The organism is Kumtagia ephedrae (genome assembly GCF_003012745.1).
Taxonomy (GTDB): Bacteria; Pseudomonadota; Alphaproteobacteria; order Rhizobiales; family Rhizobiaceae; genus Kumtagia; species Kumtagia ephedrae.
Map to the genome: position 1 here is coordinate 56,622 of NZ_PXYK01000009.1, position 53,887 is coordinate 110,508.

The 53,887-nt window shown below is 66.4% G+C and carries 61 protein-coding genes and 1 pseudogene (2 of these 62 only partly in view); 31 read left to right on the forward strand and 31 right to left on the reverse strand.

The features are described from left to right. Positions 1-88, reverse strand: partial view of a BrnT family toxin gene (locus C7I84_RS11030; protein ID WP_106772233.1) — the 5' portion only. The gene continues 209 nt to the left of window position 1, outside the view; the window shows 88 of its 297 coding nt (coding positions 1-88); its start codon is at positions 86-88; the stop codon falls past the left edge of the window. A 226-nt stretch (positions 89-314) separates the two neighbouring features. On the opposite strand from C7I84_RS11030, the gene dnaG reads away from it, so the two are divergent. The 3 genes from dnaG to C7I84_RS11045 all read left to right on the forward strand — a co-directional run bounded on the left by dnaG (position 315) and on the right by C7I84_RS11045 (position 5,741). Continuing rightward, positions 315-2,249, forward strand: a complete 1,935-nt coding sequence (dnaG, locus tag C7I84_RS11035) for a DNA primase (protein WP_106772234.1) — start codon at positions 315-317, stop codon at positions 2,247-2,249. 301 nt (positions 2,250-2,550) lie between these two features. Beyond that, positions 2,551-4,581, forward strand: coding sequence for an RNA polymerase sigma factor RpoD (rpoD, locus tag C7I84_RS11040; RefSeq protein WP_106772235.1), 2,031 nt, complete (start codon positions 2,551-2,553; stop codon positions 4,579-4,581). Between the two features lie 290 nt (positions 4,582-4,871). Then, positions 4,872-5,741, forward strand: a complete 870-nt coding sequence (locus C7I84_RS11045; protein WP_106772236.1) for a methyltransferase type 12 — start codon at positions 4,872-4,874, stop codon at positions 5,739-5,741. Positions 5,742-5,822: 81 nt separating this feature from the next. Here C7I84_RS11045 and C7I84_RS30940 read toward each other — a convergent pair whose 3' ends face one another. After that, on the reverse strand, positions 5,823-5,984 hold the full coding sequence (locus C7I84_RS30940) for a hypothetical protein (protein WP_245428393.1): 162 nt from the start codon (positions 5,982-5,984) through the stop codon (positions 5,823-5,825). Between the two features lie 127 nt (positions 5,985-6,111). On the opposite strand from C7I84_RS30940, the pseudogene C7I84_RS30565 reads away from it, so the two are divergent. Continuing rightward, positions 6,112-6,332, forward strand: a pseudogene (locus C7I84_RS30565) (citrate/2-methylcitrate synthase); the annotation flags it as partial. 188 nt (positions 6,333-6,520) lie between these two features. Continuing rightward, a complete protein-coding gene (locus C7I84_RS11060; RefSeq protein ID WP_106772237.1) occupies positions 6,521-6,814 on the forward strand; it encodes a GYD domain-containing protein in 294 nt (97 codons plus the stop codon). Positions 6,815-6,959: 145 nt separating this feature from the next. On the opposite strand, the gene C7I84_RS11065 is transcribed toward C7I84_RS11060, so the two are convergent. Then, the gene (locus tag C7I84_RS11065) at positions 6,960-7,346 is read right to left on the reverse strand and encodes a DUF305 domain-containing protein (RefSeq protein ID WP_245428394.1); all 387 of its coding nucleotides are present in this window, start codon (positions 7,344-7,346) and stop codon (positions 6,960-6,962) included. Between the two features lie 177 nt (positions 7,347-7,523). Here C7I84_RS11065 and C7I84_RS11070 point away from each other — a divergent pair, with 177 nt between their 5' ends. The 4 genes from C7I84_RS11070 (at position 7,524) to C7I84_RS11085 (ending at position 9,622) form a co-directional block, all read left to right on the forward strand. After that, entirely contained in the window at positions 7,524-8,135 is a 612-nt protein-coding gene (locus C7I84_RS11070; protein ID WP_106772239.1) for a LysE family translocator, read from the forward strand. A gap of 41 nt (positions 8,136-8,176) precedes the next feature. Continuing rightward, complete coding sequence (locus tag C7I84_RS11075; RefSeq protein ID WP_106772240.1) at positions 8,177-8,785, forward strand: Uma2 family endonuclease; 609 nt, start codon at positions 8,177-8,179, stop codon at positions 8,783-8,785. Positions 8,786-8,803: 18 nt separating this feature from the next. Beyond that, the gene (locus C7I84_RS11080) at positions 8,804-9,223 is read left to right on the forward strand and encodes a secondary thiamine-phosphate synthase enzyme YjbQ (RefSeq protein ID WP_106772241.1); all 420 of its coding nucleotides are present in this window, start codon (positions 8,804-8,806) and stop codon (positions 9,221-9,223) included. Between the two features lie 105 nt (positions 9,224-9,328). Then, a complete protein-coding gene (locus C7I84_RS11085; protein ID WP_106772242.1) occupies positions 9,329-9,622 on the forward strand; it encodes an HlyU family transcriptional regulator in 294 nt (97 codons plus the stop codon). Between the two features lie 83 nt (positions 9,623-9,705). Here the strand turns inward: C7I84_RS11085 and C7I84_RS11090 are convergent, their stop codons facing one another. Both C7I84_RS11090 and C7I84_RS11095 read right to left on the reverse strand, forming a co-directional pair. Continuing rightward, positions 9,706-10,242, reverse strand: a complete 537-nt coding sequence (locus C7I84_RS11090; protein WP_106772244.1) for an SRPBCC family protein — start codon at positions 10,240-10,242, stop codon at positions 9,706-9,708. A gap of 73 nt (positions 10,243-10,315) precedes the next feature. Continuing rightward, positions 10,316-10,915, reverse strand: a complete 600-nt coding sequence (locus C7I84_RS11095; RefSeq protein ID WP_106772246.1) for a TetR/AcrR family transcriptional regulator — start codon at positions 10,913-10,915, stop codon at positions 10,316-10,318. Between the two features lie 71 nt (positions 10,916-10,986). On the opposite strand from C7I84_RS11095, the gene C7I84_RS11100 reads away from it, so the two are divergent. After that, positions 10,987-11,412, forward strand: coding sequence for a VOC family protein (locus tag C7I84_RS11100; protein WP_106772247.1), 426 nt, complete (start codon positions 10,987-10,989; stop codon positions 11,410-11,412). Between the two features lie 58 nt (positions 11,413-11,470). Here the strand turns inward: C7I84_RS11100 and C7I84_RS11105 are convergent, their stop codons facing one another. Continuing rightward, on the reverse strand, positions 11,471-12,421 hold the full coding sequence (locus C7I84_RS11105; RefSeq protein ID WP_106772248.1) for a S1C family serine protease: 951 nt from the start codon (positions 12,419-12,421) through the stop codon (positions 11,471-11,473). Positions 12,422-12,560: 139 nt separating this feature from the next. Continuing rightward, positions 12,561-13,475 (reverse strand): lytic transglycosylase domain-containing protein, encoded by a 915-nt coding sequence (locus C7I84_RS11110; RefSeq protein ID WP_245428395.1) that lies wholly within the window; start codon positions 13,473-13,475, stop codon positions 12,561-12,563. Between the two features lie 226 nt (positions 13,476-13,701). On the opposite strand from C7I84_RS11110, the gene C7I84_RS11115 reads away from it, so the two are divergent. Beyond that, positions 13,702-14,265 carry a methylated-DNA--[protein]-cysteine S-methyltransferase gene (locus C7I84_RS11115; RefSeq protein WP_106772250.1) on the forward strand — a complete coding sequence of 188 codons (564 nt, stop codon included), beginning with the start codon at positions 13,702-13,704 and terminating at the stop codon, positions 14,263-14,265. Between the two features lie 44 nt (positions 14,266-14,309). Here the strand turns inward: C7I84_RS11115 and C7I84_RS11120 are convergent, their stop codons facing one another. After that, on the reverse strand, positions 14,310-14,627 hold the full coding sequence (locus C7I84_RS11120) for a hypothetical protein (protein WP_106772251.1): 318 nt from the start codon (positions 14,625-14,627) through the stop codon (positions 14,310-14,312). 294 nt (positions 14,628-14,921) lie between these two features. Here C7I84_RS11120 and C7I84_RS11125 point away from each other — a divergent pair, with 294 nt between their 5' ends. After that, the gene (locus tag C7I84_RS11125; protein WP_106772253.1) at positions 14,922-15,134 is read left to right on the forward strand and encodes a cold-shock protein; all 213 of its coding nucleotides are present in this window, start codon (positions 14,922-14,924) and stop codon (positions 15,132-15,134) included. A 124-nt stretch (positions 15,135-15,258) separates the two neighbouring features. On the opposite strand, the gene C7I84_RS11130 is transcribed toward C7I84_RS11125, so the two are convergent. Next, complete coding sequence (locus C7I84_RS11130) at positions 15,259-16,092, reverse strand: EAL domain-containing protein (RefSeq protein WP_106772255.1); 834 nt, start codon at positions 16,090-16,092, stop codon at positions 15,259-15,261. Next, complete coding sequence (locus C7I84_RS11135) at positions 16,089-16,985, reverse strand: EAL domain-containing protein (protein ID WP_245428396.1); 897 nt, start codon at positions 16,983-16,985, stop codon at positions 16,089-16,091. The genes C7I84_RS11130 and C7I84_RS11135 overlap by 4 nt, the downstream gene beginning before the upstream one ends. Before the next feature lie 226 nt (positions 16,986-17,211). Between C7I84_RS11135 and C7I84_RS11140 the strand changes: the two genes are divergently transcribed. Further along, positions 17,212-18,414, forward strand: a complete 1,203-nt coding sequence (locus tag C7I84_RS11140) for a pyridoxal phosphate-dependent aminotransferase (RefSeq protein ID WP_106772259.1) — start codon at positions 17,212-17,214, stop codon at positions 18,412-18,414. Positions 18,415-18,539: 125 nt separating this feature from the next. On the opposite strand, the gene C7I84_RS11145 is transcribed toward C7I84_RS11140, so the two are convergent. The 3 genes from C7I84_RS11145 to C7I84_RS29680 form a co-directional block, all read right to left on the reverse strand. Further along, positions 18,540-18,833, reverse strand: coding sequence for a hypothetical protein (locus tag C7I84_RS11145; protein WP_106772261.1), 294 nt, complete (start codon positions 18,831-18,833; stop codon positions 18,540-18,542). After that, a complete protein-coding gene (locus C7I84_RS11150; protein ID WP_106772377.1) occupies positions 18,830-19,612 on the reverse strand; it encodes a DUF899 domain-containing protein in 783 nt (260 codons plus the stop codon). Before C7I84_RS11150 ends, C7I84_RS11145 begins: the two co-directional genes overlap by 4 nt. A gap of 68 nt (positions 19,613-19,680) precedes the next feature. Beyond that, complete coding sequence (locus C7I84_RS29680; RefSeq protein ID WP_133170086.1) at positions 19,681-19,914, reverse strand: hypothetical protein; 234 nt, start codon at positions 19,912-19,914, stop codon at positions 19,681-19,683. 288 nt (positions 19,915-20,202) lie between these two features. Between C7I84_RS29680 and C7I84_RS11155 the strand changes: the two genes are divergently transcribed. Together C7I84_RS11155 and C7I84_RS11160 are read left to right on the forward strand one after the other, a co-directional pair. Beyond that, positions 20,203-20,448, forward strand: coding sequence for a hypothetical protein (locus C7I84_RS11155; RefSeq protein ID WP_106772263.1), 246 nt, complete (start codon positions 20,203-20,205; stop codon positions 20,446-20,448). 14 nt (positions 20,449-20,462) lie between these two features. Further along, entirely contained in the window at positions 20,463-20,816 is a 354-nt protein-coding gene (locus C7I84_RS11160) for an EF-hand domain-containing protein (RefSeq protein WP_106772265.1), read from the forward strand. Between the two features lie 268 nt (positions 20,817-21,084). Here the strand turns inward: C7I84_RS11160 and C7I84_RS11165 are convergent, their stop codons facing one another. From C7I84_RS11165 to C7I84_RS11185, 5 genes are all read right to left on the reverse strand, one after another. Next, a complete protein-coding gene (locus C7I84_RS11165; RefSeq protein WP_106772266.1) occupies positions 21,085-21,480 on the reverse strand; it encodes a (R)-mandelonitrile lyase in 396 nt (131 codons plus the stop codon). A 71-nt stretch (positions 21,481-21,551) separates the two neighbouring features. Beyond that, a complete protein-coding gene (locus C7I84_RS11170; RefSeq protein ID WP_106772267.1) occupies positions 21,552-23,138 on the reverse strand; it encodes an ABC transporter substrate-binding protein in 1,587 nt (528 codons plus the stop codon). A 135-nt stretch (positions 23,139-23,273) separates the two neighbouring features. Continuing rightward, the gene (locus C7I84_RS11175) at positions 23,274-25,160 is read right to left on the reverse strand and encodes an MFS transporter (protein WP_106772268.1); all 1,887 of its coding nucleotides are present in this window, start codon (positions 25,158-25,160) and stop codon (positions 23,274-23,276) included. A 249-nt stretch (positions 25,161-25,409) separates the two neighbouring features. Then, on the reverse strand, positions 25,410-25,598 hold the full coding sequence (locus C7I84_RS11180) for a type II toxin-antitoxin system antitoxin (RefSeq protein WP_106772269.1): 189 nt from the start codon (positions 25,596-25,598) through the stop codon (positions 25,410-25,412). 100 nt (positions 25,599-25,698) lie between these two features. Then, positions 25,699-26,109, reverse strand: a complete 411-nt coding sequence (locus tag C7I84_RS11185) for a hypothetical protein (RefSeq protein ID WP_106772270.1) — start codon at positions 26,107-26,109, stop codon at positions 25,699-25,701. Between the two features lie 237 nt (positions 26,110-26,346). On the opposite strand from C7I84_RS11185, the gene C7I84_RS11190 reads away from it, so the two are divergent. Next, entirely contained in the window at positions 26,347-28,398 is a 2,052-nt protein-coding gene (locus C7I84_RS11190) for an elongation factor G (protein ID WP_106772271.1), read from the forward strand. 49 nt (positions 28,399-28,447) lie between these two features. Here C7I84_RS11190 and C7I84_RS11195 read toward each other — a convergent pair whose 3' ends face one another. Continuing rightward, positions 28,448-28,741 (reverse strand): hypothetical protein, encoded by a 294-nt coding sequence (locus C7I84_RS11195; protein ID WP_106772272.1) that lies wholly within the window; start codon positions 28,739-28,741, stop codon positions 28,448-28,450. Between the two features lie 251 nt (positions 28,742-28,992). On the opposite strand from C7I84_RS11195, the gene msrP reads away from it, so the two are divergent. Next, complete coding sequence (gene msrP / locus C7I84_RS11200; protein ID WP_106772273.1) at positions 28,993-29,961, forward strand: protein-methionine-sulfoxide reductase catalytic subunit MsrP; 969 nt, start codon at positions 28,993-28,995, stop codon at positions 29,959-29,961. 432 nt (positions 29,962-30,393) lie between these two features. Here msrP and C7I84_RS11205 read toward each other — a convergent pair whose 3' ends face one another. After that, complete coding sequence (locus tag C7I84_RS11205; RefSeq protein WP_106772274.1) at positions 30,394-31,290, reverse strand: LysR family transcriptional regulator; 897 nt, start codon at positions 31,288-31,290, stop codon at positions 30,394-30,396. A gap of 57 nt (positions 31,291-31,347) precedes the next feature. Next, positions 31,348-32,322, reverse strand: a complete 975-nt coding sequence (gene trxB / locus C7I84_RS11210) for a thioredoxin-disulfide reductase (RefSeq protein WP_106772275.1) — start codon at positions 32,320-32,322, stop codon at positions 31,348-31,350. Between the two features lie 243 nt (positions 32,323-32,565). Here trxB and C7I84_RS11215 point away from each other — a divergent pair, with 243 nt between their 5' ends. Beyond that, positions 32,566-33,063 (forward strand): Lrp/AsnC family transcriptional regulator, encoded by a 498-nt coding sequence (locus C7I84_RS11215; protein ID WP_106772276.1) that lies wholly within the window; start codon positions 32,566-32,568, stop codon positions 33,061-33,063. Here the strand turns inward: C7I84_RS11215 and C7I84_RS11220 are convergent. After that, positions 33,053-34,021, reverse strand: a complete 969-nt coding sequence (locus C7I84_RS11220) for a LysR family transcriptional regulator (RefSeq protein ID WP_106772277.1) — start codon at positions 34,019-34,021, stop codon at positions 33,053-33,055. The genes C7I84_RS11215 and C7I84_RS11220 overlap by 11 nt on opposite strands. A gap of 98 nt (positions 34,022-34,119) precedes the next feature. Between C7I84_RS11220 and C7I84_RS11225 the strand changes: the two genes are divergently transcribed. Then, positions 34,120-35,007 carry an NmrA/HSCARG family protein gene (locus C7I84_RS11225; RefSeq protein ID WP_106772278.1) on the forward strand — a complete coding sequence of 296 codons (888 nt, stop codon included), beginning with the start codon at positions 34,120-34,122 and terminating at the stop codon, positions 35,005-35,007. A 29-nt stretch (positions 35,008-35,036) separates the two neighbouring features. Here the strand turns inward: C7I84_RS11225 and C7I84_RS11230 are convergent, their stop codons facing one another. Beyond that, positions 35,037-36,080, reverse strand: a complete 1,044-nt coding sequence (locus tag C7I84_RS11230) for a glycosyltransferase family 4 protein (RefSeq protein ID WP_106772378.1) — start codon at positions 36,078-36,080, stop codon at positions 35,037-35,039. Positions 36,081-36,147: 67 nt separating this feature from the next. Further along, on the reverse strand, positions 36,148-36,621 hold the full coding sequence (greA, locus tag C7I84_RS11235; protein WP_106772279.1) for a transcription elongation factor GreA: 474 nt from the start codon (positions 36,619-36,621) through the stop codon (positions 36,148-36,150). 285 nt (positions 36,622-36,906) lie between these two features. Here greA and C7I84_RS11240 point away from each other — a divergent pair, with 285 nt between their 5' ends. Beyond that, positions 36,907-37,983 carry a PQQ-dependent sugar dehydrogenase gene (locus C7I84_RS11240; RefSeq protein ID WP_106772280.1) on the forward strand — a complete coding sequence of 359 codons (1,077 nt, stop codon included), beginning with the start codon at positions 36,907-36,909 and terminating at the stop codon, positions 37,981-37,983. A gap of 96 nt (positions 37,984-38,079) precedes the next feature. Here C7I84_RS11240 and C7I84_RS11245 read toward each other — a convergent pair whose 3' ends face one another. Further along, positions 38,080-38,625: a tetratricopeptide repeat protein gene (locus C7I84_RS11245; protein ID WP_106772281.1), complete on the reverse strand. Its 546-nt coding sequence runs from the start codon at positions 38,623-38,625 to the stop codon at positions 38,080-38,082. A gap of 82 nt (positions 38,626-38,707) precedes the next feature. Next, a complete protein-coding gene (locus C7I84_RS11250; protein WP_106772282.1) occupies positions 38,708-39,058 on the reverse strand; it encodes a DMT family protein in 351 nt (116 codons plus the stop codon). A 144-nt stretch (positions 39,059-39,202) separates the two neighbouring features. On the opposite strand from C7I84_RS11250, the gene C7I84_RS11255 reads away from it, so the two are divergent. The 5 genes from C7I84_RS11255 (at position 39,203) to C7I84_RS11275 (ending at position 43,655) form a co-directional block, all read left to right on the forward strand. Then, positions 39,203-39,628, forward strand: coding sequence for a DUF3775 domain-containing protein (locus C7I84_RS11255; protein ID WP_106772283.1), 426 nt, complete (start codon positions 39,203-39,205; stop codon positions 39,626-39,628). A 133-nt stretch (positions 39,629-39,761) separates the two neighbouring features. Beyond that, positions 39,762-40,604: an extensin-like domain-containing protein gene (locus tag C7I84_RS11260; RefSeq protein ID WP_245428397.1), complete on the forward strand. Its 843-nt coding sequence runs from the start codon at positions 39,762-39,764 to the stop codon at positions 40,602-40,604. 118 nt (positions 40,605-40,722) lie between these two features. Then, positions 40,723-41,484: an extensin-like domain-containing protein gene (locus tag C7I84_RS11265; RefSeq protein WP_425351328.1), complete on the forward strand. Its 762-nt coding sequence runs from the start codon at positions 40,723-40,725 to the stop codon at positions 41,482-41,484. A gap of 80 nt (positions 41,485-41,564) precedes the next feature. Further along, positions 41,565-42,308, forward strand: coding sequence for an LssY C-terminal domain-containing protein (locus tag C7I84_RS11270; RefSeq protein WP_106772286.1), 744 nt, complete (start codon positions 41,565-41,567; stop codon positions 42,306-42,308). 39 nt (positions 42,309-42,347) lie between these two features. Beyond that, positions 42,348-43,655 (forward strand): hemolysin family protein, encoded by a 1,308-nt coding sequence (locus C7I84_RS11275; protein WP_106772287.1) that lies wholly within the window; start codon positions 42,348-42,350, stop codon positions 43,653-43,655. 239 nt (positions 43,656-43,894) lie between these two features. Here C7I84_RS11275 and C7I84_RS29685 read toward each other — a convergent pair whose 3' ends face one another. Beyond that, the gene (locus C7I84_RS29685) at positions 43,895-44,269 is read right to left on the reverse strand and encodes a hypothetical protein (protein ID WP_133170087.1); all 375 of its coding nucleotides are present in this window, start codon (positions 44,267-44,269) and stop codon (positions 43,895-43,897) included. Positions 44,270-44,490: 221 nt separating this feature from the next. Next, positions 44,491-45,096: an NADPH-dependent FMN reductase gene (locus C7I84_RS11280; RefSeq protein ID WP_106772288.1), complete on the reverse strand. Its 606-nt coding sequence runs from the start codon at positions 45,094-45,096 to the stop codon at positions 44,491-44,493. A gap of 86 nt (positions 45,097-45,182) precedes the next feature. Here C7I84_RS11280 and C7I84_RS11285 point away from each other — a divergent pair, with 86 nt between their 5' ends. Next, positions 45,183-45,593, forward strand: coding sequence for a winged helix-turn-helix transcriptional regulator (locus C7I84_RS11285; RefSeq protein WP_165816048.1), 411 nt, complete (start codon positions 45,183-45,185; stop codon positions 45,591-45,593). A 181-nt stretch (positions 45,594-45,774) separates the two neighbouring features. Here C7I84_RS11285 and C7I84_RS11295 read toward each other — a convergent pair whose 3' ends face one another. Next, positions 45,775-46,170, reverse strand: a complete 396-nt coding sequence (locus C7I84_RS11295; protein WP_106772291.1) for an acyl-CoA thioesterase — start codon at positions 46,168-46,170, stop codon at positions 45,775-45,777. A 214-nt stretch (positions 46,171-46,384) separates the two neighbouring features. Between C7I84_RS11295 and C7I84_RS11300 the strand changes: the two genes are divergently transcribed. From C7I84_RS11300 to C7I84_RS11315, 4 genes are all read left to right on the forward strand, one after another. Beyond that, a complete protein-coding gene (locus C7I84_RS11300; RefSeq protein WP_106772292.1) occupies positions 46,385-48,001 on the forward strand; it encodes a GMC family oxidoreductase in 1,617 nt (538 codons plus the stop codon). Between the two features lie 96 nt (positions 48,002-48,097). Continuing rightward, entirely contained in the window at positions 48,098-48,523 is a 426-nt protein-coding gene (locus C7I84_RS11305) for an endonuclease domain-containing protein (RefSeq protein ID WP_106772293.1), read from the forward strand. A gap of 104 nt (positions 48,524-48,627) precedes the next feature. Further along, the gene (locus tag C7I84_RS11310) at positions 48,628-49,839 is read left to right on the forward strand and encodes a mandelate racemase/muconate lactonizing enzyme family protein (RefSeq protein WP_106772294.1); all 1,212 of its coding nucleotides are present in this window, start codon (positions 48,628-48,630) and stop codon (positions 49,837-49,839) included. A gap of 409 nt (positions 49,840-50,248) precedes the next feature. Continuing rightward, on the forward strand, positions 50,249-51,610 hold the full coding sequence (locus C7I84_RS11315) for a coiled-coil domain-containing protein (protein ID WP_106772295.1): 1,362 nt from the start codon (positions 50,249-50,251) through the stop codon (positions 51,608-51,610). 4 nt (positions 51,611-51,614) lie between these two features. Here the strand turns inward: C7I84_RS11315 and C7I84_RS11320 are convergent, their stop codons facing one another. Both C7I84_RS11320 and C7I84_RS11325 read right to left on the reverse strand, forming a co-directional pair. Beyond that, positions 51,615-52,493: a hypothetical protein gene (locus C7I84_RS11320; RefSeq protein ID WP_106772296.1), complete on the reverse strand. Its 879-nt coding sequence runs from the start codon at positions 52,491-52,493 to the stop codon at positions 51,615-51,617. A gap of 159 nt (positions 52,494-52,652) precedes the next feature. After that, positions 52,653-53,627 carry a DUF3137 domain-containing protein gene (locus tag C7I84_RS11325; RefSeq protein ID WP_106772297.1) on the reverse strand — a complete coding sequence of 325 codons (975 nt, stop codon included), beginning with the start codon at positions 53,625-53,627 and terminating at the stop codon, positions 52,653-52,655. Between the two features lie 189 nt (positions 53,628-53,816). On the opposite strand from C7I84_RS11325, the gene uvrB reads away from it, so the two are divergent. Next, positions 53,817-53,887: the start of an excinuclease ABC subunit UvrB gene (gene uvrB / locus C7I84_RS11330; RefSeq protein WP_106772379.1), read on the forward strand. The gene runs 3,127 nt beyond the window's last position; only the first 71 of its 3,198 coding nucleotides appear in the window; it begins with the start codon at positions 53,817-53,819; its stop codon lies off the right edge, out of view.

Sequence of the window (53,887 nt, forward strand, 5' to 3'; positions counted from 1 at the left end):
AATCAATCTCCCTTTCTCTCAAAATACGTTGTCGCTTTTCCTCATCCCAATCGAACGCTTCAAATTCGAGTTTTTCGACCCGGTGCATGTCGTGCCTCTAATCAACTGAATCTTATGGCCATCTTTCATGAGTTTATCTCCACAATGGTCACGTTCGACCCAGCACGACCGCAACGATTCCGGTCGGCAACATCGTGTATATACAAAAGTATGTCTTGGTTTGCAACGCCTGTGAAATTCGTGCATTGCGCTTATTCGCGATCGGTCTGTCGCAACAATGTGATTATATAAACAGCGAACGAGTTCCAGCCCCAATGCGCTTTCCGCCTTCCTTCCTCGACGAGATACGAGACCGCGTGCCGATTTCGGCCGTGATCGGCCAGCGCGTGTCGTGGGACCGCCGCAAGACCAATGCGGCGCGCGGCGATTTCTGGGCCTGCTGCCCCTTCCACGGCGAGAAGACGCCCTCCTTCCACTGCGAGGACAAGAAGGGCCGCTATCACTGCTTCGGCTGCGGCGTCTCCGGCGACCATTTCCGCTTTCTGACCGAGCTCGACGGCCTGGGCTTTCCGGAGGCCGTGGAGCGCATCGCCGACATGGCCGGCGTGGCGATGCCCGCGCGGGATGAAGCCGCCGAACAGCGCGAGCGCCAGCGCGCCAGCCTGCACGACGTGATGGAGATGGCCACGAGCTTCTTCCAGCAGCAATTGCACTCGGCCGCCGGCGCGAAAGCCCGCGCCTACCTGCGCGACCGCGGCCTGACGCCGGCGACGCAGCAGAAATTCCGGCTGGGTTTCGCGCTCGACAGCCGCAACGCGCTGAAGGAGTTTTTGGCCTCCAAGGGCGTGGTGAAAGAGCAGATCGAGGCCTGCGGGCTGGTGCGCCACGGCGACGACATCCCCGTCTCCTACGACTGGTTCCGCGACCGCATCATGTTCCCGATCGAGGACCGCAAAGGCCGGGTGATCGCCTTCGGCGGCCGCGCCATGTCGCCGGAGGTCGCGGCAAAATACATGAACTCGCCCGACACCGAGCTCTTCCACAAGGGCGAGATGCTCTACAATTTCGCCCGCGCACGAAAGGGCATGGGCAAGGACGGCACCGTCATCGCCGTCGAGGGCTATATGGACGTGATCGCGCTGGCGCAGGCCGGCTTCGATTACGCGGTGGCGCCGCTCGGCACGGCGCTCACCGAGACCCAGATGGAGCTCTTGTGGAAGATGGCGCCGGAGCCGGTGCTGTGCTTCGACGGCGACCAGGCTGGGCTGCGCGCCGCCTGGCGCGCCGCCGACATGATCCTTCCATCCGTGCAGCCTGGCCGCACGGCGCGCTTCGCGCTGCTGCCGGAGGGCAAGGATCCCGACGACCTGGTGCGCGACGAGGGGCCGGATGCCTTCCGCGCGGTGCTGACCGAAGCGCGGCCGCTGTCGGACCTTTTGTGGATGCGCGAGACCACCGGCGGCATTTTCGACACGCCGGAGCGCCGCGCCGAACTCGAGAAGACCTTGCGCGAGCTGACATCGAAGATCCGCGACGAGAGCGTGCGCTTCCACTATCAGCAGGACATGCGCGAGCGCGTCCAGGCGTTTTTCGGCGCGCCGCGCGGAAGACCTCAGGGCCGGCCGAGCCAGCAGGGCGACCGGGGTTTCGCGGCGCGCGGCGGAAGCGGGAGACCGGGACAGGCCGCCGGTCGTCTCGCCGTCTCCGAGAGCCTCGCCCGGTCGGCGCTGGTGAAGCGGGCCGGCGGCGTTATGCCGCTGCGTGAAACCACGCTGCTCGTTGCCCTGGTTAACCATCCACAATTGATCGACGAGCATTTCGAGCATGTCGAGGCGCTCGACCTCGGCAATGCCGACCTCAGGCACTTGCATGCCGGCATCATCGATGCCGCGGCCCATGGCCGGGCCGGCGACCGTGACCAGATGCACGCCGCGATCGCCGTGTCCGGGCTGGACGATATCTGGCAGCGCGCCGAGGCCCTGGTGCGGCGGGCGCGGCAGTGGCCGGCGCTGCGGGACGCCGCGATCGAGGATGCCCGCGAGGCCTTCGCGCAGGCCCTGCACTTGCAGCGCAGCGCGCGCACCTTACATAAGGAGCTGAAACTGGCCGAGACGGCTCTTGCCGCCGAGCCCACCGACGAGAACTACCGTCATCTCATCGACATCCAGGCGCAGTTCCGGGACCTCCAGGCCACCGAAGCGCTGATCGAGGGATTTGGCATTCCGTCGGGGCGCGCGGATCGCAACTGAACCGCACCGGGGTCTGCCTCAATTGATTCGCTTTTTTAACGCGAATCATGCGACAGGCGCTTGACCTTCCGCCGGAATGGCGGAATCAGGACGATTCGAGACGTAGACCCGTGGGATTGTTCTCACCGATCGTGGAATGGCGGTACCAAAGGCTGGACGGGACGGGACCTCGCTCCAGATACGATGATTGACCGAAACGTGAGCAGGACCGGCCGCGGCCGGCATCAGCGGACCATTGATATCCGGTTTCGGGCCGGAATCGGAGTGCCGCGCATCACCGCCCTTTTGGAGTAGGCAAGGAATGGCGACCAAGGAAAAGGAAGAAGTCGAGACCGAACGCGAAGCCACCACCGACGGCCCGCTGCTCGACCTTTCCGACGACGCTGTCAAGAAGATGATCAAGGCCGCCAAGAAGCGCGGCTACGTCACCCTGGACGAGCTGAACGCGGTGCTTCCGTCCGAGGAGACGGATCCGGATCGGATCGAAGACATCAATGCCATGCTCTCCGACATGGGCATCAACGTCGTCGAGGACGACGAGACAGGCGAGGAGGCGGAAGCCACCGACGCCAACGCCGATGCGGAGGATGACGCCAACGAGCTCGCCGAGCAGACCGGCACGGCGGTGGCGACCACGACGCCCAAGAAGGAGCCGACCGACCGGACCGACGATCCCGTGCGCATGTATCTGCGCGAGATGGGTTCGGTCGAGCTTCTGTCGCGCGAGGGCGAGATCGCCATCGCCAAGCGCATCGAGGCCGGCCGCGAGACCATGATCGCCGGCCTGTGCGAGAGCCCCCTCACCTTCCAGGCCATCATCATCTGGCGCGACGACCTCAACGAGGGCAAGGGCCTGCTGCGCGAGATCATCGACCTCGAGGCGACCTATGCCGGCCCGGAGGCCAAGCAGGCGCCGACCGTCGAGCGCACCGAGGAGCTGGAGAAGCCGAAGGCCCCCGAAGAGCGCGGACGCCGCGCCGCGCGCGAGGACGACGACATCACCAATGTCGGCGGCGATACCCGCGGACAGGAGGAGGACGAGGAGGACGACGACGAGGCCTCGCTGTCGCTGGCGGCGATGGAGGCTGAGCTGCGCCCTCAGGTGATGCAGACGCTCGACGTCATTGCCGACACTTACGGCAAGCTGCGCAAGCTGCAGGACCAGCAGGTCGAAAGTCGCCTGGCCTCCGCCGAGACCCTGTCGCCCGTGCAGGACAAGCGGCTGAAGGAGTTGAAGGACCAGCTCATCAAGGCAGTGAAGTCGCTGTCGCTCAACAACGCCCGCATCGAGGCGCTGGTCGAGCAGCTCTACGACATCAACAAGCGGCTGGTGCAGAACGAGGGCAAGCTGCTGAGGCTGGCCGAGAGCTATGGCGTGCGCCGCGAAGAGTTCCTGCGGGAATACCAGGGCTCGGAACTCGACACCAACTGGCTGGCGCGGGTCGGCGGGCTGCCGACGCGCGGCTGGAAGGAGTTCGCCAGAAGCGAGGGCGCCGCCGCCGGCGCGCTGCGGTCCGAGATCCAGAGCCTCGCCACGGAGACGGCTATCTCGATCTCAGAGTTCCGCAAGATCGTCAACCAGGTGCAGAAGGGCGAGCGCGAGGCGGCGATCGCCAAGAAGGAGATGGTGGAGGCCAATTTGCGCCTCGTCATCTCGATTGCCAAGAAGTACACGAACCGCGGCCTGCAATTCCTTGATCTGATTCAGGAAGGCAACATCGGCCTGATGAAGGCGGTGGACAAGTTCGAGTACCGCCGCGGCTACAAGTTCTCGACCTATGCCACATGGTGGATCCGGCAGGCGATCACCCGCTCGATCGCCGACCAGGCGCGCACCATCCGCATTCCCGTGCATATGATTGAGACGATCAACAAGATCGTGCGCACCTCGCGTCAGATGCTGCACGAGATCGGCCGCGAGCCGACCCCGGAGGAATTGGCCGAGAAGCTGGCCATGCCGCTGGAGAAGGTACGAAAGGTGCTCAAGATCGCCAAGGAGCCGATCAGCCTCGAGACCCCGGTGGGCGACGAGGAGGATTCGCACCTCGGCGACTTCATCGAGGACAAGGGCGCGGTGCTGCCGATCGACGCGGCGATCCAGGCCAACCTGCGCGAGACCACGACGCGCGTGCTCGCCTCGCTCACCCCGCGCGAGGAACGCGTGCTGCGCATGCGCTTCGGCATCGGCATGAACACCGACCACACCCTCGAGGAGGTCGGCCAGCAATTCTCGGTGACACGCGAGCGCATCCGCCAGATCGAGGCCAAGGCGCTGCGCAAGCTGAAGCATCCGAGCCGCAGCCGCAAGCTGAGGAGCTTTCTCGACAGTTAGATCGAGATCGCCGCTCCGACCGCTAGCAGCGGCGGACCGTCAAGAACAAGCCGCCGGAACACGCTTGAATGCGGTTTCGGCGGTTCTTTTTTTGATCGGGCAACGAGGCCCAAACGAACCGCGTCGGCCAGACTATAGCCGAATTGCGACGCGGCGGAACAAATTGCGACATTTGGGGTTTCTTTCCACCCCCCGCCTGCCTATGCTGTCGCCATCCAACAAACATGGAGCTTCGCCTTTCGCGCCGCGGGCGCGGAAATCTTTCCCCTTTCCGAAAGGACAATTGCAAGATGGACATCACGCCACCCTCGACCGCCGCCGCGCCGATCTTCGATCGGGTCGGCAAGCTCAGCCTTGAGCACGTCTACAACCGGCCGGATCCGAGGGACTATTTCTCCACCTTGCACAAGCTCGGCTATTGCGTGCCCGAGGTGGCCAAGCCCGTCTTCAAGTCCTTGCTGGAGGCGAAACGGGACGCTAACGGCGAGACGGCCGCCAAGATCATCGATGTCGGCTGTTCCTACGGGGTGAATTCGGCGCTGCTCAAGCACGATCTGTCGCTCGACGATCTCTACCGGCTTTACGGCGGGGTCTCCGGCGACGGCAAGGCGCTGCTCGAACGAGACCGGGCCTTGTTTGCCAGATCGGCCGACGACACCCTGACCGTTGTCGGCGTCGACGCCGCCGAGCGGGCGGTCGCCTATGCCGTCGGCGCGGGCGTCATGGACGGCGGCGTATCGACCAATCTGGAGCGGCATGAGCCCACCAGCGCCGACGTCCGCGCCGTCGAGGACGCAGACATGATCATTTCCACGGGATGCGTGGGTTATGTGACGAAGACGTCGCTCGAGCATCTGGCGGAAGCCGGGCGCGACAAGGGCGCATGGATGGCCAATTTCGTGCTTCGCATGTTCGACTACGAGCCCGTCGAGGAGATGCTGGCCGAGCGTGGCTACGTCACCGAAAAGCTCGCCGGCGCGCTGTTCCCGCAGCGGCGCTTCGTCTCGGCGGAGGAACAGGAAAACGTCTTCGACGCCCTCGGCAGGCGAGGCCTTTCCCCAGAGGAAGCCGAGCGTGACGGCTGGTATCTTGCAGAGCTTCACGTTTCGCGCCCGGCGGGCCAGGCTACCGCGCCGCTCGAAGCCATCCTGTCCTCCTGAAGGCGAACCTCGCCTGTCGCGGCAGGCCCGCCATCTTGTCCGCAGCGGCCATGCCGCCGGCCCTCCCGGCTCAAATCCGGCTTAGGGCCGGCGCCGCTCACCGTCCTGGCGCCCGCCGACATAGAGGGCGCGCGGGCGGTTCAGCACTTCCGAGGCGAGCTGCTCCATGGGTCCCCAGCCGGCCGAGCGGGCGATGGCGAAGAACGCCGTCTCGTGGCCGATCGCCAGGCCGAACATGCGCATCATCACCGCCAGCGCGTGGTCGATGTTGGGTTGGAGCCCCGTCGCCTCGGTGATGAGCGCCGGCGCCTCGACGGCCAGGCGCTTGTCGGCGCCGGCCGCCGCCAGGGCTGCGAGCAGGCTGTCGGCCCGCGCCAAGCCCGGCCGGCAGCTCGACACCAATGTCGAGTTCCACACCGCATCCTGCTCGGCGCCCTGGACATCCAGCGCGAGGCCTTCACGCCGGTCTTCGCCGTGGGACGGGCGGCGGGCTGGATCGCGCATGCGTTCGAGCAGCAGCGCGCCGGCCGTCTGCTGCGGCGGGATTCGGCCTATGCCGGGCCGATGCCGGCGGAGCCCGGCGCCGGCTGAGATCGCGGACCGAAGGCTGCCGACGGAGGGTGTCCCTGTGGCTGCGGCCTGGTTCGCGTGGAGCCCTTGCCGCCCGACCGGGCCGGGATCATACTCGCGCATGCGGCCGGGGCGAACGGACCGGCGCCGACCTGACATCGTTCCGCCCCGGCTCTCCGCTGCGTCATGGCGCCGGAGGGAGGTGTGGAATGACCACCTACGTGCTTCTGATCAACTGGACCGACCAGGGTGTGCGAAACCTGCGCGAATCGCCGAAGCGGCTCGACGCTTCGAAGAAGGCGCTGGCCGACATGGGCGGCACCTTTCGCGACTTCTTCCTGACGATGGGCGACTGCGACATCGTCGCCGTCTGCGAAGCGCCGGACGACGCCGTGATGGCACGTTTTGCCCTGCAGCTCGGCGCGGCCGGCAATGTGCGCACCCGCACGCTGAAGGCGTTTCCGGAAAGCGCCTATCGGGAAATCATCAACTCGCTCGGCTGAGCCGGACTGCATACAAAGGATCGAGCCAAGCGATCAAAGTGGACGGAAGCGACGGCAATGCCGTCTCTTCCTCCGTCACCGGCGCGCTTCGAAATTGCTCCGCCGGATGCCCTCTATGACGGCGCGGCTGTTTCGGTTTATGTACCTACTCCGCCCGGAGCCTGGCGAGGATCGCCTTCATCTGGTCGATCTCGGCCTGCTGCCCGGGGATGATGGTGCCGCATAAATCGCGGATCTCCGCGTCCTCGATCGGCGCCTGCTCGCACATCAGCACCGCGCCGGAATGATGCGGGATCATCGAGCGCAGGAATTGCTCGTCGCCGATCGCCGTCTGCTGCCGCGTCATCGCCCAGGCGGCGGCGAAGACCAGGATGCTGGCGACGACAATGGCGAGATTGGCCGCGCGGTTGGCGTACATGCCGCGCATCAGCCAGAGCTCGATCACTACCATGGGGCAGACCATCAGAGCCGCCATATAGGCCTGGTTGAGATTGGCGTAGACATCGGCGAGACGGTTCACCATGGCATACATGAGGATGTACATTGCCAGGAAGGATAGGCGTAGCTATGTCGGTGTTCGGTCATGATGGGACCGAACAGGGCCAGCCGTAGAAAGTTCCGGTCCGCCTTCTCCCCAGCCGGCATCCGCAGCGCCGCTTCCGCGAAGGCGAAGCCTCGACTATGGTCGCCGGACCGAAGGAGGACGGGCATGTCGATCGAGTTCCTGCTGACCACGCTGATCATCGTCGCCTCGCCGGGAACCGGCGTGGTCTACACGCTCGCCGCCGGCCTGTCGCGCGGCGGCCGCGCCAGCGTGCTGGCCGCCTTCGCCTGCACGCTGGGGATCGTGCCGCATCTCGTCGCGGCCCTCACCGGCCTGGCCGCGCTGCTGCATGCCAGCGCGCTGCTGTTCGACATCGTGAAATATGCCGGCGTCGCCTACCTGCTGTGGATGGCCTGGCAGACGCTGAAGGAGCACGGCGCGCTGAAGATCGACGCCAGGCCGGACCCGCGCAGCGCCCGGCAGGTGCTGGTCGACGGCGTGCTGATCAACCTGCTCAACCCGAAGCTGTCGATCTTCTTCGTCGCCTTCCTGCCACAGTTCATCGCCCCGGCCGATCCCAACGTGCTGATGCGCATGCTGGAGCTTTCAGGCATCTTCATGCTGGCGACCTTCGTCATCTTCGCCATCTACGGCCTGTGCGCCGCCGCGGTGCGGGACCGGGTGACAGGGAGCCCGCGCGTCATGGCCTGGATGCGCCGCACCTTCGCCGCGGCCTTCGTCGCGCTCGGCGCCAAGCTGGCGCTGACCGAGCGGTGAGGCTGGTCGCGGTTTCATTCAGCTTGTGCTAGTGTTCAAGCATGAACGAGCGCTTCCACCTGGACATGGTTTGGCCGGCGACCACGCAGGCAGCGGACGGCATGCCGCGGCGTCCGTGGAGCGTCGCCGAGATCGAGGCGATGGTAGCGGCGGGCATTATCGACGAGGACGAGCGGTTCGAGCTGATCGGCGGGGAGGTGGTGCCGATGTCGCCGAAGGGCGCGCGCCATGAGCATGTGAAAGGCGAGATCAACGCGCATCTGCAGCGCATAATCTCCAATGATCTCCGCGCATTGCAGGAAACGACGCTGCGGTTGGACGAGATAGCCTTTCTAGAGCCCGACTTCTGCGTCTTTCCACGGGCCGTGACGATCGAACAACTGCGCGGCCACAATGTGCTCATCGCCATCGAAGTCGCCGATACCAGCCTGCGCTACGATCTCGGCCGCAAGATCGGGGTCTATGCAGCCTACGGCATACCGGAGGTATGGGTGATCGACGCCAACACGCTGGTGACGCATGTCCATCGCCGGCTCGGCGCGCAGGGTTATGCCGACATCTTTCAGGCTGGCCCAGCCGAAACACTTCAGGCGGTGCGCGCACCTTCCATCACCATGTGCCTGGAACAGCTCGGCCTGACATCCCTCTGAGCGCTCAGGCTGCCCTTCATGCCGCAGACGATGCTGACGATCCCGACCAATGGCCCGGGCCTTTACGAATTCACCGACCGCGCCGAAACCGTCGTGCGCGAGGCGAGGCTGGAGAGCGCGCTGCTGACGCTGTTCGTGCGCCACACCTCCTGCTCGCTACTGGTGCAGGAGAACGCCGATTCCGACGTGAAGCGCGACCTCGACGCCTTCTTCAGGCGCCTCGTCCCGCCGGCGGACGACCCCTCCATGGATTTTCTGGTCCACCGTCTGGAGGGGCCGGACGACATGCCGGCGCATATCAAGGCGGCACTGACCACGACCTCCCTGTCGGTTCCGGTGATGGGCGGGCGGCTGGCGCTGGGCACCTGGCAGGGCATCTATCTGTTCGAGCATCGGACACGCCCGCACCGCCGCGAGATCGTGCTGCATCTCGCCTGACGGCGAGCACCTCGTGCATTTTTAGGCATCTCGTCGTCCGAACCGGTTCCCACCTTCGGGCGACATGCTTTAGGGTGTCCGGCAAATCAGGCGAGGAAACGATCGATGTCATTCCTGAAGCGGCTGTTCGGCGGCGGTGGCGGCAACGGCGAGGAGAGCGGCGAAAAGCCGGTCGGTAGCGCGCTCGAATACAACGGCTTCACCATCCGCGCCACGCCGTACAAGGCCGAAGGCCAGTTCCAGACGTGCGGGGTGATCTCCAAGGAGATCGACGGCGTGGTGAAGGAGCACCGCTTCGTGCGCGCCGACCGCTTCGCCTCGCAGAGCGACGCCGCCGACATGGCGCTGAAGAAGGGCCAGCAGATCGTCAACGAGCAGGGCGACCGCATGTTCGGATGAACCGCCCGCCGGGTGGCGACGGTGGCCGCGGGCATGGGAACCCACCGACAACCGCCAACTCGCATGCGGCCGTAGCTGCTGCGCTAAATCTGCTTCTCCGCCACCAGTTTCAAGCGCTCCAGTCCGTTTTCGTAGTCGGCGCCGATCCAACGGTCGAACATCAGGCCGAACCAGCGCGCCACGATGCCGTCGAGGCTGGTGTGGAAGCTCCAGGTCACCCGCGTACCGGAGTCCGTGGGGGCGAGGTCCCATGCGGCAACGGCTGTGCTCTCTTGTCCGAACACGAGATCGATACCGACATGCGACGGCGGCTGGTAGGCGGTGACGGTCTGCGAGCCGGTGCCGACATTTCTATTGGGCGATGCCCAGCTCATCTTCTGGCCGACGCCGCTGTCCGGTCCTTCGAAGACGTATTGCGTCAGCGGATCGATGTCCGCCCACGGCGAGAACTCGTGAAAGCGCCTGAGGTCGCCGACAAGCGCGAACACCTTTTCCGGAGGCGCGGCGATCTCGACCGAGCGCGTGACGGTGACCGAGACAGGCAGCAGGAAGGAGCCGGCGACGACCGCGACGGCGCCGGCGACGACCAGATAGGACAGCCATTTCAACAGCCTGACCATGCGACACCCCCTCGCGAAGCCGACGGAGAGTGACGTGCCGGCCGGCCTGCGTCAACGGTAGCGCCGGACAGGCTCAGTCGAGCCGGGCCAGGCCGTCGATCAGCACGGCAAGCACCTTGCCGTAGGCGCGCGCATCGCCACCGGCCTCGATCGCCAGGGCGGCCCGGTCGAAGGCCGACGAGAGAAGCTGCGTCGCCACATCGACCGGCAGATCCCTAGGAAGCTCCCCGGCACGCACGGCGAACTGGATGCCGGCGCGCAACGAGCGGGCGGCGTGACGGTCGTCTATCTCATCCATGCCGCCGCGGCCGAGCACGGCAGGTCCGTCAAGCAGCAGCAGGCGCGTGCGGCCGGGCTCCGCCATCGCGGCGAGATAGGCCTCGCCGCCTCTGATCAGCGCCTCGCGCGTCGGCGTGTCGTCCGGCGCGGCACGGTCGATCTCCTCGGCGACCGTCCTCGCCTCGGCCTCGGCCACCGCGGCGAACAGCGCCTTCTTGTCGGCGAAGTGGTGGTAGAGCGCGCCGCGCGTTACTCCGGCGGCCGCCACGATGTCGGGCGTGGCAGTGTCGGCATAGCCCTTTTCTATGAAGAGGCGGCGCGCCGCGGCGATGAGCTCGGCACGCGTCGTCTCGCTGCGATCCCTGTTCGAGCGTCGTGCGGATTCCTGTTGCATACATTCTGCCTGTATGTTAATTGAAAGAAACATGCAGACTGTATGTTTGTTTCAGGCGAAAGGGAAGAGCCATGAAGACGACCAGCTATTATCCGGTGCTGATGACCGACGACGTTGCCGGCACGGCGGCCTTCTATAAGGAGCATTTCCGCTTCGAGGCGTTGTTCCAGAACGACTGGTACGTCCACCTGCGCTCGACCGAGGACAAGAAGGTCAATCTCGGGATCGTGCAGTGGAACCACGAGACCGTGCCGCCGGCCGGCCGCGCCAGGACGCAGGGGCTGCTGATCAACTTCGAGGTGCGGGACGCCGACGCCGTCTACGAGCGGGTGACGGCGGCCGGGCTGCCGGTCCTCCTGCCGTTGCGCGACGAGGCCTTCGGCCAGCGCCACTTCATCACTGCCGACCCCAACGGCGTCATGATCGACGTGGTCAAGCCGATCCCGCCGAGCGAGGAATTCCTGGCGCAGTATGCTGAAGGCGCTGCGGGGAATTGAGTCGGCGCACCGGCGAGACGATCAGGGCAGCGACAGGGCCGGCTCGATATCGGCGCCCTTAGCCGCCGCGCGCCACCGGCACCACGCTTCTCGTCTCCAGCCCGCGCGGCGACAGGATGGCGACTTCGACGGCGCGGCCGATGCGTTCGCCGTCGAGCAGGCGGATCAGGTCGTCGACGCCGGTCACCGCGACGCCGTCGATCGCCAGCACGACGTCGCCGACGGCGAGCCCCGCCTTGCCTGCCGGGCCGTCCTTCTCGATCGTGCGCAGCCGCACCGCCGTGTCCAGCTTGCGGCCGGCCAGCAGCGCGGTGCGGCGTGGCAGCGTGATCGTGTCGGCCGAAACGCCGATGAAGGCGCGGCGTACCCGGCCGAAGCGCAGGATCTCCGAGATCACGAACTTCGCCGTGTTCGACGCCACGGCGAAGGCGATGCCCTGAGCGCCGCTGATCACCGCCGTGTTGACGCCAACCACCTCGCCCGCCGACGACACCAGCGGCCCGCCGGAATTGCCCGGATTGAGCGCGGCGTCCGTCTGGATGACGTCGTCGATCAGCCGGCCGGTGGCGGCCCGCATCGAGCGGCCGAGCGCCGAGACGACGCCGGCCGTCACCGTCCATTCGAAGCCGAGAGGATTGCCGATGGCGATGGCGATCTGGCCGCGCCTCAGCCGTTTGGAATCGCCGAGCGGCGCGTAGACGGGCGGGCTGAGGTCGGCGCGCACCAGAGCGACGTCGGTGTCGGGATCGCGGCCGAGCACCCTGCCCTCGCCGGCAAGGCCGTCCGGCAATGTCACCCGCACGCTGCGGGCATCCTCGACCACATGGTTGTTGGTGACGATCAGCCCGTCCGGCGCAATGACGAAGCCCGACCCCTGGCCGCCGCGCCCACCCAGCCGGTCGATGCGCGCCACCGCCGGCCCGACCCGGTCGACCACGTCGGCCACGGTCGTCGAATAGGCGTCGAGCAGCGCGGCGTCAGCGCCGAGATCCTTGTCGTGATAGCCCATCGGGGCGTCCTTTCGGAAAGATGCTTTCCGACTATGTGGGGAGTGGGGCGCGAGGCTGCGAGGGCCGACCTATGCAATCGCCGCATAGGTCAGCGATGCGGTCTTCCCCGGCCGGGAGTTCCTGCCTTCCGGAAAGGCACTACTGCGTCGGAACGGGAACCGGCGCCATTTCGGGAAGCGCGGCCGCGCGCCGGCGCACGCGGTCCCTGCCCAGGCCCGTCTCTTCGAGCAGGCCTTTCCGCTTGGCGTGATAGTAGTAGCCGGTCTGATAGAGCCGGTCGGCGCGGTTGTGGTCGCCGTCGGCGACCATGTAGGCGCCGCGCAGATATCTCACCGAGTATTTCAGATTGGTCTCGGCGTCGAACAGGCCTTTTGCCGACCCTTGGTAGCCCATGCCGCGCGCCGTGGCGTGCTTGATCTGCATCAGGCCGTAATGGCCGCGATTGTAGGCGGCCGGGTTGAAATTGCTCTCGCGCTTGACGACGCGCCGCACCAGATCGACCGGCACCTCGTAGAGGGCAGCGTATTTGGCGATGAGCTGGTCGAGGTCGCCGCGCGGATTGTCCGCCTTCGCATAGGCAGCAGGCGCGGCCGTTGCCGCCGCCAGATCCGCAGGCCTGGCGATCGCCTTGACCGCCTGTGCCCGACCCTCAGCCGGCGGCGGGCCCGCCGCTGCCATCGTGCCGGCTTTCCTGGCCGCCGCGGCCTCGGCTATCGCCAGCGGACCTGTTGTCGCGGCGGCCGGCACGGATTTGTCATCCGCAGCAGCCGCCGCCTCGCCTTCCGGCTGCTGCGGCGACGCGGCGTCCGCAACCTTGGCTTGCACTGCTGATTGGACGGCGGCCGCGGCATTGCCGGCCGGAGCGGCCGCGGCAAAGCTGGTGACCGCGACGATCTCGCCCGTCGTACCCGGCTCGAGCGCCATCGTCGCCGGCAATTCGGGATCGCCCGGCGCCATGTTGAATGCCGCGGAGGTATTGGTTCCGGTCGACGTGCAGCCGCTCAGAGCGGCCGGCGCGAGCGCTGCGATCAGCAGGAGGTACTTCGGCGTCAAGGGCAATGCGGAGGCTGCCGTTCTGTTGTCCCCACTGCCGACTTACCGAACTTTAACGAATCCGGCAATCCGCCGGCTCGCGAAAACGCGAGCCGATGGTGATTGCCGGGGACTTTGGACGCGTCGAACGATCTCCAGCTTTGGCTCCGTGTAGGGGCGGCGGTCTCCGTTCGCTCTTTGTACCCTCAGCGCCGCATGATAGAGTCCTCCGGTCAGGAGATGCCCTATGTCCGCAAAGCCTACCGACAAAGGTCATGCAGTGTTCGAGACTGCGCTCGGCTGGATCGGTATTGCCTGGAGCGCGCGCGGGATAACCCGGTTGCAGTTGCCGGAGCGGGACCGGGACGCCACCCGGGCGAGGCTGCTGTCGCGCGGGGCGCCTGCCGAACCCGGCGAGCCGCCGGCGCCCGTACAGGCTGCCATCGACGCCCTGACCCGCTACGCCGCCGGCGAGCGCGTCGATTTCGCCGGCGTCGCGGTCGATCTCGGCGAGGCGGACGACCTTCGCCAGGCGCTCTACGCGCGCATGCGCCTGCTCGGCTACGGGGAGACCGTCACCTATGGCGGGCTGGCGGAGGCGGTCGGCCGCCCCGGCATGGCGCGCGAGGTTGGCGAGGCGATGGGCCGCAATCCGGTTCCGATCATCGTGCCCTGCCATCGGGTGGTGGCCGCCGGCGGCAGGATGGGCGGCTTCTCGGCGCCGGGCGGCGTGTTCACCAAGCGCCGGCTGCTCGACCTGGAGCGGGCCCGCCCGCCTTCCCCGCCCGGACAGGGCGCCTTCGCCTTCTGACCGATCGGCGCAAGCGCCCTGGCGTCATTCCGGCCCTGGCCGCGCTACCGCCCGAACAGCAGGAACTCGTCGTCGGGATCGTAGTAGCGGCACTCGCGCACCAGGCACTGCCGGCTGTCGGCGGAGGTGATGTAGACGATCTGTGGCAGCTCGCTGGTAGCGCAGAAGCGGCTGTCGCGCACATAACGCCCGTAGAGCTGGGCGCCGGTGCGGGCGGACCGGTAGCGCACGATCGCGGCGCCATCGCGCTGGATCACGGCCTTCACCTCGGCGCAGCTCATGCCGGCCGAATTGTAGCGGGAGATCGCATAAGCCTCGCCGGCGACCAGAGCCAGGCCGAGCGCCAGAAGCACGGATTTCATCGAAGCCTCCGAAGGTCAGCGCGGGTCCGGCCGCCGGCCGGTCCGCAAGAACAGATACGCGGCTCACCCAGGGCGGGTTCACCTTTCCAGGCGCATATCCTATCACAAGTCCGTGAGCCGACGGTCCGATCTCCTCTTGTCTCGACCGGCGAAGCAATTTATACGCGCAGTATTGAATTTTCGGTCGATCGGTAGCTCGCGATACCTTCGCGTCCGCTGACGTTCATCTGCAAATTTCGATAGGGCCTGCCGGGCGCCTAGTCCGGTCAGAACGTAGCGACACCAGGAGAGAAGATGGCTACCGGTACTGTCAAATGGTTCAACACCACCAAGGGCTACGGCTTCATCCAGCCCGACGCCGGTGGTGCTGACGTGTTCGTGCACATCTCGGCGGTCGAGCGCGCCGGCATGACCGGCCTCGTCGAGGGCCAGAAGATCAGCTTCGAGATCGAGCAGGACCGCCGCACCGGCAAGTCCGCCGCAGGCAAGCTGGCCAAGATCGGCTGAACGTCCGACCTTCGGAATTGAGAAAAAGGCGGGATATTCCTGCCTTTTTCTTTTACGCCGTAGGGTTCTTGATCTTGCGCACGTCACTATCCCGAAACCGCCGCACGCTTTCGGGAGAGATGCGTCAAGCCGAAAGCGGCACGACATTGCCGCTGCCGCCGATGAAATCGGCGAAGGCGCGCGGCGAGGCGTCGAAATCCGTGCCCGCGAGCGCGACCGGCGCCAGGAAATCGCCCTGAAGCCTATCCGCGCCGGCGGTCACCGCGGCGCGCAGCTGGATTTCGTCCGTTATGCCCTCGATCTGGACCGCGGCGCCGCGCCGCCGCAGCGTCGTCACCAGCAGGCGCAACAGCCGCAGCAGGTCCGGCTCGGCGACGATCGCGCGTGTCCAGGCTGGCGGGATCCGGACGAGCCCGGGCACCGCAGCCGAACCCGCCTCGCGCCGGCTCGCCGCCGCCAGATCCAGCGCCAGCGGCGTCCCCGACGTCTCCAACCGCATGGCAAGCGCGGCGAAACAGGGAGCGCTGCGCAGCGCGGTGAGGTCGAAACAGAGCCGATCCGGCGCGATGTCGGCGAGCGCGGCTTCGTCGAGGAGCAGCCGCAACTCGTCTTCGGGATCGCTGACGTCCTCGGAAAGGTCGAGAACGAGATCGAACACGGGATCGTCGCAGCCGATATAGGCGAGATTGCGGATGGCGAGGCTGCGGCCGAGAGCCTGCATGAAACCGCGCTCCGCGGCAGACAAACCCGCGAGTTCGGTCTCGCCGAGCGATTGCCCTCGGCGCTGTGCGACGAAACCTGCCGAGACCGCAATGGGCACCAGCATCGGCCCGCGCCGCGCGAAGATCGGCTGAAAGGCGCATTTCAGCCGCAGCGCGTCGAGGACGCCGAAGGACAAGCCGGTCTCGTCGACGGCGATCGCATCCATGATCGCCAGCATCCGCTGATTCGGGCTCATGGCGCCACCTTGCGGCCGAAACGCGGCCCGAAGGTCTCTCCGGCAAGGCCGGCCATGGAATGCACCGGCTGACCGCGTCCCCGTCGAGCGACGGGCATCGCGGTCCTGGGAAACGTCGCAAAGCTCGCCGGCGCCAGTTCCGGACGGGCGAGGGCAAAACCCTGGACCATCGCTACCCCGGCCTGCTCGGCAAGTCCGATCTGACGGCTTTCCTCGATGCCCTCGAACACTGTCGTGATCCCCTGCCCGGCGAAAATGCCGACCATCGCCTTCAGCAGGCCGAGACCCGGGCCGGTTTCCATCAGCCTGGCCACCCAATGAGCGTCGAACTTGACGATCTCGGGCCTCAGCACGCGGATGCGCTCGATGTCGGAATCCTCGGCCCCATAGTCATCGATGGCGATCCTGAAGCCGGCCTGGCGGAACGACCGCACGAAGTCGCGCAGCACCTGCTGCGATGCCGATCTCTGTTCCGTCACCTCGCAGACGACGCGCCCGGGCTTGATGCCGACCTGCGCCAGGGTGTTGCGCGTGTCGGAAAGCGCCGCGCTGGCGATCGACCTGTCGACGAAGATGGAGGGATCGAAATTGACGAAGACGCTGGCCGACTCGGGCAGGCAGGTGGCGGCGTTGGCCAGGTGCAGGGTTCGGGCCAGCGTCTCGACCTGCAGACGGTCGCCGACGGGCAGAGCGGCGAGGAAGGCGGCCGGCTGCACCGGCTGGCCGTGCCGGTAGGGCCGGATCAGCCCCTCGAAGGCGGCGATGGCGAGCGTGTTCTCATGGAAGGCGAAAATCGGCTGGAAGGCCGTCCGCAACGTGAAGGCTCCCCACACGCCGACCGATGATCCGTCGCCGTCCCGGGCGATGTGCGCGAAAATCCCGCTTGGCGACACGTCCGCCTCCGCCTCTGGCCAACACGGGACGGTAACCCGCATGGTTTTATCGGCCGTTAACGGGAACCGCCCTTGCCGCGGAATTGTCCCGGTTACGATGCAATACTTGCACATCTTTCCGCGATCGGACATTAGAGCGTCGCCCGCGGCTGGACGTCGTCCGAACGATCGATGTCGCGGTCAACCGCGGCTCTAGCCGATCCGAACCCTGTGGAGACATCCAGTCATGGCATTCCTTGCCGACGCCCTTTCCCGCGTGAAGCCCTCCGCCACGATCGCGGTCACCCAGAAAGCGCGCGAGCTCAAGGCGAAAGGCCGCGACGTCATCGGGCTGGGCGCCGGCGAGCCGGATTTCGACACGCCGGACAACATCAAGAACGCGGCGATCGAGGCGATCCGCCGCGGCGAGACGAAGTATCCGCCGGTCTCCGGCATCGCCCCGCTGCGCGACGCGATCGCCAAGAAGTTCAGCAGAGAGAACAATCTCGACTACCGGCCGGAACAGACCATCGTCGGCACCGGCGGCAAGCAGATCCTGTTCAACGCCTTCATGGCGACGCTGAACCCCCGCGACGAAGTGGTGATCCCGACCCCCTACTGGGTGAGCTATCCGGAAATGGTGGCGCTGTGCGGCGGCACGCCGACCTTCGCCGCGACGACCTCGGCCAACGGCTTCAAGCTGACGGCGGAGGCGCTGGAGCAGGCGATCACGCCTAAGACCAAATGGCTGGTGCTGAACTCGCCGTCGAACCCGTCCGGCGCGGCCTATACCGAGGCCGAGCTACGGGCCTTGGCGGACGTGCTGCTGAAGCATCCGCAGGTCTGGGTGCTCACCGACGACATGTACGAGCACCTGACCTATGGCGACTTTGTCTTCAAGACCATCGCCGAGGTCGAGCCAAACCTCTACGCCCGCACACTGACCATGAACGGCGTGTCGAAAGCCTATGCGATGACCGGCTGGCGCATCGGCTATGCCGCCGGCCCGGTCGAGCTGATCAAGGCAATGGACATGATCCAGGGCCAGCAGACCTCCGGCGCCTGCACCATCGCGCAATGGGCATCGGTCGAGGCGCTCAACGGCCCGCAGGATTTCATCGCCAGGAACAAGGCGATCTTCCAGGGCCGCCGCGATCTCGTCGTGTCGATGCTCAACCAGGCGCGCGGTATCCAGTGCCCGTCGCCGGAAGGCGCGTTCTACGTCTATCCGTCCTGCGCGGGCCTGATCGGCAAGAAGGGTCCGTCGGGCAAGGTCATCGAGAACGACGAGGACTTCTGCGCCGAGCTGCTGGAGGCGGAAGGCGTGGCGGTGGTGTTCGGCACGGCCTTCGGCCTCGGCCCGAACTTCCGCATCTCCTACGCGACCTCCGAGGCGCTGCTTGAGGAGGCCTGCACGCGCATCCAGCGCTTCACCGCCTCGCTGGATTGACGCGACGCCGACACTCGAACAAGAAAAACCCGGCTCCGCGCCGGGTTTTTCTTTTGCGGGGCCGCGGAAAGATGGCGGCCAGCCGCGATGGAGCAGTCCGGCAAGCGAGGCTTCGCTTCCCGTCCTCAGAGCAGCCGGCGGGCGCGGAGCAGCCTCAGCCAGGGACCCGCGTGGAAGACGCTCATCAGCAGGTACATCAAAGCCATCCCGCTCAGCGGCGATACGCCGGCGACCGAGCACAGCATCTCCGCCGGGTCGCCCAGCACGTCGGTCAGCAGCGCCATGGCTGCGAAGGTCGGCGAGGCCGCAAGCGCCAGCCCGTCGACCACTCGAAAGGCCGGACCGTCGGCCGAAGGAGGTGCGGCGGCGTGGCGGCGGACCTCGCCACCTTCGGAGCCGCCGCAGCAGGCGTGGCTCATGGTTTTGCGTCCTGGTGGCGCATGGCCGCCTCTCCGGCGTCCGACACTTCCACCCACTTCCTGTCGGGCGCTGCGCCGGCGACGTAGCTGTCGTGCCAGTTCCACCACTGGTAGGGTGGTGTCTGCGGGTAGCCCTCGGGCGAGTCCTCCCAGACCTCCTGCCGGCCGAGCGGCGTGATGTCGAGGTAGTTCCAGGTACCCCCCATCTGCTCGTCGCCGCGGTTGTCGACGAAATAGGTGCGGAACAGCCGGCCGCCGTCGCGGATGAACACATTGGTGCCGTGCCATTCGTCCACGCCGAAATCGGCGTCGAAGCTGTCGGTGACGGTGTACCACGGCATTTTCCAGCCCATGCGCGCCTTCAGCCGTGCGATGTCGGCCTGCGGGGCACGCGAGACAAAGACGAGCGTGGTGTCGCGGGCGTTCAGGTGAGCGACGTGAGCGACCTGGTCGGCGACCATCGAGCAGCCGCGGCAGGCATGGTCGGGCCAGCCATACACGCCCGGCTCATAGAAGGCGCGGTAGACGATCAGCTGACGCCGGCCGTCGAACAGGTCGAGCAGGCTCACCTTGCCTTCGGGCCCCTCGAAAGCATACGCCTTGTCCACGGCCATCCACGGCATGCGCCGGCGCTCGGCCGCGAGCGCGTCGCGGGCGCGGGTGTTGGCCTTTTCCTTGACGAGCAGTTTTTCGCGGGCCGCCTCCCATTCCCGCGGCGATACCACCGGCGGCGTGTGCATGGCGGGATGTCCGCTTCGATTTTCGGCTGATGCGGTCATGATCTCGAACCTCCTCATTGGGCGCTGCGCGGTATCGCCGAGCGCGATGCGGCCGCCGCTCAGTGCGCTCATTGGCCGTGAGATAGCTTTTTGGCACCGGAAATCGACAGGCGGGAGTAACAAGTCTGACGGGATTTCGACGGCAGCCGCCGAATTCGGCGGCGCAGCGATGTTCTCGCGCACCACCCCAAGCCGCGTGACCAGGAGAAGCCCGGCCGCCGCGACGGCATGGTCTTCATTGCCGCAGGCGCCGCCGCCGGAGCCTGGTCGGCGGCATTGCCGAAACTGGCGGCGATCGTCATGATTCAGGGGCTGCACGGCGCCAAGGACGAGGCAATCGAAAAAAGGCGAGCCCGACGGCCGGCAGCTTGCCGAGCGCCTGTCGGAAATGTTCCTCGACCTGCTGCGGGCAAGGCGCTCCCACGCCGGATGACGTCGCTGTGGCTCACCGCGGCCTTATCCGGCACGTTCCTCGACCGACAACACATCAATAGACAACAACAGGTTGTCTTTCGGTCTGGTACTTGCCATCCTGCCGTCGGGGCGACGGACCGTCGACGTTTCAGCGGTCCGGAATACGAGGAGAGGTTATGATCAGAAGACGTATTCTATCGATTTCCGCCGCAACCCTCATGATAGCGGGCTGCCAATCAAGTTCGGACCCGCAGGTGCAGGCCCGCAACCACGAGTTCGGCTGCATAGCCGGCACTGTTGGCGGAGCGGTCGTCGGGGGCCTCATAGGAAGCACGATCGGAGCAGGAAGCGGCCAGGTCCTGGCGGTGGCGGCCGGAATTGGCGGCGGCGGCTACCTCGGAAACCGTCTGGCTTGCGGCTAACCAGGAGATATCTGATGAAAAAGCTCGCTCTGACGGCCGCGTGCGTCGTGTTTCTCGGAAACGGCATCGCCACGGCACAACAAGCCCCGGCGATGCATGAAGGTCAACTCAACCAGCTCGACACCGACAAAAGCGGCGGCGTGAGCAAGGCCGAGTACCAGACCTTCATGTCCGCCGCCTTCTCGAAAATCGACGCCAGCGGTGACGGCTCGATAAGCCAGGACGAAGTGGCGAAAATGCTGACGCCGGACCAGTTCTCGTCCATGGATGCCAACGGCGACAAGCGGGTGAGCCGCTCCGAGTTCATGGGACAGGTCATGAAGGACTTTGCCGGAGCTGACCGTGCCGGCGACGGGCAGCTCAAATAAGACGCTCGGAAAGATTTGATCCGGAGCCCAACACCGAGGGCCTCGAGCTCTGACTTTTGGGTCTGTTGGGCAGTCCTCTCACAGCCCTCCCGGGCCACCTCTCCCACTTCGTGGGGCGAGGAACCCGGGCCGGAGGAGCGCCGGCATCGCGGCAGCGGTTCCTCTCACCCGGGGCAGAGATGGTCCGAAGGACCGATGAGGGGCGCTTCATCGGTCAACTTCTGGGCGATTGCGCAACTGTCATTGATCCGGCGACGATCCCGCAGCATCAACCCGAATACTGCTCTTCCGACACCTTCTCCAGCCAATCGGCGGTGACGCCGTCCAGCGCCTCCTGCATGGCGATATGGCTCATCGCCGTGCGCGGCCCGGCGCCGTGCCAATGCTTCTCGCCGGGGGCGAAGGAGATCACGTCACCGGTGCGCACCTCCTGCACCGGCTCGCCCCAGCTCTGCACGCGGCCGGCGCCGGAGACGATGAGCAGCGTCTGGCCGAGCGGATGCGTGTGCCAGGCGGTGCGCGCGCCCGGCTCAAACTGCACCAGCAGCGCGCGCAGCCGCGCCGGCTCCTCCTTCTCGACGATCGGGGTCTGCAGCACGCGGCCGGTGAAATAGGCTTCCGGCGCCGGTTTGGTGGCGACGCTGCCGCAAGGAATGATCTTCATGGCCGGTTTCTCCTGTCGGATGAGCGGGCCGGTCGATCCATGTCCGGCCCGCCTTCATAGAACCTGCCGGGCTACACCGCCACCCAGCACTTGGTCAGCGCATGGCTGCCCATCATCTCGCCGTTCGGATCGTCGACCCAGCCGCCGACCCGCGGGCTGGTCGCGTCGATGTAGTTGTTGAACATCGGCACGATCACGCCGCCCTCGTCGCGCAGGATCATCGCCGCCTGGCGGTACATGGACTTGCGCTTGGCGGCGTCCAGTTCGGAGCGGGCACCGATGATCAGCCTGTCGAAATCCTCGCGGAAGAAACGCGTATCGTTCCACTCCGCCTTGGACAGGTAGGCAATGGAATAGACCTGGTCCTGCGTCGGCCGGCCGGTCCAGTAGGACATGGAAAAAGGCTGCTTGTTCCACACCTCCGACCAGTAGCCGTCGCCCGGCTCGCGCTTCACATCGACGGTGATGCCGCATTTGGCGGCGCTCTGCTGGAAGAGCTGCGCGGCGTCGACGGCGCCGGGGAAGGCGACATCCGACGTGCGCATCAGCACCGGGCCGCTGTGCCCGGACTTCTTGTAGTGGAAGGCCGCCTTTTCCGGATCGAACTTGCGCTGCTCGATGTCGTCGTCGAACAGCGGATAACCCTTCACCATCGGCGTATCGTTGCCGACGGTGCCGTAGCCGCCGAGAATCTTCTGCACCATCTCCTCGCGGTCGACGGCATATTTGAGCGCCAGCCTCAAATCGTTGTTGTCGAAGGGCGCGGTGTTGCAATGGGCGATCATCACATAGTGGCCCTTGCCGGGCACGTTGCGGATGGTGACGCCGGGCACCCGCTTGACCAGGTCGACGATCTTCGGCTCGACGCGGTTGATCATGTCGACCTGGCCGCCTTGCAGGGCGGCGGTTCGGGCCGTGGCATCGTTGACGACGATGATCTCGATGGAATCGGCGTGGCCGCGCTGGTCGCTGCCCCAGTATCCCTGATGCTTCTCGCCGACATGCCTCACGCCGGGCTCGTTGACGGCGAGCTTGTAGGGTCCGGTGCCTATGCCCTCGGTCGGATTGTCCTTGCCGCCGTTCGGCTGGATCATCAGATGGTAGTCGCCGACGACATAAGGCAGGTCGGCATTGGGCTCCTTGAGCGTGATGACCACGTTCTGGCCGTCGGCCTTGACGCTGTCGAAGGCGCTGACGAAGGCGAGCGCCGCCGACTTGGAAGCCGCGTCGGCATGACGCTCCATCGTCGCCACCACATCGGCCGGCGTCAGGTCCTTGCCGTTGTGGAAGGTGACGCCCTGGCGGATCTTGAAGGTCCACACCTTCGCGTCGTCGGAGGCCTCGAAGGATTCGGCAAGCCGGCAGTCGATCTCGCCGGTCGGCTTCACATCAAGGAGTTGCTCGCCCCAGCAGCGGCCGAGCGTGTAGGGCACCTGGCTTGTCCAACTGCCGGGATCGAGGCTGTCGGTGGCGCCGCCGCCGACCATGCCGGCCCTGAGCACGCCGCCTTTCACGGGAGCCTGCGCTTGCGCGGCGCCCGCCAGCAGCGAATTCGCCAGGCCGGCCGACACGCCGAGCGCGGCGGCGCGGCCGAGAAAGTCGCGCCTGCTGAGGCGCCCTCCGGCGACGAGCCGGCTGAGATGGTCCAGTTCCGACATTTCCGTTCCCTCTGTTCTTGTTGCCCCCCATCCTGCCTCGCCCGGCTCGGCTTTGCCAAGGCCTGTCCCAACACAGACAGAAGAGCCGGCAGGCGTTCCGCCTGCCGGCCCGAAGCAAGAGCTGTCCGGCTGGCCCTATTCCTTGGCGTGCAGGTCGGTGCCGAGCGTGTCGCGCACGAAGATCAGGCCGATGACCAGCGACATGGCGGCGATGGCAATCGGATACCAGAGGCCGTAGTAGATATCGCCTGCCGCCGCGCTCATGGCGAAGACGGTCGCCGGCAGCAGGCCGCCGAACCAGCCGTTGCCGATGTGATAGGGCAGCGACATGCCGGTGTAGCGGATGCGGGTCGGGAACATCTCGACCAGGATCGCCGCGATCGGCCCATAGACCATCGTGACGTAGAGCACGAGGATGAACAGGATGCCGATGATCATCGGCCAGTTCACCTTGGCGGGATCGGCCACCATCTTGAACGCGCCGGCACCGGGCACGGTGTAGACAGCGACCTCCGTCGCGCCCGCCGCCTCTTCCGCGGTGATCAGCTTGTCCTTGACCGCTTGTTCGAGCGGAACCGTCGCCTTGTCGCCGGCGCGGATCGCCGCGGCGTCGAGGGCGAGCTTCGGATTGGCCGCCACCAGGGCATCGAGCTTCTGCTCGGCGACCTTGGCCGGATCGCGCACCAGCGGGTAGCCGGCGTCCTGCAAGGCGTTGAACAGGCCCTTCGACAAAGCCGCGTTCTTTGCCGCCGCTTCGGCACCGGCCGCGGTCGCGTCGTAGGATTCCACCGTCTCGTCGCCGATCTTGACCGTTGCGGCCGTGCCTGGCGCCGCCGTCGCGACGACGTCGTAGGGCACGGAATTCTTGGTCAGGAAATCGGTGGCGATATCGCAGGACGAGGTGAACTTCTCGGTTCCGGTGAGCTTGAACTGGAAGTTGCAGTCGCCCGGGGCGGCGGTCACCGTCGCCCGCACGTTCTGCTGGGCGGTGGCCAGCGCCGGATTGGCGGCCCAGGTCAGCGCCTTGAACAGCGGGAAATAGGTGACGATGGCGAGCGCCAAGCCGGCCATGATGATCGGCTTGCGGCCGATCTTGTCGGAAAGCCAGCCGAACACCACGAAGAAGATGGTGCCCAGCGCCAGCGCGATCGCGATCATGATGTTGACTGACACCGAGTCGACCTTGAGCACGTTGGTCAGGAAGAACAGCGCGTAGAACTGGCCGGAATACCAGACCACGGCCTGGCCGGCGGTGAGGCCGAGCAACGCCAGCAACGCGATCCTGGCGTTCTTCCACTGGCCGAAGGCCTCCGTCAGCGGCGCCTTGGAGCCCTTGCCCTCTTCCTTCATACGCTGGAAGGTCGGCGATTCGCTCAGCGACAGCCGTATCCACACCGAGATGCCGAGCAGCACGACAGACACCAGGAAGGGAATGCGCCAACCCCAGGCCTTGAACGCGTCCGGTCCCATCCATGTCTGGATCGCCAGGATGACGATGAGCGACAGGAACAGGCCGAGCGTCGCCGTCGTCTGGATCCAGGAGGTGTAGTAGCCGCGGCGGTCGTCCGGCGCATGCTCGGCGACATAGGTCGCCGCACCGCCATATTCTCCGCCGAGCGCCAGGCCTTGCAGCATGCGCAGGGCGATCAGGATGATCGGGGCCGCGATACCCCAGCTTGCCGACCCCGGCAGGAGACCGACAAGGAAGGTCGACAGGCCCATGATGAGGATGGTGACGAGGAAGGTGTATTTGCGGCCGACAAGGTCGCCGAGACGTCCAAACACCAGCGCGCCGAACGGGCGAACCAGGAAGCCGGCGGCAAAGGCGAGCAGCGCGAAGATGTTGCGCGTCGCCTCCGGATACTCACTGAAGAAGGCCGCGCCGATGAAGACGGCGAGCGAGCCGTAGAGATAAAAATCGTACCATTCGAAGACGGTACCGAGCGACGAGGCGAAGATGACCTTCTTCTCCTCCCTGGTCATGCCGCGCCTCTCGGCAGCGGCAATTGCTGCCACTGACATGTCGTTCCTCCTGAAAGCGATCCGTTTTGTCGGAAATGCCGGCCGGTTCGGCCGGCAGGCGGAACAAGTGTCAGAAAAGAATGCGCTTAGGCAGAGCGTCTTTAGGATTATGACTATTGAATTACGACTTTTGTCTTATACGTGAAGAGAAAGTACAGGCCTGGCGTTAGGGAAGGTGTGAATGTATTTTCCATACACTTTCATACGTCAAGCGATCCGGGCCGGAGGCCGGCCCGGATCGACGAGGCATCAGGCGTCGAGCGCCGGACGAAGCGAGCGATGCGGCTGGCCGGCGAGATAGCCGTTCTCGCGCAGCCATTTGGCGATGATCAGTTCGACCAGCGAGGAGACCGAACGATGGTCCTCCTTCGCCGCGACGGTGAGCGCTTCCTTGATGTCCGGTTCGATCCGGAAACCGAGAGGATGGGTCTTGGCCATGGGTAGTCCTTTGCCTGTCTGTCTAAATCCGAGACGCTTGCGTCATGGGACGTTCGCGGAACCATTGCCTGGGCAGGGGCAGGCGCGGGCCTGCCGGCGATCAGGCGCCGAGCGTGGCAGGCGGCGGAGCGCGCGCCTGAACGAGGCCGAGCTCCGATCGGACGACGAAGGAAAGATGATCCGGCAGGCTCGCGGCCAGCTGCGGCGACGGACCATGCCACGGACCCGCAGGCGGCAGGCCGAAACCGTCCGCTGCCTCGGCCATGTCGGGCGGCGAGGCCGGTGTATCCGGCTCGGCAGGTACGATGCCGGTTTCCCAGAGCGGCGCGCCGGGACGCGGATCGGATTTGCGCGCCTCCAGCACCCGCTCGGCGACGGAAGCCGGCTCGAAGCGCCGATCCGGCTCCGATGCCGCGGGCGCGGTGGCGATTGCGACGGCAGCCGCCAGCCACAGCATGACGCCGTGGACGAATGCCCAGAGCCGTTCCGTGTGCTGCCTGCCGTCCGTCATCTGCCTTCGCGGTACCGTCCTGTGGGCGTTCGACTCTGGAGAGCCTGTCGTGACCGAGATGGCGGTCGTCATACAAAGTAGGAGCATTGCCTTGGCGGCACAAGCCGGGCTTTTTCCTTGCCCTCCCGGCAAACCCATGTGACGATGCGCGGAGGTAGGCGGCAAACGACAAAGCCCCACCCGCGACGGCCACAGGCCGGCCGCCGCTCACGAGGAAACGGTTGAGTGGAGGTCAGCATGGGAACTCGCGCCGGAGGCAGGCGAACGGGACCGAAATGCATCGCCATTGTCGGTCCCTTCGCCAGCGGCAAGACAACGCTTCTCGAAGCCATTCTCGCCCGTACGGGCGCCATCCCCCGTCAAAATTCCGTGACTTCGGGCAGCACGGTCGGCGACAATTCCCCCGAGGCCCGCGCCCACGCCATGAGCGTCGAGGCGGCCGTCGCCACCATCGACTTCATGGGCGAGCTGATCACTTTCGTCGACTGCCCCGGCTCCGTCGAGTTCGCCTACGAGGCGCAGCCCGTGCTTGCCGCCTGCGATGCGGCGATCGTCGTGACCGAGGCCGACGAGAAGAAGATCCCGGCGCTGCAGCTCATCATGCGCCGTCTCGATGAGATCGGCCTGCCGCGCATCCTGTTCCTCAACAAGATCGACAAGACTCCGGCGGGCGTGCGCGACACGCTGAAGCTGTTGCAGCCGGTTAGCGAGACGCCGCTGCTGCTGCGCCAGATCCCGCTGCGCCGCGATGGCATCGTGGTCGGCGCGATCGATCTCGCGCTGGAGCGCGCCTATGTCTGGCGCGAGCATGCCGAAAGCGAGGTCGCCGAGATTCCGGACGACGAGAAGGGCCGCGAGGTCGAGGCGCGCTTCTCCATGCTGGAGACCCTGGCCGACCATGACGACAATCTGATGGAGCAGTTGCTGGAGGAAGTGGCGCCGCCGCAGGACGCGGTGTTCGACGACCTTGCCGCCGACCTGCGCGAGGGCCATGTCACGCCGGTGCTGATCGGCACCGCCGAGAAGGGCAACGGCGTGCTCAGGCTGCTGAAGACGATCCGCCACGACGTCGCCGATGTCGAGGCGACACGCCAGCGGCTCGGCGTGACCGGCAATGCCGCGACCCTGGTGCAGGTGATGAAGACCGTGCACACGCCGCATGGCGGAAAACTGTCGGTCGCCCGCATCCTGTCCGGATCGATCGCCGACGGCGCCGAGCTCGTCCTGCCGGACGGCGGCGCCGCGCGCGTCTCCGGCATCTACCGGCTGCTCGGCAAGGAGCAGAGCAAGCTCGCGTCGGCGGCAGCCGGCGAAACAGTGGCGCTCGGCAAGCTGGAGGGCGCGCGCACCGGCCAGACGCTGACCACCGGCAAGACGGCCGCCGTCCAGCTCTTCCAGGAACCTGCGCCGCAGCCGGTCTTCGCCATCGCGCTGCGTCCCCGCGAACGCAAGGACGACGTGAAGATGTCGGCGGCGATCCAGCGGCTTGCCGAGGAGGACCCGTCGCTCTGCGTCGCCCATCAGGATACCGGCGAGACGATTCTTTCCGGCCACGGCGAGATGCATCTGCGCGTAACCGTCGAGCGGCTGGACGGCAAGAACCAGATCGCGGTCGAGCAATCGGTACCCGGCGTGCCCTATCGCGAGACCATCCGAAAAGGCACGCAGCAGCGCGGCCGTCACAAGAAGCAGTCGGGCGGCCACGGCCAGTTCGGCGACGTCGTCATCGAGATCAAGCCGCTGCCGCGCGGCTCGGGTTTCCAGTTCACCGACACCATCACCGGCGGCGTCGTGCCCAAGCAGTACATCCCCTCCGTCGAAGCCGGCGTGCGCGACTTCCTCAAATCCGGGCCGCTGGGTTTTCCGGTGGTCGACGTCGCCGTCAACCTCTCCGACGGATCCTACCACACGGTCGATTCCTCCGACATGGCGTTCCAGATGGCGGCGAAACTGGCCATGAAGGAAGGCATGGCAGCCTGCTCGCCTGTGCTGCTGGAGCCGATCATGAAGGTGCGGATCTTCACCCCTTCGGACGCCACGGCGAAGATCACCGGCATCGTGCCGCAGCGGCGCGGCCAGATCCTCGGCTACGACGCGCGGCCGGGCTGGAAGGGCTGGGACGTGGTCGAGGCGACCATGCCGCAGTCGGAGATCGGCAACCTGATCATCGAGCTGCGCTCGGCCACCGCCGGCGTCGCCAGCTACGAGGCCACGTTCGACCACATGGCCGAGATCACCGGCCGGCTCGCCGACGACGCCATGAACAACGCCCGCGGCAAGGCCGCGTGAGGTGACGGCGCCGGGCGTGCAACTCTGCGCGCCCGGCAGGCCGGGCGATTCAGCCTTGTCCCAACAGGGCCCGCGTCAGCTCTTCCCATTCCTCGTCGAGCGTCAGTACCGAGGGCGTGGCGCCGGCGCGGCGATACCAGTAGGCGGCGTTCGACGGGTCGCCTTCCTTGCGGTGCAGATAGGCATGCACCCGCATGCCGGCCGCGTCGTCGCGCTCCTGCGCGTGCTCGTGCGCGGCGTCCCAGTCGCCCTTCGCGTCCCACCACAACGCCAGCAGGGCGGGCGCCAGGCCGGCGGGCGGCAGCGGTTGCGCGAGCGAATTCCTAAAGCTCTGCAGATCCATGTTTCCCACCTTCGTGAACAACGGAGCGCCGATTGTAGCCGTGCCGGCGCCTGATCGGTAGGATGTTCGCCGATATCCGGCACAAACACGAGGGCCGGATATCGGCGCGGCGCCGCTGATTTCGCCACACGATGTCGTGAAAGGCGGAAGATCGGATTTCTCTGTAACGTTTGCCTCATGCCGCGCGAATTTGCAGAACGAGCCGACCGGTCCGGCCGCGCTCGTTGCAACGGCCTGCGGAGGACCGCCCGATGACCTTTTCCATTCACCGCCGCCCGTCCTGGGCGATTTCCGAGGCTCAGGCGACGCCGGAAGCGGCATTCCTCAACCGGCGCGCCCTGCTGGCAGCCATGGGGCTCGGGATCGTCGGCGCGGCGAGCGCCCTGCCCAGCCCTGTCCGGGGCGAAGAAGCCGATCCGACCGCCGACCTCTATCCGGCAAGGAAGAACGAGGCCTACAAGCTCGATCGGGACCTCACGCCGGAAAAGATCAACGCCAACTACAACAATTTCTACGAATACGGCACCTACAAGGAGATCGCCGAGGCGGCGCAGGCGCTGAAGACGCGGCCCTGGGATATCGAGATCGGCGGGCTGGTCGAACAGCCCTTCACCATCGGCTTCGACGACCTCGTGCGCAGGATCCCGCTGGAGACGCGGCTCTACCGCCACCGCTGCGTCGAGGCGTGGTCGATGACCATTCCGTGGAGCGGCTTTCCGCTGAAGGCGCTGGTGGCTCTGGCGAAGCCGCAGGCCTCCGCGACATATATCCGCTTCGAGACCTTCCTCGATCCGGAGATGGCGCCCGGCCAGGCCAATTTCCTGTATCCGTGGCCCTATGTCGAAGGCGTCACCATGGCGGAAGCCGGCAATGACCTCGCCTTCCTGGTGACCGGCGCCTACGACAAGCCGGTGGCCAAGCAGCACGGCGCGCCGCTCAGGCTGGCGCTGCCGTGGAAATACGGCTTCAAGTCGATCAAGTCGATCCGCAAGATCGAGTTCGTCGAGGAGCGTCCGGTCGGGCTGTGGGAGGCGATCCAGCCGCAGGAATACGGCTTTTGGGCAAACGTGAACCCCGAGGTGTCGCACCCGCGCTGGAGCCAGGCGATGGAGCGCGTGCTGCATACCGGCGAGTATGTGCCGACGCTGATCTACAATGGCTATGGCGACCAGGTCGAGGGCCTCTATGCGGGTCTCGGCGACGAGAAGCTGTTCATGTAGGCGCAGCGGACCTGCCTGCGATTTGGGCGCCGAGAGCCCCTGCGTAATAGACGGGCGATTCCCGTCCGCTCCGGCAAATGGTGGCCCACCGGGATCAAAGACTGGCTTTGGAGTATCGCCGCAAGGGCAGGACAGGAGGATGCCGGAATCAAAAAAGCCGGATCTGAAAGACCCGGCTGAGTTTGATTGGAAGTGCCTAAAAAGGCTAAACCTCCAGAGGGGAACACTCGAGGGCGCTAATGGGAGGAGGAACGCGCCCTGGAGATGATGAATATATGAGCCTTTCATGCCCAAGAAACAAGCATGGTGTTTGCAAGGCTCCCATGCAAAAAGCGAACATCTGTGGTCCAATGCCTTCGCGATGTTCAATAGCACAGGGCGCAGGCGCGCGGCAGCCGCTGAACCTGCAACGCGGCCGCCTCGGCTCGGCGCTCAGAACGACCAGTTGCGGGCCTTGGAGATGACGAAGTCGCGGAAGGCGTGCAGCTTGGCCTGGTTTTTCATCGCGTCGGGATAACAGAAATAGGTGTCGAAGGACGGCACCTCGGTTTCGGGCAGCAGCTGCACGAGGCCGGAATCCTTGTCGATCAGATAGTCGGGCAGCATCGCTATGCCGCCGCCCCGCTGCACTGCCCGCTTGATCGACAGGATGTCGTTGATCTGCAGGGTGGCGATGCGCTGCCCGCCCTCGAAGTCGCCCAGCGTCTCCAGCCAGTTCAGTTCGCTGAGATGCGTCGGCACCGGCAGGCCGAAGGTGACGATGCGATGGTCCTTGAGGTCGGCGATCGAATTCGGCTTGCCGTATTTGGTGATGTAGGACGGCGCCGCGAACAGATGGAAATGCACGGTGAACAGCCGCCGCTGGATCAGGTCCGGCTGCTGCGGCTGGCGCAGGCGGATGGCGCAGTCGGCCTGCCGCATGGTCAGGTCGAGCTCCTCGTTGGCGAGGATGAGCTGAAGCTGGATGTCCGGGTAGAGCTCGATGAATTCCGGCAGCCGGTCGGTCAGCCAGCCGGCACCGAGCCCGACGGTGGTGGTGACACGCAGCACGCCGGACGGCTTGTCCTTGGCCTCGGTCAGCCGGGAGCGGACGTTCTCCAGCTTCATCAGCACGTCATGCGCGGTCTGGTAGAGCAACTCGCCCTGTTCGGTCAGCACCAGCCCGCGCGCATGCCGATGGAACAGCGGCACGCCGACGTCGTGCTCCAGCGCGCTCACCTGCCGCGAGATCGCCGATTGCGACAGCCTCAGCGTCTCGGCCGCATGGGTGAACGAGCCGGCCTCCGCGGCCGCATGGAACACGCGCAGCTTGTCCCAATCCAATGACATTCGGTCCCCTCGCTCTGCCGGCTTGTCACCGCCGGCTTCATGCCTTCCGCCGCGCGGCTATTCCGCCGCCACGCGGTGCTCCTCAAGGCTTGCAATAAATTTCTCCGCTTCCAGCGCCGCCATGCAGCCGAGCCCGGCCGCGGTGACCGCCTGGCGGTAGACGTCGTCGGCAACGTCGCCGGCCGCGAACACGCCCGGCACGCTGGTGCGCGTCGTGCCGATCTCCGTCCACAGATAGCCGTTCGGCTTCTGCTTGAGCTTACCGACGAACAGCTCGACCGCCGGCGCATGACCGATCGCCACGAAGATGCCGTCCACCGGCAGGTGCGAGACCTGGCCGGTCAGGACGTTGCGCAGCTTCAGCCCGTCGGCCGTGGGCGGCAGCGGCGTCTTGCCGGGCCGTCCGGTGATCTCGTCGACGACGGTCTCCCAGATCACCCGGACGTTTTCCTTCTTCGCCAGCCGCTCGCGCAGGATGCGCTCGGCACGGAACTCGCTGCGGCGATGGATCACCGTCACCGACTTCGCCAGGTGCGAGAGATAGAGCGCCTCCTCGACCGCCGAATTGCCGCCGCCGATCACCGCCACGTCCTTGCCGCGGTAGAAGAAGCCGTCGCAGGTGGCGCAGGCCGAAACGCCGAAACCCTTGTAGAGATCCTCGCTCGGAATACCCAGCCACTTCGCCTGCGCGCCGGTCGCCACGATCAGCGCGTCGCAGGTGTAGGTCGCGCCGCCGTCGGTCTTGACGCGGAACGGCCGGACGTCGAGGTCGACATGGGTGACGATGTCGTTGACGATCTCGGTGCCGACATGCTCGGCCTGCTTCAGCATCTCGCCCATTAGCCATGGGCCCTGGATCGGCTGGGCGAAGCCCGGATAATTCTCCACGTCTGTGGTGATGGTGAGCTGCCCGCCCTGCTGCAGGCCCGCGATCAGCACAGGTTTCAGCAGCGCGCGCGCCGCATAGATGGCGGCCGTATAGCCCGCGGGGCCGGAACCGATGATGAGGACGGGCGCGTGCTTCGCGGTCATGGATCGCCTTCTTGGTTGAATCCTCCGGCCGCTCCGATTGCAAGCGGGCCCGAAAGCCGCGTCTAATCTAGGTGTTGGCCCGCGCCGCAGCAAGGCGCGCTCCGCCGTCGTCCCCGACAAGCTTACGGTTGTTAAACAAATTATGAGTCATAACGAAAATCCGGTTTCGAGGACTGACGCTCCCCTTCCTTTGGGCTAAGGACGCAGGCAGGCGCATCTTTTCCCCCCGCGGCGGACCACGACATGGCGATCAAGGCCGAACTCGACGCGATCGACTGGAAGATCCTGCGGGAGTTGCAGGACGACGGCCGCATGACCAATGTCGAATTGTCGCGCCGCGTCGGCATCTCGGCGCCGCCCTGCCTGCGCCGGGTCAAGCGGCTGGAGGATGCCGGCGTGATTCGCGGCTACCGCGCCCTGCTCGACGGTCCGGCGCTCGGCATGTCCGTCGTCGCCTTCTGCCTGGTCGGCCTGCAGCACCAGTCGGACGCCGAGCTGAAGGCGTTCGCGGCGCGCACGCGCGACTGGCCGGTCGTGCGCGAGGCGTGGATGGTGTCCGGCGAATCCGACTTCATGCTGCATTGCGTGGCGAGCGACCTCGCCACCTTCCAGGGCTTCGTCATCGAAGAGCTCACCTCGACGCCCAATGTCGACACGGTGCGCACGGCGCTTACCATCCGGCAGGTGAAGGACGAAGGCCTGGTGGCGATCCAGCCTTCGCGGACCGAAGTCAAGTCTTAACCGTCCGTCCGCGGCCGGGCGCCGGAAAACCGTCCAGGGCCGAGTGGCCGGCCTTCGCGTCCTCGCCCGTTCCGGCGGCGCCGATCCTGTCGGCCGCAAGCTCGATAAAGGCCTTGACCAGGGGCGAAAGATGCCGGCTGCTGGGATAGACGGCATGCAGGCCCCCGGCCGGCGTCGTGTAGTCATCGAGAACACGGCGCAAACGCCCGTCGCTGATAGGCGCCCCGACCATCCGGTGGGGCAATTGTGCGATGCCGCAGCCTGCAACGGCAGCCGCAAATACCGCCTGCATTTCATTGGCGGCGAAGCGTCCGGACACCGTGACCGTTTCCTGGCCGTGCGGTCCTTCCAGCAGCCAGTGGGCTCCGCTTGTCGAAGAACCTGCAATGACGCAGTCATGGCGGGCGAGATCGGCCGGCAGCGCCGGGACGCCATGGCGGGCGAGGTAGCCGGGACTGGCACACAATATCCTGTGCGTGGAGCCGAGCTTGCGGGCGACCAGCGTCGAATCCGGAAGCAGCCCGGTGCGGAAAGCCAGATCGATGCCATGCTCGACCAGGTTGAGTTGATCGTCGGTGAGGAGCAGTTCGACCCTGGCCTTCGGATGACGCGCAAGAAAATCGGTGACCGTGCCGGTCAGGAAAGAGCCGCCGAAACCTACGGGAGCGGAAATGCGAAGCGTGCCCGATGGTTCGGCCCGGGCTTCCGCGAGACGAAGATTCGCGTCCTCGATTGTCCGCAGCGCCTCGCTGCTTCGCTCATAATAAAGGCGTCCCGCGTCCGTCACGGTGAGGCTGCGCGTCGTGCGCTGAATGAGCCGCACCCCGACCTCGCGCTCGAGCGCGGCAACGCGGCGGCTGACCGTCGTCTTGGGCATGCCAAGCAGACGGGCGGCAGCGGTGAAGCTGCCGGCTTCGACGACACGGACAAATACCATGATATCGTTGAGGTCGAGCATTGTATCCACAATTGGGTCGATGTTTCCCAATTATAGCCCATTATGGATCAATTGAGCGCCCCCTACCTTCGTCTTCATCGAAGCAAAGGAGCACGCACATGACCACCAAGAGAAACGTTCTGGTAACCGGCGCAACCGGCCAGCAGGGAGGCGCCGTCGCACGCGCGCTGCTGTCCAGGGGACATCGCGTCAAGGCACTGACTCGCAGGCCGGAAAGCGACGCCGCGCGGCGGCTGGCATCGGCAGGCGCGAATGTCGTGGCGGGCGACCTCGGCGACGCGGCCTCCGTCGTGCAGGCAGCGAGCGGCGTCGACACCATGTTTCTGATGGGCAACAGCTACGAGGCCGGCATCGACGAGGAGACCCGTCAGGGGATCATTGCCGCCGACGCGGCGAAGGCCGCCGGGGTCGGCCATCTGATTTATTCGTCAGTCGCCGATGCCGACAAGCAGACGGGCATCCCGCATTTCGAAAGCAAGTACCGCGTCGAGAAGCATGTCGCTGCGCTCGGCATCCCCTACACCATCAGCGCGCCCGTCGCCTTCATGGAGAACATAGTCGCGCCGTGGTCGGTTGGCGCGCTGAGCCAGGGCACGTACGCCTTTGCGATGCCGCCCAGGCGCGTCCTTCAACTGGTGGCGGTAGCCGACATCGGCGCGTTCGCCGCTGCCCTGGCCGAGCGGCGCGAGCAGGTCTTCGGCAAACGTTTCGACATCGCCGGAGACGAGCTGTCCGGCGAGGAGCAGGCTCAGATCCTTTCGCAGGCCATCGGACGGCCCATCGCCTACCAGGAAATCCCGATCGCGATGGCCCGCCAGCAAAGCGAGGACACGGCACTCATGTTCGAATGGTTCGATCGCGTTGGCTACGATGCCGACATCGCCGCATTGCGCAGGGATTTTCCGGAAGTCCGCTGGCACGGTTTCAGGGACTGGGCGCGCGCCTTCGACTGGAAGGCTCTCGAACGCGGACCCTCCGGCAACTGAGCGGCCATAGGCCCTGTCGGCCGGGGCCCTTATCCGCCCCGCGCCCAAACCGCATCGTAGACGCGCTCGATGCCGGCGGCCTCGCGCTCCAGGTGGAAGCAGGCGCGCGCCTCGACCAGCCCCTCCTCGCCATGGCGCTTCGCCAGATCGGGATCGTCGAGGTAGCGGCGGATCGCTGCGGTGAGCGCCGCTCCGTCGCCGGCCGGCACCACCGCGCCGGTGACGCCGTCTTCCACCATCTCGGCATAGGCGCCGGCGTCGCTCGCCACGACGGCGGTCGCCGAGGCCATCGCTTCCAGCGGGGTCAGGCCGAAACCCTCGTTGCGCGACGGCGCGACATAGAGCGTCACGCGGCGGTACCAGACCTTTATGTCGGCGACCTCGCCCAGGAAGAGGATGCGTTTCTCCAGCCCGGCGGCGGCGATGCGGCGCTTCAGCTCGTCGGCGAAGGCGCGGTTCTCGGGCGTGACGCGGCCGGTGACGACGGCCGTCCAGTCGGGATATTGCGGCAGCAGTGCGATCATCGCGTCGACGAACAGGTCGGTGCCCTTCTGCGCCCTGACCCGTCCGAAGCAGCCGACGGCGTATTTCCCGGGCAGGCCGGCGGCGGCGAAGTCGTCGGCCGGCTCGCTGCGCGGATGGAAGGCGTCGAGGTCGACGCCGTGCATGACCACCTGATGCGGCACTTCGAGGAAGCTGCCCGAACGTGCGCTGGTGGCGATCACCGCCTCCATGCGCCGGATCAGGAATTTCGTGAAGGGCCTGTGGTCGCGCTGAGCGGCCGAGGTGAAGACCAGGTGCAGCGGCGCCCGCAGCACTGACTTCAGGAAAATCCCGGCGATCATCTCGACATTGCGCCGGGCATGCCAGATGCGCTTGCGGCCCGAGGCAGGCCGCAGCCACAGCGACGGCAGCTGCCGCGGCCGCAGCTTCGGCAGCGTGTCGGGCAGCCCCGGTCCGATTGTGGCTATGCCGAGGCGCGCCGCCTGAATCGGCACGAGCTGGACCACCGTGCTGGTGACGCCCGACAGCCTCTTCTTGAAGTGCGGGGCGATCACCTCGACGCGCGACATGTCGGGCGCCGCCGTTCCGTCCGGGGACGGTTGCGAAGGGCGGCCCATGCGCGCTGCTCCGGTCCGGTCAGACGAAGCTCAGCTTGACAATCTCGTAGCCGCGCGGGCCGCCGGGCGCATTGACCTCGACGGAATCGCCGACCTCCTTGCCGATGAGCGCGCGCGCGATCGGCGAGGAGATGGAGATGCGGCCGGACTTCACGTCGGCCTCCTGGTCGCCGACGATCTGGTAGGTCTTGGTCTCCTCGGTATCCTCGTCGACCAGTTGCACCGTGGCGCCGAACTTGATCTTGCTGCCCGACAGTTTGGAGATGTCGATCACCTCGGCGCGCGCCACCAGATCCTCGAGTTCGTTGATGCGGCCCTCGTTGAGGCTCTGCGCCTCCTTCGCCGAATGATATTCGGCATTTTCCGACAGGTCGCCATGCGAACGCGCCTCGGAGATCGCCTCGATGATGCGCTGCCGCTCTTCCTGCTGGCGCCAGCGGAGCTCCTCCTTAAGCGATGCGAAGCCACCAGCCGTCATCGGGACCTTGATCATTTCAGTTTCCGCTCCTAGTGCAGCCCCGACACCCTGTCTGCGACCAAGCGGAGACAGGGCGGCGGGCAAAAAAAGAAACGGTCCGCAAGCCATGGCGACGGAACCGTTCTCAGCTCATTCCGGCCCAATATAGCAATGTCCGGTGATTTTTCACGCCAAAAAAGCGGCGCTTCACAGGAGCGCAAGCCGGAAACGGCATGATTTCACCTCGTCTTGAACGGCGGGCCGCCGAAAGCGGGGCGAGCGCCCCTTGCACCGTCAGGCATAGGACCTAAGTCCGAACCCATGCGGCACTCCTCACGGCTCACTCTCCTCGCTTTCGCTCTCGCTGCCGGGATCCTGCCGGCCTCGGCACAGTCCACCGGCGGTTTCGACACGGAAGTCCTGGCGGACGGCCTGAACCATCCCTGGGGCCTGGACTTCCTGCCGGACGGCGGCGCGATCGTGACCGAGCGCCCGGGGCGGATGCGCCTCCTCACTGCCGGACAGCTCTCGGAGCCGGTCGCCGGGTTACCTAAGGTCGCGGCGCGCGGCCAGGGCGGGTTGCTGGATGTCGCGGTGTCGCCGAACTTCGCTGGGGATAGCTTGATCTTCTTCAGCTTCTCGGAGCCGGGCGCCGATGGTGCCGGTACGGCCGTGGCGCGCGCCAGGCTGGTCCGCGACGGGGCGAACGCCCGGCTGGAGGATGTTCGCACCATCTTCTCGATGAACAGGAAGACCCGCACGCGGCAGCATTTCGGCTCGCGGCTGGTGTTCGCTCCGGACGGCACCCTGTTCGTCACCACCGGCGACCGCGGCGACGCCGAGCGCGCCCACCCGGACGGAACCATACCGGAGGACAACCCGAAGCCCGACGGCTGGCTGCCGGAGCTGTGGTCGAAAGGACACCGCAACGTGCAGGGCGCGGTGTACGATCCGGTCACCGACGGCCTCATCGCCATAGAGCACGGCGCGATGGGCGGCGACGAGATCAACCGGGCGGAGGCCGGCAGGAACTACGGCTGGCCGGTCATCTCCTACGGCCGCCACTATTCTGGCGGGAAGATCGGCGTCGGCACCGCGGCGGACGGCTACGAGCAGCCGCTGCACTACTGGGATCCGTCGATCGCGCCCTCGGGCGCGGCCGTCTACCAGGGCGAGATGTTCCCGGAGTGGGAAGGCGACCTGCTGACCGGCTCGCTCAAATTCGACTATCTTGCGCGTCTCCAGCGCGACGGCAGCGGCGCCATCGGCGCCGAGGAGAAGCTGCTGGCGGGCGAGCACGGCCGCATCCGCGACGTCAGAGTCGCCCCGGACGGCTCCGTCTGGCTGCTCACCGACGAGCGCGACGGCGCGGTGATCCGCCTGTCGCGCGAGGATTGAGTGAGGGGACAGTTTTATTACTTTTTTCGGCCCACGTGACTTCTGAGCTGCGGTGGCCCTTCTGCCGAAAAAAGTAAACTGTTCCCCGGCGGCCCTTCAGCCCTTGTACGCGTCGATCTGCGCCGCCAGCTCGCGATACTCCTCGCAGGCCGTGCCGCAGCGCTTCTCGATCTCCGCAAGCTGGTTTTTCGCGGCCGCGACGTCGCCGCGCTGCAGATGCGCCTCGCCGAGATACTCGCGTACCAGCGTGTAGTCGGGGTCGATCCGCAACGCCTCCTCGTAATAGCCGAGGCCGACGAGGATCCGGCCAGCCTTGCGATGCGAATAGCCGAGATAGTTGAGGATGCGCGGGTCGCTCTTGTTCACGGCGAGGCTGAGCACCTTGATGGCTTCCTCGTAGTCGCCTTTTTCGGCAAGCTGGCGTCCAGCCCCGTATAGCGTGTCGTCGTCGACGACGCCGCTCTTCTGGGTAACGCATTTCTTGGTCTTCTTGTCGTACACCTTGCCGGCGGAGCACTGCGGGACGCTTCCGCCGCCGCTGCTGCTGTCGCCTCCGCCGCCGCCCGCCGAAAGGGACGGGCCGGTCGCAAGCGGCACGGCGACGAGCAGGGTTGCGACGATGCTGGTTAGCCGAAGCTGCATTGGCCTTCTCCCGAGATGAAGCGTGGTCTCGACTTGTCAACGCCGCGGCACCGGCGGCTCTTCCAGGCCTGCCCTAAAAAGATCAGGCCCTGAAGATCAGGGCGGCGCCGCCGCAGATCAGCGCGAAGCCGAGCACATGGTTCCAGGTGATGCCTTCCTTCAGATAGAAGACCGAAAACAGCACGAAGACAACAAGGGTGATGACCTCCTGGATGGTCTTCAGCTCGGCCGCCGAATAGACGGCGTGGCCGATGCGGTTGGCCGGCACGGCCAGCCAGTATTCGAAGAAGGCGATGCCCCAGGAGAACATCACCGCTGCGACCAGCGGCGCTGACTTGAACTTGAGATGCCCGTACCAGGCGAAGGTCATGAAGACGTTGGAGGCGAGCAGCAGCAGGATCGGCAGTATCTTGGGAGAGAGGATGATGCTCATGGGGACACCAGGGTTCGGAGGGACACGCCATTTCGGCGGAAGTCCGGGCCCTGTCAATCACGCCGAAACGACGCGCCGATCGGCGCAGGTGACGTTGCCTGCAATTTCTGTATCATCCTGGACGGGCCAGCAGGGAGTTCGTCCGTGCAGAGGAAGTTCGACAAGGACTGGGACCTGACGATCGGGCCGGACACGGTGCGACTCTTCATCGAGAAGGCGAAGGCGATCAGCGCGGCGGTGAACGAGGACTATGACGGCGGGCAGGACCACGAGGTCGAGTTCGATGGTGACACTCTTGACAATCACCGCCACGACGGGCTTGCGGAAGAGGAAGCCGAGAACCTGACCGAGGAAGAGCTGCGCGAGCTCATCGACGACCTCAATGTCGACGAGGCGGCCGAACTGGTGGCGCTGATGTGGGTGGGGCGCGGCGACTACGAGGCCGCCGAATGGGCCGAGGCGGTGGCGGCGGCGCGCGAGCGCGGCAACCGACGCACATCGAAATATCTTCTCGGCATGCCGATGCTCGGCGACTGGCTCGAGGAGGGGCTGGAGGCGATCGGCGCCTGACTCGCAACCAAATTCCGGCCGTCGCCGTTCAGCGGCGATGGATGCACGAACGCTCGCGGCCAGAGCCGCCCTCCCCTGCCTTTGCGCCGTCCTTGCGGCTGTCCCGGCAGTCGCCCAGCAGCTTCCCGACACGGTGCCCGTGCCGCAGGTGCATGCGCCGCCGGCCGGCAATGTCGCGCCGCAGCGGCCGGGCGACGCGCCAGTGCCCGAGCCGCGGCCTGACAGGCCCTCAGACACCGCAGCCAAGGAGCCGTCGGCGCCCGCCGCTCCCGGGCCCAGAGACAAGGACGCGCAGCAAGACGCGGTCGATACACCCGCCGTTGCGCCGATCCCGCCGTCTGGGCCGCCCAGGCCTGACGCCGCCGGCAACGTCCCGACGCCGGAACCGGTGACGCCGCCCGATCCGCGCTCCGCCGAACGCCCAGCCTCGACCATGCCCGCCGAAGAAGCCGCCTGCCGGCAGCGCCTGCGTGCGCGTGGCGTCGACTTCGCCGACCGTCCGGCCGAGCATGACGAGAGCGGCTGCTCCCTGCCCTACCCCATGGCGGTCAGCGGCCTCGGCGGCGGGGTCGCCCTGGAACCGGAAGCGCTGATGAACTGCGCCATGGCCGAAGCGGCCGCCCGCTTCGCTGCGGACGTGATCGCACCCACCGCGAAGCGCGAGTTCGGCGCGCCGCTGACATCGATCGCCCAAGCCTCCGGCTATGTCTGCCGGCCGCGCAACGGCAGCACGAAGCTTTCCGAGCATGCTTTCGGCAACGCGCTCGACATCGCCAGCTTCACGCTGACCGGCAGCAAGAGGATCGACGTCATCCTGCGGCCGCAGGAAACCGAAGCCCGTTTCCTCGGCACGCTGCGCAAGGCGGCGTGCGGGCCGTTCAAGACCGTGCTCGGCCCGGGCAGCGATGCCGACCACGCCACGCACCTCCATCTCGACCTCGCGCCACGCAGGAATGGCGGCACGGTGTGCGACTGACCGCCACAATGGCGCCGCATGCGTGAACGCCGCCGCTGACCTTTCCTTTACGCTTGCCGCCTAGAGTCGCTGCCAACGGGACAGGGACAGTTTTCCGATGCGCATTCTTGTTCGGCGTATGCGCACGCCTGCGCGCGCCTGCGCGGCCGTGCTTGTCGCCATGCTCGCCGCCTGCAGCACTGACGACGTGATGTCGGTCAGGCCGCAGGTCGATGTCGGCACGCAGACGGCGGCCGTCGTGCCGGCCACCGGCCTGCAGCGGCTCGTCCCGTCGAATCCGATGATGACGGCCTATCCGCGCCTCAACCTGCCGCTGGAACAGCCCGACGTCATGCCGGCCGACGAGTTGAACTGCCGGCGTGACCTGAAGCGGCTTGGCGTGGCTTTCCGCGACATCGAGCCTATCCGCGACGGCCCTTCCTGCGGCATCGACTGGCCGGTGGAGGTATCGGCGATCGGCGGCGTCCAGATGAAGCCGGCGGCCACGCTGAGCTGCTCCATGGCGGCGACCTTCTCGCGCTGGACCCGTAACGAGCTCGTGCCGGCGGCGCGCTGGCGTTATTTCTCCGGCGTACGCACCATCCACCAGGGCTCGAGCTATTCCTGCCGGAACATCCGCGGCTCGCGCGGCACGCCCTCGCAGCATTCGCTCGGCAATGCGCTCGACGTGATGCGCATCGAGCTGAACAACGGCAAGGACATCGACGTGCGCAAGCCCGGCTGGTTCGCCTTCCGCCAGCGCGGCTTCCTCAACACCGTGCGCGAGGACGGCTGCAGCTATTTCACCACCGTGCTCGGCCCCGGCTACAATGCCGACCACGCCGATCATTTCCATTTCGACATCAAGCAGCGCAGGAACGGCTACGTCGCCTGCCGATAGGCGGGGCGACGTAGCCGGACGGGCTTCTTTCGGCCGGGTCGAACGCCGGCTATTCTCCCCTTGGAAGCAGGGGCGGCAACATGCGTCGCAAAGGCAAGATCTCGACCACGGCCACGGCGCTGCTGGCGCTGGCCGTGGCCTACGGCTCGCTGGCCTATTTCGCGCTGCCCGAATTCTGGACGCTGCGCGAACGGCATCTCGCCGACGGCATCGGCAGCTTCCTGACTACCACCCCGCAGGGCATCCCCGGCGATCCGATCAATGTCGGCCTGGTCGGCACCAAGCCGGAACTGCTGCGCGCCTTCGCCGCGTCGGGCTGGCGCGCCGCCGACGCCATCACATGGCGCAGCTCCCTCGATATCGGCCTCAGCGTCGTCTTCGACAGGCCTTATGCCGACGCGCCGGTATCGACGCTGATGTTCGAGGGTCGCCGCCAGGATCTGGCTTTCGAGAAACCGGCCGGCACCAGCGCCGACACCCGCCATCACGTGCGCTTCTGGCTGACGCCCCGGACCGATAGCGACGGCCGCCCCTTGTGGCTGGGCGCCGCGAGCTTCGACCGCGGCGTCGGCTTCAGCCACGACACCGGGCAGATCACCCACCACATAGGCCCCGACGTCGATGCCGAGCGCGACCATGTGATGGCCTCGCTCACCGAGGCGGGCGCCATCGCCGCTTCCGAGGAAATCGAGGGAATAGGGCCGACCCGGTCCGGCCGCAACGGCGGCGGCGACCGCTATTTCACCGACGGCATGGTGAACATCGGCATTCTGCGGCCGCAAGACGGCATCGAACCCCCGGAAAATCGACAACCCTCAGACTGAGCCTTCCCGACAGGGGGTTGCGGATGCTAAGCAGCGTCCATGCTATACGTCGAAATCGGCATCGTGGTCGTCCTCATCTGCGTGAACGGCCTGCTGGCAATGTCCGAACTTGCCGTCGTCTCGTCCCGTCCCGCGCGCCTGAAGACGATGATCGACCGCGGCGTGAAGGGTGCCGCCAGCGCGCTGACGCTGGGCGCCAACCCCGGAAAGTTCCTCTCCACCGTGCAGATCGGCATCACGTTGGTCGGCGTGCTCTCCGGCGCCTTTTCGGGCGCCACCCTCGGCGATCGCCTGTCCGTGACGCTCGCCGAATCGGGCGTACCGACACGCGTCGCCGACTGGCTCGGCGTCGGCATCGTCGTGGCCATCATCACCTACGCCTCGCTGATCATCGGCGAGCTCGTGCCCAAGCAGATAGCGCTGCGCAATCCGGAGGCCATCGCCTCGCGTGTCGCCCCGGCCATGCGGGTGCTGGCGACCATCGCCGCGCCGCTGGTGTTCCTGCTCGACATCTCCGGGCGCGGCGTGCTGCGGCTGCTCGGCCAGAAGGGAGAATCGGAGGAGAAGGTCACCGACGAGGAGATCAAGATGCTGGTCGCCGAGGCCGAGCACCACGGCACCATCGAATCCGACGAGCGGCGCATGATCGCCGGCGTCATGCGGCTCGGCGACCGCGCCGTACGGGCGCTGATGACGCCGCGCACCGACGTCGACTGGATCAACCTGGCCTGGGACGAGACCGCCATCCGCAAGGCGCTGATGGAAACGCCGCATTCGCGCCTGCCGGTCGGCGACGGCTCGGTCGACGACATGATCGGCGTGGTCCAGACGCGCGAGATCCTGGCCGCGCTCTTGGCCGGCAACAGCCTCGACCTCAGGCTGTACACGCGCGAGGCGCCGATCGTGCATGACCAGGCGGACGCCCTCGACGTGCTGACCACGCTGAGGGAGACGGAGGTGCCGGTCGCCCTCGTCCACGACGAATACGGGCATTTCGAGGGTGTCGTCACGCCGGCCGACATTCTCGAGGCCATCACTGGCGTGTTCCGCTCCGACCTGGAGGCGCAGGAGGAGCCTTCCGCGGTGCAGCGGGAGGATGGCTCCTGGCTGCTCGCCGGCTACATGCCGGCCGACGAGATGCGCGACCACCTCGGCATCGACGTTCCGGAGGACCGCGACTACGAGACCGTCGCCGGTTACGTGCTGTCCCATCTGCATCACCTGCCGGCCACCGGCGAATGCATCGACGTGCAGGGCTGGCGCTTCGAGGTGGTCGACCTCGACGGCCGGCGCATCGACAAGCTCCTGGTCAGCCGCCTGCCCGGCGCGCATCGCAGGGCGAGCTGAAACCGCCGGGGCGCAGCAAAATCAGCGACTTGGCGGGCGTGGCTGAATCGAACCGGCAGCGTCTTGAATCAGTTCGGCAGCATCCTGGATCGATGCGTAACAGGCGCCAGCCGGTTTCCACCAATACGATTAGCCGAGGCCACCTGCGCATTCGTCGTCCCGATGGCGGGACAGGCGCAAGGCGGGAGTGCATCCGGCCATCAAAAAAGTTCCGGCCTTGATTCGGCCGCCTTTGATCCCTATCTGTTCGTCATCAGCCGCTGGCATCGGGTCGAAGGTTCTTCGGGATACGAGGTTAAGGTTCCCCGATCGGCGGCTGCATTGAATTCGATCGACGCTTTGCCGACCGTGGATGTATCGGCGGCATTGAGAGTCTCGGATGCGAGGGAAGCGGGCTTTCGGCCCGCTTTTTTGCTGTCCGGCACCGGCCTGCGGCCTGCATCAGCCTCTGACTCAAGCCCTGACGTGAGCTGCCCGGCGATCGCCGTGGCGCTTAAGACAATCTTCACCACCGGTCGGCAATGTCGCGGGCCTGCGGCGATGTAATGCGTACCGCGGCGCTTCGGCGCCCAGGCAACAGCCCGCTGCTTCGAAAGAGGCAGCGGGTTCTGCATTTTTGGGCCTCAGATCACTACGAAATCGGCATTGGTCCGCGACAGGCCCGGGACCTTGCAGCGGCGGCGGCCGGAAAGCCTTCTTGTCAGGATGGCAGGATCGGCGTTCGCCCGCGTCGTATGAACGGACTATACGGCTGCGCCTCTTCTCAAACGAAGGCGGGAGCGGTCTCGCGCCGCTCCCGCTCGATCCGGATCGGCGTGGCTCGGATGCAGCCGCCTCAGGCGGCCTTGGCCTGCGCCGCTGCGGCATCCGCCTCGCGCGCCGTCTTCAGCGCCGTGGCCCACCAGGCGAGTTCGTCGAGCACAGCCTTGGCGTATTGGTTGAGATGCTCGAACTCTTCGAGCTTCTTGCTGCCGTTCATCACCTGCGCCATGTCGGCCCAGACGATGTGAACGGCGTTGCGGATGGGCGCCATCTGCAGCTCGACCGCATGCAGGCGCAGCTGCTCGACGGCGCGCGCCCCGCCGACGCCGCCATAGCCGACGAAGGCGGCCGGCTTCCTGTTCCATTCCGTGTAGGCGTAGTCGAGCGCGTTCTTCAGCACGGCGGTCGGGCCGCGGCTGTATTCGGCGGCGGTGAAGACGAAGCCGTCGAAGCCGGCCACCTTCTCCTGCCAGCGCTGCGCCACCTCGCTCTTCGACGGCACGTAGAGCGATGAGCCGACCTCGTCGAAGAAGGGCAGCGGGAAGTCGCGCAGGTCGACGACCTCCAGCTCGATGTCGTCGCGCTGCCTAGCGAGATTGGCAAACCATTCGGCAGGCTTGTCGGCGAAGCGATTGGCGCGCGTGGAGCCTATCACAAGCGCGATTTTCGGTTTAGACATTGATCGTGACCTCTCGAAATCTGGTATCTTAAGGATACCGACGCTATATAAGATACCGAGACGAGACGCCGCAAGGAGGCACTTTCTTGAAACCAAGGCACCCGCATCACAGTGAGGACTGCCGAGCCGTCAGCGCCGTCCTGCAGCGCGTCGGCGACAAGTGGACGGTCCTGGTCGTCACCAAGCTCGGCGGCGGCCGCATGCGCTTCAGCGAGTTGCGCGATGCCGTGGGCGGCATCTCGCAGAAGATGCTGACGGCGACGCTGCGCGGCCTCGAACGCGACGGCTTCGTCGTGCGCGAGCAGTTCCCCACCATTCCGCCGCGCGTCGAATACGAGCTGACCGCGCTTGGCCGCGAATTGCTGGAGCCCGTCACCGTGCTGGCCGAATGGGCGCGCCGCAACGGCGAGCGTGTAGCGCAGGCGCGGTCGCGATTCGACGGGACGAGCGGCGGCAAGAGCTGGGGAATCGAAGAAGAAGCGACAGCAGGGCAGTAGGAGGCGAGCGCGAGGCCTCGAACCCGTCAAGTATTCGACCCGAGGTCGGGTCTCTGCATGCGGGTTGGCGCCAACTTGCCGGGAGCCGATAGCCTACTGCCCTACTGCCCTACTGCCCTACTGCCCTACTGCCCTACTGCCCTACTGCCCTACTGCCCTACTGCCCTACTGCCCTACTGCCCTACTGCTCTCCCGGCACCGGCTTCGGCCGCCCCTCTCCATCCAGCGCCACCATGATGAAATCGGCGTCGGTGACCTTCTCCATGAGATCGGTAAGGTAGCGCTGCGCCCAGGCTTCGACCTTCAGCGTCATCGAGGTACGGCCGACGCGCATGACGTTCGTATAGATGCACAGCGTGTCGCCGATCTTCATCGGCTTGGCGAAGGACATCTCCTTCACCGCCGCCGTCACCACCCTGCCCCTGGCGCGCTCGGCGGCGCGGATGCCGCAGGCGAGGTCCATCTGCGCCATCACCCAGCCGCCGAAAATGTCGCCGGCCGCGTTGGCATCCGCCGGCATGGCGAGCGTGCGCAGCGTCAGGTCGCCCGTCGGCTGTCCGTCGGCGTAGTGAACCATGCGTGCGTCTCCTCGTGCTGCGGCCTCTGCCTAGCCGCAGCGGCAAAGGCGGTCAACGCGTGATCGGCCACCCGATGTAGCGAGCGCATCCGTGCGCCGCGACCGGCATCTTTCAGTCGCTTTTCTCACAACCGATGCCGGAAGCCCGGACGACCCGTCGCACGGCATGCGGCTAGTCTCCGCCTGAAAATCGCCGGCCGGGAAAACCGCATCCATGCAGACCTACGACTTCATCATCGTCGGCGCCGGTTCGGCCGGCTGCGTGGTGGCGGAGCGCCTGTCGGCCAACGGCCGCTTCTCCGTCCTGGTGCTGGAAGCCGGCGGCACCGACCGTCGCTTCTTCGTGCAGATGCCGCTCGGCTACGGCAAGACCTTTTACGACCCCAAGGTCAACTGGAACTACAAGACCGAGCCGGATCCCGGCCTTGCCGGCAATGCCGACCACTGGCCGCGCGGGAAGCTGCTGGGCGGATCGAGTTCGATCAACGCCATGGTGTGGATCAGGGGCCATCCGGCCGATTACGACGCCTGGGCCGCCGCCGGCAATCCGGGCTGGAGTTTTGCCGACCTGCTGCCCGCCTTCAAGGCGATCGAGGATAACGCAGCCGGCGCCGACCGGTGGCGCGGCAGCGGCGGTCCGGTGCACGTCACCGACTGCTCGGCCGCCGTCCATCCGCTGACAAAGCGCTATCTGACCGCGGCCGAGCAGGCGGGCCTCCCCGTCAATCCCGACTTCAACGGCGCCAGCCAGGAAGGCGTCGGCATCTACCAGATCTCGACCCGGAACGGCCGCCGCATGTCGACGGCGCGCGCCTTTCTGCGCCCGGCGATGAAGCGTCCCAACCTGCGGGTCGAGACCGGTGCGCTGGCGACGAAAATCCTGTTCGAGGGCAGGCGCGCGGTCGCCGTCGAATACGATCGCAACGGCACAACGCACAGGGTCGGCGCCGCCCGCGAAGTCGTCCTGTCCGGCGGCTCTGTCAACTCGCCGCAATTGCTGCAGCTTTCCGGCGTCGGTCCGGCCGGCCATCTGAAGGCGCTCGGCATCGAAGTCGTCCATAGCAACGACAACGTCGGCCGCAACCTCGAGGACCATGTCGGCATCAATTATACCTTCAAGGGGCGCCAGGCGACGCTCAACCAGTTGCTGCGGCCCTGGTGGGGCAAGCTGTGGGTCGGCATGCAATATGTGTTCCTGCGCTCCGGGCCGCTGTCGCTGTCGATGAACAATGCCGGCGGCTTCTTCCGCACCGACCCCGCCCTCGACCGCCCCAACATGCAGCTCTATTTCCAGGCGTTTTCGACCGTCATTCCGAAAACCGGCGAGCGCCCGATCCTCACCCCCGATCCCTGGCCGGGTTTTTCCATCGGCCTCTCCAACTGCCGGCCCTCCAGCCGCGGCGAGATTCTTGTCCGCTCGAAAGACCCGCGCGAGTACCCGAGAATTGTCGCCAATGCCCTGTCGACCGACGAGGACGTCGCCGAGATGCTGGCGGCGGTGAAATTCGTGCGCAGGATCGCCGCGCAGCCGGCCCTGGCCGAGTTCATCGTCGAGGAAATTCTGCCCGGCCCGTCAATCACTTCCGACGAGGACCTGATTCAGGATTTCAGGAAGCGCAGCGGCACGGTCTACCACCCGGTGTCGACCTGCCGCATGGGTCCCGATCCGGCCAGGTCCGTCGTCGACCCACGGCTGCGCGTGCACGGGCTGGAGGGCCTGCGCATCATCGATGCGTCGATCTTTCCCGGCAACATCTCCGGCAACACCAACGCGCCGTCGATCATGACCGGCTGGAAGGGCGCGCAGATGGTGCTGGAGGATTGGAAATGAAAGCGATGATGATGGAGGCGGCGCGGGCGATTGGCGTTTCCTCGCCCCCACAGAGTGGGGGAGAGGTGCCGAGCGAAGCGAGGCGGTGAGGGGGCCATGCCCGACAAAGATCGCAGCCGCCGCAAACACTCGACTACCGATCGTGCCCGCTCGCTGCGAAAAGGAGACAATATCGCCGAGGCGCGGCTTTGGATGGAATTGAAGGACCGCAGGCTTGGCGGGCACAAATTCGTTCGTCAGTTCCCGATCGGTCCGAACTATGCGGATTTCCTCTGCAGGAAGGCGAGGCTAGTCATCGAGGTCGACGGTAGCCAGCATGCCGACAGCGTCACCGACCGAGGCCGGGACGAATTCATGCGGGCCGAGGGATATTTTATCCTGCGGTTTTGGAACATCGACGTTCTGAAGCAGATCGGGCCGGTTTGCGAGACGATCCTGGCGGCGCTCGAAGGCCGGTATGCCGAGGATGTGGTAGCCACCGATCTTCGATACATCCATGCGCCGGTTTCCCATCGTGAATGACCCCCTCACCGCCTCGCTTCGCTCGGCACCTCTCCCCCACTTCGTGAGGGAGAGGAATCGCCAATCGGGCAGGGAGAGGAAACGCTAATCCCGGAGGACAGCCAATGAGAATCACCGACGTCAAAACCTGGGTCGTCGCCAATCCCCCACCGGGAATAGGCGGGCGCTATTTCATCTTCGTCAAGCTGACGACCGACTCCAACGTCGTCGGCTATGGCGAGGCCTACAACGCCACCTTCGGCCCGCATGTCACCGCCAGGATGATCGAGGATCTGGCGGAGCGCCATCTCGTCGGCCGTGACCCGCACGATATCGAAACCTTCTTCCGCCGCGCCTATTCCTCCGGCTTCTCGCAGCGGCCCGACATCTCCGTCATGGGCTGCTTCTCGGCGCTGGAGATCGCCTGCTGGGACATCATTGGCAAGGAGGCGGGAAAACCGGTCTACAAGCTGCTCGGCGGCCAGGTGCACGAGACGCTGCGCTCCTACACCTATCTCTACCCCAATGCCGGCAGCGTCGTTCCGGCGGAAGCCGGGCCGGTCAACGTCTACAACGATCCGGACCTGGCCGCGGCCTGCGCGCTCGAATATCTACGCCAGGGTTTTGACGCGGTAAAACTCGATCCGGCCGGCCCTTATACAGTCTATGACGGCCACCAGCCGCGGCTCTGCGACATCGACCTCTCCGCCCGCATGCTGAAGGCGATCCGCGAGGCGGTCGGCGACAAGGCCGACATCCTGTTCGGCACGCATGGCCAGTTCACGGCGTCGGGCGCGCTGCGTATGGCGGCGGCGATCGAGCCCTACGATCCTCTCTGGTTCGAGGAGCCGGTGCCGCCGGACATGCCGGAAGTGATGGCCGAGGTGGCGCGCGGCACGAAGATCCCGATCGCCACCGGCGAGCGGCTGACGACGAAATTCGAGTTCGCACGCGTCATCGAGAACCGCGCCGCCGCCATCCTGCAGCCGGATCTCGGCCGCGCCGGCGGCATTCTCGAGACCAAGAAGATCGCCGCGATGGCCGAGGCCTACCACATCCAGATCGCACCGCACTGCTACTGCGGCCCTATCGTCGGGGCCGCCAACATCCAGCTCGCCGTGACGCTGCCCAACTTCCTCATCCTCGAATCCCTGAAGCAGTGGGACGGCTTCCACGAGACGCTGTTGAAGAAGAAGATCGAATGGCAGGACGGCCGCGTCATCCCGTCGAAGGAACCCGGCATCGGCGTCGAGCTCGACGAGGTGGTGTGCGAGGCGCATCCTTATGACGGCAGCCTGCTGCACCTCGAAATGACGCAGGACGCGCTGTTTCCCTGACGGTCGGCCGATACCGGCCACCACAACCGTTTCCTGCCCGGAATCCGGCCTTCCCACCTATCATCCGGGGCCGGACGCCCCCGACGCGTGCGTCGGGAGGTCCGGGCGTTCACCTTCGTGGCCGCAGATATAATCAGTGCGGGAAAGAATAGACCTGCTCGGACATAGAATATCGACGATTCACCGGCCCACCAAGCAAACTGAACCAAATGGCTGTTTACTATACGAGAATCCCCGAGGAGGGACCTATTCCAAACGACAGAAAAGGATGTATGATTTGTTAACGACAGGTAAAGGGTCGCGGCAGTTACACACGCGTCAGTAGCAAGGGTCAGAAGACATGAATCTAGCCAACATCCTTACGCGGCGGGACCCGCTGAAAAGGGCGTTCGTAACCCTTGAAGACGACATGGCCGACGCGCTCGACGAAGAGTTCTTGCTGCCGGTGGAGGCGTCTGCGAATCCGGAAGACAGCGCTGAGACGCAAGCAGGTGAGGATAATCTTTCCCGGCCGGAGGAAGAACAGGTCGAGGAAGAGCAGGCGGCGCGGTGGCAGCCGGAGCAGCCTGGTCCCGGGGAGGCGCAGCGCATCAGCCCGCACACGCAGAACCGCCTCGCCAGCCACGCCGCTTTCGACGAGGCGCGCTCGCGCGCCCAGGACGACCTCAACCGGATCGCCGAGGCGCTCGCCGGCATCGTGGCCTCGCATCACATGGGCCGCGAGTTCCTGCACGATTCCTACGCCGACATCCTGCGCGCCAACGATCTCGAGAACGCCAGCATCGCCCAGGCCGCGGAGAACCGGCGCCTCGCCGAACGGGTCGACAAGCTGGAGCGGCTGCGCGCCCGCTACGACCAGCTGGTCGAAGTGCTGAAGCGGCGCGAGGCACGGCTGCTCGACGAGGCCGACGCCATGCGCGAGGCGCAGAGCGCCCTGCGGCTCGAACTGGTGGAGGCGCGCAGCGCCACCGCTCGCAGCGAGTCCCTCTACGGCGAGTTGCAGACCACCCACGCCGCCCGCAGCAGCGAGGCGGAGCGCTACCTGCGCGAGGCGGAAATGCTGCGCGAGAAGAATGCCGGCCTGTCGGTCGAGCTCGAGCTCGTGCAGAAGCGGCAGGCGGAATCGCGCCGCCGCGCCGAGGAGCTGTCGTCCATGCATGCCAGCGACTCGGCCAGGCTGGCCGAGATCATGGCCCGGCTGGTGACCGAGGAGGCGGAGAGCACCCGCCTGCAGAAGCTGAACGACGCGCTCGAGGCGAAGCTGATCGAGGCCAACGAGCATGCCGGCCGGCTCGCCGCCGACCTCGCCGAGCGCGACACCCGCCACCAGAGCGAGATGCAGGCGTTGCGCGGCGAGATTCAGGCGCTCAATGTCCGCTTGCAGAACGCCGCCGGCGAACAGCGGGGCGCGGCATCGGAGCTCGCGGAAATGCGGGCGAAAATGGCGGAATTCGAAACGGAACGCACGGTTTTGGAGAAGAAGCTCGCCGCTTTTGCCGCCGAGATAGAGCAAAATCGCGAAGACCGGCCATCTGCCGACCAGGCAGACGTGCCTTCCGACCAGCAGCAACTGCGAAAGCAGGCCGAGCAGATGCGCCGGCAGATCGCCGAATTGCAGGGGACCGTGGAGCATCTCAAGCAATACGAGGCGCTGCATATGGCGACGAAGGCGCGCAGCAAGGGCCGGGCCGAGGTGGCCAGCGGCTTCAGCGTCGCCGGCGGCAAGATCGTGCCGGAATTCGCCGCCGTGAAGCAGGCCGGGCGGGCCTGAGCGGTTAGGCGCCCGGCCGTCCGGTCCGGCCGCGCTCGGCCACCGCGACCAGCAGAAGCAACGACACGACCGCGACCGCCGCGAAGCCGGCGGCGTAGAGCGGCGGCACCGGCAGGCCGGCCGAGGCGTTCATCAGGCAGGCGCCGACCACGCCGACGCCGTAGCTCCCGGCGAAGGCGAGCGACAACCGCGCCCGTCCCGCGTCATGGCGCGACAGCATGAAGGCGGCCGCGATGGTGAACAGCATGGCGGCGATCAGCCGCGACGTCAGCGGATCCCTGGCCCAGTTGAAGACCAGCGGAAAGGCCGTCGTGGGTGCCAGGAACAGGGCGATCCCCCACAGGCCGAGCAGAATGCCGGCGACATAGAACCAGAGCGACACTGCGGGGCCGGGCCGCTCCGGAGCGCCATTATCGGCCGCGCCGCGCGCCAGCGCGGCCAGGGCACCGGCCACCAGCACGATCACGACGGCGAAGAAGCCGTAGGTGACGGGTGCGGCGAAGTCGAAGCGGTCGAGATGCAGCAGCAGGACGGCGACCGCCAGCGGCAGCAGATAGATGACGATCAGCAGCAGATAGAGCCGGGTGCGCGGCTCGCTCGGCCGCTCCAGCACCAGCACACCGGCGAGGCCGAAGGCGAAGGCCGCCGCCGCCAGCATGCGCGAGGCGACCGGCGGCAGGTCCCAGGCAAAGCTCGGCGGCAGGTCGAGCCACCAGAACGGCGCGCCCAGCAGCCCGCCGATCGCCGTCGAGACGAGCACGAACTTTGCCGCCATCCCCTCGCCGCTCGGACCGAGGTCGCGGCCGCCCCAGCGGCGGAAGCCGAGCGCAAGGCAGAGGATGAGCAGCGCCACCGCGACCGCGAACCAGCCGGCATCCGACATGACAGTTCCCTTTTCGCGCCGGCAAGCATGGCACGAACGACGGCGGCCGGAAAGATCGGGGCTGCCGGCCGTTGGATCCGCACCTGTGGGGAGGCGGTCGGCGATGGCGCAGACGGCCCTGTCCCCGTTGAGAAGAGCGCCCGGCGCACCGCCCCGCGCCTATCCGGCCGGCGCAGCCTCGTCAGCGCTGCCGACCTTGCGCACCAGCGCCGCGGTGGCAAGCAGCAGCGCCATGTCGGTGATGATCGGCTCGACATGGACCTTGTAGTCGAGCGGCTGCGAAACGGGCGGCAGCTCGAAGAAATTCTTCGCCGTCGGCAGAAGCAGAAAACCGTCGCCGCCGCGCAAGGCGATGCGCGCCGGCTCGCCGGGCCAGGTCTCCGCCAGCCATCGCAGCGCCCGCGCCAGCCGGCCGCGCACCAGCGGCTCGGCCGCGGCGTTGTCGGTGCGGAACTCGTATGTCTCGTCCAGTTCGGCGACGCCGCTCGGTATCTCCTGCAGCGGCTTGCCGAACAGGCCGCCGAAGAAGGACCGCACCTGCTCCTGCTTGCGCGTCGCCACCAGCAGGCCCGGGAACGGCCGTTCGGTGGCGAAGGTGACGACGACGCCCCTGAAGCCGGTGAGTTCGGCGCTGCCCGTCTTCTCCTTCAGCACCGCTTCGTAGAGCTCGAAGGCGAAGCCGTCATGCCTGCCGGAAACCACGTCGTCAAAACTCTGCCGGGCGAAGTCGCCGACCACCTCCCTCGGCAGCCGGTCGAAGGATTCCGGCGTGATGCCCTTGCCGTAGCGCAGATCGTCGATGAAGCCGAAGATGGCGGGCAGCAGCCGCGAGCGGGAAGACCGCTCCAGCACGGCGACCGGTCTCACCCCGCGCCACCAGGCGAAAAGCGCGAGCGCGAGCGCGATCACGTAGAGCAGGACATGCGGTGTAGAGGTCCACTGCTCGTGCGGATCGGCGAAGCGGTTGAAGGCGATCGCCAGCACGACGGCGGCGGCGAGGACCAGACCGAGGAACAGCGGCAGACGCCACATCACCTGGCGCCGAGCCGAAACGCGCTCCTGCTCGTAGCGGGCGATCTCCTGCCGGATCGCGGCGATGGTTTCGTCGTTCGGCAGGAAATCCCGTGCGTCCATCGCCCATCCCCCAGTCGAGCGCCATTCTGGGGAGGTTCCGCCACGCTGGCAAGCGCCGGCTGACGCTCTCGCGGCAGTACCGGCGCGAGAGCGTCCTGCTGACACCGCCGTGTCAGGATCGCGCGCGCCGCTCAGGCCTTGAGCCGGGCCGGGCTTTTCTTCCCGGCCGATTCCACCCATATTCGGCCGATGGCCAGATCCCCCGAAAAGAAGCCGCCGGCGGCGAAGGACGACGGATACCGCAAGCGTGGCAACCCGCT

Bases quoted from the DNA above. Each gene is read 5' to 3' on its own strand.
- dnaG (WP_106772234.1), top strand. From the start codon at position 315: ATGCGCTTTCCGCCTTCCTTCCTCGACGAGATACGAGACCGCGTGCCG.
- rpoD (WP_106772235.1), top strand. From the start codon at position 2,551: ATGGCGACCAAGGAAAAGGAAGAAGTCGAGACCGAACGCGAAGCCACC.
- C7I84_RS11045 (WP_106772236.1), top strand. From the start codon at position 4,872: ATGGACATCACGCCACCCTCGACCGCCGCCGCGCCGATCTTCGATCGG.
- C7I84_RS30940 (WP_245428393.1), bottom strand. From the start codon at position 5,984: ATGCGCATGTTCGGCCTGGCGATCGGCCACGAGACGGCGTTCTTCGCC.
- C7I84_RS11060 (WP_106772237.1), top strand. From the start codon at position 6,521: ATGACCACCTACGTGCTTCTGATCAACTGGACCGACCAGGGTGTGCGA.
- C7I84_RS11065 (WP_245428394.1), bottom strand. From the start codon at position 7,346: ATGTATGCCATGGTGAACCGTCTCGCCGATGTCTACGCCAATCTCAAC.
- C7I84_RS11070 (WP_106772239.1), top strand. From the start codon at position 7,524: ATGTCGATCGAGTTCCTGCTGACCACGCTGATCATCGTCGCCTCGCCG.
- C7I84_RS11075 (WP_106772240.1), top strand. From the start codon at position 8,177: ATGAACGAGCGCTTCCACCTGGACATGGTTTGGCCGGCGACCACGCAG.
- C7I84_RS11080 (WP_106772241.1), top strand. From the start codon at position 8,804: ATGCCGCAGACGATGCTGACGATCCCGACCAATGGCCCGGGCCTTTAC.
- C7I84_RS11085 (WP_106772242.1), top strand. From the start codon at position 9,329: ATGTCATTCCTGAAGCGGCTGTTCGGCGGCGGTGGCGGCAACGGCGAG.
- C7I84_RS11090 (WP_106772244.1), bottom strand. From the start codon at position 10,242: ATGGTCAGGCTGTTGAAATGGCTGTCCTATCTGGTCGTCGCCGGCGCC.
- C7I84_RS11095 (WP_106772246.1), bottom strand. From the start codon at position 10,915: ATGCAACAGGAATCCGCACGACGCTCGAACAGGGATCGCAGCGAGACG.
- C7I84_RS11100 (WP_106772247.1), top strand. From the start codon at position 10,987: ATGAAGACGACCAGCTATTATCCGGTGCTGATGACCGACGACGTTGCC.
- C7I84_RS11105 (WP_106772248.1), bottom strand. From the start codon at position 12,421: ATGGGCTATCACGACAAGGATCTCGGCGCTGACGCCGCGCTGCTCGAC.
- C7I84_RS11115 (WP_106772250.1), top strand. From the start codon at position 13,702: ATGTCCGCAAAGCCTACCGACAAAGGTCATGCAGTGTTCGAGACTGCG.
- C7I84_RS11120 (WP_106772251.1), bottom strand. From the start codon at position 14,627: ATGAAATCCGTGCTTCTGGCGCTCGGCCTGGCTCTGGTCGCCGGCGAG.
- C7I84_RS11125 (WP_106772253.1), top strand. From the start codon at position 14,922: ATGGCTACCGGTACTGTCAAATGGTTCAACACCACCAAGGGCTACGGC.
- C7I84_RS11130 (WP_106772255.1), bottom strand. From the start codon at position 16,092: ATGAGCCCGAATCAGCGGATGCTGGCGATCATGGATGCGATCGCCGTC.
- C7I84_RS11140 (WP_106772259.1), top strand. From the start codon at position 17,212: ATGGCATTCCTTGCCGACGCCCTTTCCCGCGTGAAGCCCTCCGCCACG.
- C7I84_RS11145 (WP_106772261.1), bottom strand. From the start codon at position 18,833: ATGAGCCACGCCTGCTGCGGCGGCTCCGAAGGTGGCGAGGTCCGCCGC.
- C7I84_RS11150 (WP_106772377.1), bottom strand. From the start codon at position 19,612: ATGACCGCATCAGCCGAAAATCGAAGCGGACATCCCGCCATGCACACG.
- C7I84_RS29680 (WP_133170086.1), bottom strand. From the start codon at position 19,914: ATGACGATCGCCGCCAGTTTCGGCAATGCCGCCGACCAGGCTCCGGCG.
- C7I84_RS11155 (WP_106772263.1), top strand. From the start codon at position 20,203: ATGATCAGAAGACGTATTCTATCGATTTCCGCCGCAACCCTCATGATA.
- C7I84_RS11160 (WP_106772265.1), top strand. From the start codon at position 20,463: ATGAAAAAGCTCGCTCTGACGGCCGCGTGCGTCGTGTTTCTCGGAAAC.
- C7I84_RS11165 (WP_106772266.1), bottom strand. From the start codon at position 21,480: ATGAAGATCATTCCTTGCGGCAGCGTCGCCACCAAACCGGCGCCGGAA.
- C7I84_RS11170 (WP_106772267.1), bottom strand. From the start codon at position 23,138: ATGTCGGAACTGGACCATCTCAGCCGGCTCGTCGCCGGAGGGCGCCTC.
- C7I84_RS11175 (WP_106772268.1), bottom strand. From the start codon at position 25,160: ATGTCAGTGGCAGCAATTGCCGCTGCCGAGAGGCGCGGCATGACCAGG.
- C7I84_RS11180 (WP_106772269.1), bottom strand. From the start codon at position 25,598: ATGGCCAAGACCCATCCTCTCGGTTTCCGGATCGAACCGGACATCAAG.
- C7I84_RS11185 (WP_106772270.1), bottom strand. From the start codon at position 26,109: ATGACGGACGGCAGGCAGCACACGGAACGGCTCTGGGCATTCGTCCAC.
- C7I84_RS11190 (WP_106772271.1), top strand. From the start codon at position 26,347: ATGGGAACTCGCGCCGGAGGCAGGCGAACGGGACCGAAATGCATCGCC.
- C7I84_RS11195 (WP_106772272.1), bottom strand. From the start codon at position 28,741: ATGGATCTGCAGAGCTTTAGGAATTCGCTCGCGCAACCGCTGCCGCCC.
- msrP (WP_106772273.1), top strand. From the start codon at position 28,993: ATGACCTTTTCCATTCACCGCCGCCCGTCCTGGGCGATTTCCGAGGCT.
- C7I84_RS11205 (WP_106772274.1), bottom strand. From the start codon at position 31,290: ATGTCATTGGATTGGGACAAGCTGCGCGTGTTCCATGCGGCCGCGGAG.
- trxB (WP_106772275.1), bottom strand. From the start codon at position 32,322: ATGACCGCGAAGCACGCGCCCGTCCTCATCATCGGTTCCGGCCCCGCG.
- C7I84_RS11215 (WP_106772276.1), top strand. From the start codon at position 32,566: ATGGCGATCAAGGCCGAACTCGACGCGATCGACTGGAAGATCCTGCGG.
- C7I84_RS11220 (WP_106772277.1), bottom strand. From the start codon at position 34,021: ATGCTCGACCTCAACGATATCATGGTATTTGTCCGTGTCGTCGAAGCC.
- C7I84_RS11225 (WP_106772278.1), top strand. From the start codon at position 34,120: ATGACCACCAAGAGAAACGTTCTGGTAACCGGCGCAACCGGCCAGCAG.
- C7I84_RS11230 (WP_106772378.1), bottom strand. From the start codon at position 36,080: ATGTCGCGCGTCGAGGTGATCGCCCCGCACTTCAAGAAGAGGCTGTCG.
- greA (WP_106772279.1), bottom strand. From the start codon at position 36,621: ATGATCAAGGTCCCGATGACGGCTGGTGGCTTCGCATCGCTTAAGGAG.
- C7I84_RS11240 (WP_106772280.1), top strand. From the start codon at position 36,907: ATGCGGCACTCCTCACGGCTCACTCTCCTCGCTTTCGCTCTCGCTGCC.
- C7I84_RS11245 (WP_106772281.1), bottom strand. From the start codon at position 38,625: ATGCAGCTTCGGCTAACCAGCATCGTCGCAACCCTGCTCGTCGCCGTG.
- C7I84_RS11250 (WP_106772282.1), bottom strand. From the start codon at position 39,058: ATGAGCATCATCCTCTCTCCCAAGATACTGCCGATCCTGCTGCTGCTC.
- C7I84_RS11265 (WP_425351328.1), top strand. From the start codon at position 40,723: ATGCGCACGCCTGCGCGCGCCTGCGCGGCCGTGCTTGTCGCCATGCTC.
- C7I84_RS11270 (WP_106772286.1), top strand. From the start codon at position 41,565: ATGCGTCGCAAAGGCAAGATCTCGACCACGGCCACGGCGCTGCTGGCG.
- C7I84_RS11275 (WP_106772287.1), top strand. From the start codon at position 42,348: ATGCTATACGTCGAAATCGGCATCGTGGTCGTCCTCATCTGCGTGAAC.
- C7I84_RS29685 (WP_133170087.1), bottom strand. From the start codon at position 44,269: ATGCAGAACCCGCTGCCTCTTTCGAAGCAGCGGGCTGTTGCCTGGGCG.
- C7I84_RS11280 (WP_106772288.1), bottom strand. From the start codon at position 45,096: ATGTCTAAACCGAAAATCGCGCTTGTGATAGGCTCCACGCGCGCCAAT.
- C7I84_RS11295 (WP_106772291.1), bottom strand. From the start codon at position 46,170: ATGGTTCACTACGCCGACGGACAGCCGACGGGCGACCTGACGCTGCGC.
- C7I84_RS11300 (WP_106772292.1), top strand. From the start codon at position 46,385: ATGCAGACCTACGACTTCATCATCGTCGGCGCCGGTTCGGCCGGCTGC.
- C7I84_RS11305 (WP_106772293.1), top strand. From the start codon at position 48,098: ATGCCCGACAAAGATCGCAGCCGCCGCAAACACTCGACTACCGATCGT.
- C7I84_RS11310 (WP_106772294.1), top strand. From the start codon at position 48,628: ATGAGAATCACCGACGTCAAAACCTGGGTCGTCGCCAATCCCCCACCG.
- C7I84_RS11315 (WP_106772295.1), top strand. From the start codon at position 50,249: ATGGCCGACGCGCTCGACGAAGAGTTCTTGCTGCCGGTGGAGGCGTCT.
- C7I84_RS11320 (WP_106772296.1), bottom strand. From the start codon at position 52,493: ATGTCGGATGCCGGCTGGTTCGCGGTCGCGGTGGCGCTGCTCATCCTC.
- C7I84_RS11325 (WP_106772297.1), bottom strand. From the start codon at position 53,627: ATGGACGCACGGGATTTCCTGCCGAACGACGAAACCATCGCCGCGATC.